Source organism: Caldanaerobacter sp., from assembly GCF_049701115.1.
Lineage (GTDB): Bacteria > Bacillota > Thermoanaerobacteria > Thermoanaerobacterales > Thermoanaerobacteraceae > Thermoanaerobacter.
Genome location: NZ_JBNATX010000017.1, coordinates 1 through 40,424, shown reverse-complemented (window position 1 = coordinate 40,424; position 40,424 = coordinate 1). Strand labels below are relative to the sequence as shown.

At 36.1% G+C, this 40,424-nt stretch carries 39 protein-coding genes, 1 tRNA gene, 1 pseudogene and 1 riboswitch; of the genes and pseudogenes, 35 read left to right on the top strand and 6 right to left on the bottom strand.

Annotated elements, in window-relative coordinates; translation table 11 throughout:
- Positions 1 to 104: 104 nt before the first annotated feature.
- Entirely contained in the window at positions 105 to 1,460 is a 1,356-nt protein-coding gene (locus ACPLVE_RS06580) for a hypothetical protein (RefSeq protein ID WP_424610770.1), read from the bottom strand.
- A 196-nt stretch (positions 1,461 to 1,656) separates the two neighbouring features.
- Between ACPLVE_RS06580 and ACPLVE_RS06575 the strand changes: the two genes are divergently transcribed.
- Entirely contained in the window at positions 1,657 to 2,838 is a 1,182-nt protein-coding gene (locus tag ACPLVE_RS06575; RefSeq protein ID WP_424610769.1) for an FprA family A-type flavoprotein, read from the top strand.
- 15 nt (positions 2,839 to 2,853) lie between these two features.
- On the opposite strand, the gene arsC is transcribed toward ACPLVE_RS06575, so the two are convergent.
- Complete coding sequence (gene arsC / locus ACPLVE_RS06570) at positions 2,854 to 3,288, bottom strand: arsenate reductase (thioredoxin) (protein WP_424610768.1); 435 nt, start codon at positions 3,286 to 3,288, stop codon at positions 2,854 to 2,856.
- A gap of 127 nt (positions 3,289 to 3,415) precedes the next feature.
- Here arsC and ACPLVE_RS06565 point away from each other — a divergent pair, with 127 nt between their 5' ends.
- From ACPLVE_RS06565 to ACPLVE_RS06475, 19 genes are all read left to right on the top strand, one after another.
- Positions 3,416 to 3,724, top strand: a complete 309-nt coding sequence (locus tag ACPLVE_RS06565) for a hypothetical protein (protein WP_424610767.1) — start codon at positions 3,416 to 3,418, stop codon at positions 3,722 to 3,724.
- Positions 3,725 to 3,818: 94 nt separating this feature from the next.
- Complete coding sequence (locus ACPLVE_RS06560) at positions 3,819 to 4,775, top strand: phosphodiester glycosidase family protein (protein ID WP_424610766.1); 957 nt, start codon at positions 3,819 to 3,821, stop codon at positions 4,773 to 4,775.
- A 14-nt stretch (positions 4,776 to 4,789) separates the two neighbouring features.
- Entirely contained in the window at positions 4,790 to 5,818 is a 1,029-nt protein-coding gene (locus ACPLVE_RS06555) for a hypothetical protein (protein WP_424610765.1), read from the top strand.
- Between the two features lie 120 nt (positions 5,819 to 5,938).
- Positions 5,939 to 7,396, top strand: coding sequence for a glucose-6-phosphate dehydrogenase (gene zwf / locus ACPLVE_RS06550; protein ID WP_424610764.1), 1,458 nt, complete (start codon positions 5,939 to 5,941; stop codon positions 7,394 to 7,396).
- 16 nt (positions 7,397 to 7,412) lie between these two features.
- Positions 7,413 to 8,030 carry a cyclase family protein gene (locus ACPLVE_RS06545; RefSeq protein ID WP_424610763.1) on the top strand — a complete coding sequence of 206 codons (618 nt, stop codon included), beginning with the start codon at positions 7,413 to 7,415 and terminating at the stop codon, positions 8,028 to 8,030.
- A 2-nt stretch (positions 8,031 to 8,032) separates the two neighbouring features.
- Complete coding sequence (locus ACPLVE_RS06540) at positions 8,033 to 8,266, top strand: hypothetical protein (protein WP_424610762.1); 234 nt, start codon at positions 8,033 to 8,035, stop codon at positions 8,264 to 8,266.
- An 11-nt stretch (positions 8,267 to 8,277) separates the two neighbouring features.
- Positions 8,278 to 8,946 (top strand): L-serine ammonia-lyase, iron-sulfur-dependent subunit beta, encoded by a 669-nt coding sequence (sdaAB, locus tag ACPLVE_RS06535; RefSeq protein WP_424610761.1) that lies wholly within the window; start codon positions 8,278 to 8,280, stop codon positions 8,944 to 8,946.
- Positions 8,947 to 8,962: 16 nt separating this feature from the next.
- Entirely contained in the window at positions 8,963 to 9,856 is an 894-nt protein-coding gene (sdaAA, locus tag ACPLVE_RS06530; protein ID WP_424610760.1) for an L-serine ammonia-lyase, iron-sulfur-dependent, subunit alpha, read from the top strand.
- A gap of 2 nt (positions 9,857 to 9,858) precedes the next feature.
- Positions 9,859 to 11,649: an oligoendopeptidase F gene (pepF, locus tag ACPLVE_RS06525; RefSeq protein WP_424610759.1), complete on the top strand. Its 1,791-nt coding sequence runs from the start codon at positions 9,859 to 9,861 to the stop codon at positions 11,647 to 11,649.
- 93 nt (positions 11,650 to 11,742) lie between these two features.
- The gene (gene aroB / locus ACPLVE_RS06520; RefSeq protein WP_424610758.1) at positions 11,743 to 12,813 is read left to right on the top strand and encodes a 3-dehydroquinate synthase; all 1,071 of its coding nucleotides are present in this window, start codon (positions 11,743 to 11,745) and stop codon (positions 12,811 to 12,813) included.
- Positions 12,814 to 12,940: 127 nt separating this feature from the next.
- Positions 12,941 to 13,774 carry a prephenate dehydratase gene (gene pheA / locus ACPLVE_RS06515; protein WP_424610757.1) on the top strand — a complete coding sequence of 278 codons (834 nt, stop codon included), beginning with the start codon at positions 12,941 to 12,943 and terminating at the stop codon, positions 13,772 to 13,774.
- Positions 13,775 to 13,790: 16 nt separating this feature from the next.
- Complete coding sequence (gene aroF, locus ACPLVE_RS06510; RefSeq protein ID WP_424610756.1) at positions 13,791 to 14,807, top strand: 3-deoxy-7-phosphoheptulonate synthase; 1,017 nt, start codon at positions 13,791 to 13,793, stop codon at positions 14,805 to 14,807.
- Positions 14,804 to 15,649 (top strand): prephenate dehydrogenase, encoded by an 846-nt coding sequence (locus ACPLVE_RS06505; RefSeq protein WP_424610755.1) that lies wholly within the window; start codon positions 14,804 to 14,806, stop codon positions 15,647 to 15,649. The genes aroF and ACPLVE_RS06505 overlap by 4 nt, the downstream gene beginning before the upstream one ends.
- A 10-nt stretch (positions 15,650 to 15,659) precedes the next feature.
- Positions 15,660 to 16,931, top strand: a complete 1,272-nt coding sequence (gene aroA, locus ACPLVE_RS06500; protein WP_424610754.1) for a 3-phosphoshikimate 1-carboxyvinyltransferase — start codon at positions 15,660 to 15,662, stop codon at positions 16,929 to 16,931.
- Between the two features lie 17 nt (positions 16,932 to 16,948).
- Positions 16,949 to 17,638 carry a response regulator transcription factor gene (locus ACPLVE_RS06495; RefSeq protein ID WP_424610772.1) on the top strand — a complete coding sequence of 230 codons (690 nt, stop codon included), beginning with the start codon at positions 16,949 to 16,951 and terminating at the stop codon, positions 17,636 to 17,638.
- 3 nt (positions 17,639 to 17,641) lie between these two features.
- A complete protein-coding gene (locus tag ACPLVE_RS06490) occupies positions 17,642 to 19,006 on the top strand; it encodes an ATP-binding protein (protein ID WP_424610753.1) in 1,365 nt (454 codons plus the stop codon).
- A 54-nt stretch (positions 19,007 to 19,060) separates the two neighbouring features.
- Positions 19,061 to 19,192: riboswitch (cyclic di-AMP (ydaO/yuaA leader) on the top strand.
- Positions 19,193 to 19,999, top strand: a complete 807-nt coding sequence (locus ACPLVE_RS06485) for a LysM peptidoglycan-binding domain-containing protein (RefSeq protein WP_424610752.1) — start codon at positions 19,193 to 19,195, stop codon at positions 19,997 to 19,999.
- Between the two features lie 143 nt (positions 20,000 to 20,142).
- Positions 20,143 to 20,862 (top strand): creatininase family protein, encoded by a 720-nt coding sequence (locus ACPLVE_RS06480; protein ID WP_424610751.1) that lies wholly within the window; start codon positions 20,143 to 20,145, stop codon positions 20,860 to 20,862.
- 95 nt (positions 20,863 to 20,957) lie between these two features.
- Positions 20,958 to 21,512: a gamma carbonic anhydrase family protein gene (locus ACPLVE_RS06475; RefSeq protein ID WP_424610750.1), complete on the top strand. Its 555-nt coding sequence runs from the start codon at positions 20,958 to 20,960 to the stop codon at positions 21,510 to 21,512.
- On the opposite strand, the gene ACPLVE_RS06470 is transcribed toward ACPLVE_RS06475, so the two are convergent.
- A complete protein-coding gene (locus tag ACPLVE_RS06470; RefSeq protein ID WP_424610749.1) occupies positions 21,506 to 22,858 on the bottom strand; it encodes a PIG-L deacetylase family protein in 1,353 nt (450 codons plus the stop codon). The two genes, ACPLVE_RS06475 and ACPLVE_RS06470, sit on opposite strands and share 7 nt — an antisense overlap.
- Positions 22,859 to 22,973: 115 nt before the next feature.
- Between ACPLVE_RS06470 and nagB the strand changes: the two genes are divergently transcribed.
- The 4 genes from nagB to ACPLVE_RS06450 all read left to right on the top strand — a co-directional run bounded on the left by nagB (position 22,974) and on the right by ACPLVE_RS06450 (position 26,492).
- The gene (gene nagB, locus ACPLVE_RS06465; protein ID WP_424610748.1) at positions 22,974 to 23,735 is read left to right on the top strand and encodes a glucosamine-6-phosphate deaminase; all 762 of its coding nucleotides are present in this window, start codon (positions 22,974 to 22,976) and stop codon (positions 23,733 to 23,735) included.
- A 93-nt stretch (positions 23,736 to 23,828) separates the two neighbouring features.
- Positions 23,829 to 25,166: a phenylacetate--CoA ligase family protein gene (locus ACPLVE_RS06460; RefSeq protein WP_424610771.1), complete on the top strand. Its 1,338-nt coding sequence runs from the start codon at positions 23,829 to 23,831 to the stop codon at positions 25,164 to 25,166.
- Positions 25,167 to 25,247: 81 nt separating this feature from the next.
- Complete coding sequence (locus ACPLVE_RS06455) at positions 25,248 to 25,904, top strand: cytochrome c biogenesis CcdA family protein (RefSeq protein ID WP_424610747.1); 657 nt, start codon at positions 25,248 to 25,250, stop codon at positions 25,902 to 25,904.
- A 12-nt stretch (positions 25,905 to 25,916) separates the two neighbouring features.
- On the top strand, positions 25,917 to 26,492 hold the full coding sequence (locus ACPLVE_RS06450) for a TlpA family protein disulfide reductase (RefSeq protein WP_424610746.1): 576 nt from the start codon (positions 25,917 to 25,919) through the stop codon (positions 26,490 to 26,492).
- Between the two features lie 33 nt (positions 26,493 to 26,525).
- On the opposite strand, the gene ACPLVE_RS06445 is transcribed toward ACPLVE_RS06450, so the two are convergent.
- The gene (locus tag ACPLVE_RS06445; protein WP_424610745.1) at positions 26,526 to 28,013 is read right to left on the bottom strand and encodes an aminotransferase class I/II-fold pyridoxal phosphate-dependent enzyme; all 1,488 of its coding nucleotides are present in this window, start codon (positions 28,011 to 28,013) and stop codon (positions 26,526 to 26,528) included.
- A 310-nt stretch (positions 28,014 to 28,323) separates the two neighbouring features.
- Between ACPLVE_RS06445 and ACPLVE_RS06440 the strand changes: the two genes are divergently transcribed.
- The 8 genes and pseudogenes from ACPLVE_RS06440 (at position 28,324) to ACPLVE_RS06405 (ending at position 35,192) form a co-directional block, all read left to right on the top strand.
- Positions 28,324 to 30,777 (top strand): ASKHA domain-containing protein, encoded by a 2,454-nt coding sequence (locus ACPLVE_RS06440; RefSeq protein ID WP_424610744.1) that lies wholly within the window; start codon positions 28,324 to 28,326, stop codon positions 30,775 to 30,777.
- A gap of 112 nt (positions 30,778 to 30,889) precedes the next feature.
- Complete coding sequence (locus ACPLVE_RS06435; RefSeq protein WP_424610743.1) at positions 30,890 to 31,459, top strand: GNAT family N-acetyltransferase; 570 nt, start codon at positions 30,890 to 30,892, stop codon at positions 31,457 to 31,459.
- A gap of 178 nt (positions 31,460 to 31,637) precedes the next feature.
- Positions 31,638 to 31,726 (top strand) — tRNA-Leu (locus ACPLVE_RS06430).
- Positions 31,727 to 31,798: 72 nt separating this feature from the next.
- A complete protein-coding gene (locus ACPLVE_RS06425; protein WP_424610742.1) occupies positions 31,799 to 32,206 on the top strand; it encodes a hypothetical protein in 408 nt (135 codons plus the stop codon).
- 63 nt (positions 32,207 to 32,269) lie between these two features.
- Positions 32,270 to 32,452, top strand: a complete 183-nt coding sequence (locus tag ACPLVE_RS06420; protein WP_424610741.1) for a hypothetical protein — start codon at positions 32,270 to 32,272, stop codon at positions 32,450 to 32,452.
- A 23-nt stretch (positions 32,453 to 32,475) separates the two neighbouring features.
- Positions 32,476 to 32,691: pseudogene (locus ACPLVE_RS06415) on the top strand (tyrosine-type recombinase/integrase); the annotation flags it as partial.
- 437 nt (positions 32,692 to 33,128) lie between these two features.
- Positions 33,129 to 33,704 (top strand): Uma2 family endonuclease, encoded by a 576-nt coding sequence (locus tag ACPLVE_RS06410; protein WP_424610740.1) that lies wholly within the window; start codon positions 33,129 to 33,131, stop codon positions 33,702 to 33,704.
- Between the two features lie 624 nt (positions 33,705 to 34,328).
- Positions 34,329 to 35,192, top strand: coding sequence for a VanW family protein (locus tag ACPLVE_RS06405; RefSeq protein WP_424610739.1), 864 nt, complete (start codon positions 34,329 to 34,331; stop codon positions 35,190 to 35,192).
- A 55-nt stretch (positions 35,193 to 35,247) separates the two neighbouring features.
- On the opposite strand, the gene ACPLVE_RS06400 is transcribed toward ACPLVE_RS06405, so the two are convergent.
- Together ACPLVE_RS06400 and fba are read right to left on the bottom strand one after the other, a co-directional pair.
- A complete protein-coding gene (locus ACPLVE_RS06400) occupies positions 35,248 to 36,483 on the bottom strand; it encodes a 6-phosphofructokinase (protein ID WP_424610738.1) in 1,236 nt (411 codons plus the stop codon).
- A gap of 27 nt (positions 36,484 to 36,510) precedes the next feature.
- Complete coding sequence (gene fba / locus ACPLVE_RS06395) at positions 36,511 to 37,482, bottom strand: class II fructose-1,6-bisphosphate aldolase (RefSeq protein ID WP_424610737.1); 972 nt, start codon at positions 37,480 to 37,482, stop codon at positions 36,511 to 36,513.
- Between the two features lie 598 nt (positions 37,483 to 38,080).
- Between fba and ACPLVE_RS06390 the strand changes: the two genes are divergently transcribed.
- The 3 genes from ACPLVE_RS06390 to ACPLVE_RS06380 all read left to right on the top strand — a co-directional run bounded on the left by ACPLVE_RS06390 (position 38,081) and on the right by ACPLVE_RS06380 (position 40,143).
- Positions 38,081 to 38,296 (top strand): hypothetical protein, encoded by a 216-nt coding sequence (locus ACPLVE_RS06390; RefSeq protein WP_424610736.1) that lies wholly within the window; start codon positions 38,081 to 38,083, stop codon positions 38,294 to 38,296.
- An 82-nt stretch (positions 38,297 to 38,378) separates the two neighbouring features.
- Positions 38,379 to 38,588, top strand: a complete 210-nt coding sequence (locus ACPLVE_RS06385) for a hypothetical protein (RefSeq protein ID WP_424610735.1) — start codon at positions 38,379 to 38,381, stop codon at positions 38,586 to 38,588.
- On the top strand, positions 38,542 to 40,143 hold the full coding sequence (locus ACPLVE_RS06380) for an amidohydrolase (protein ID WP_424610734.1): 1,602 nt from the start codon (positions 38,542 to 38,544) through the stop codon (positions 40,141 to 40,143). The genes ACPLVE_RS06385 and ACPLVE_RS06380 overlap by 47 nt, the downstream gene beginning before the upstream one ends.
- Positions 40,144 to 40,424 lie beyond the last annotated feature (281 nt).

Sequence of the window (40,424 nt, the reverse complement as noted above, 5' to 3'; positions counted from 1 at the left end):
TACCGCTTTGACAACAAGTCGCATTTACACACAAAATGCCACTTCTTTATTTTGTTAACAGTCTGAAAGCCGGAAGAATTTCCGGCTTTTTGTTTTTAAAAACTTTAAAGCAAGAAAAGAGCTGCTATATAAGCTGAAGTAAGAGCTAATGCTGCAGGTATAAGATTTTTTCTGGAAATTTTCCTTGGGTCCACATCGATTACGGTTGAAACTACTGCGGTGCTCCAGGGGACTAAGGTACCTCCTCCAGTCCATATGGAGGCCAATTGTCCTATTGAAGCTAAAATTGCTGGATCAAGAGAAGTAGCAGAGGAAAAAGTTTTTGCTAAAGCTCCTATCAGTGGAAGTCCAGAAAATCCGGAACCGGACATTCCAGTTAAGATTCCCATTGCCAGTTCCAAGAAAGAAGCTGTATATTTGTTAAGAGGAATGTTGGAAGATAAATATGTTCCGAGGTCAACAAGGTAACCTTTTGCACTTGGCCCTATTATTTCTTTCGCCATGCTAGTTTCTCCCAAAAGAAAAAAAGCGCTTATTATTATGATAGGTGCAAAGGTCCTCATACCGTTTAAAAAACCTTCCCTCAAGTAGTCCCTGGCTTTGTCCAAAAAATTGTTTTGGATGGCGGAGGCTACAATGAGAACAATTATAGAGGTTCCTCCAATTAAGGCCGTAGCGCTGCTGGAGTGAATTTTAAAAAATACCATTATCATTACATCAGTGACGAAAAATACTAATGCCATTATAGAAACTGCATAACTTTTAGGAAGTATTTTGTTTTGAAGTAAAGAAGTATTTTCTATGTAATCCGATGGTGGGAAGGATTTCGATGCCTGTTTCATTAATAGGATATATAAAGATATAGTTGCTACAACGGAGGATATCCCCCATAGAGGTAGTATGTTTGATATTAGATGATGTACGGTTATTCCTGCTGCTTTTGATGTTATGGAAGGTGCTCCCTGTATGAAAAAATCTCCCGAAAGAGCTATACCAAAGCCAAAGATCGATACAATTGAAGCTAAAGATATTTTGTCGATTCCAGACTTTAAAGCTGGCATTATGAGTACAGTGCCTATTAAGCCCACGGCAGGGGCAGGCCAAATCAGGAAAGAGAGTATCATCACCAAAAGTCCAATTATCCAAAAAGAATAGCTGGGTTTTTTTAGATATTTTACTATGGGTTTTGTGAGTATTACATCTGCTCCTATGTCATCTAGAGCTTTTGACATAGATATTATTAACGAAATGATCACTATTATATGCCACAATCGCATTCCGGAAACGAGTATAGCGGAATAAAGTATTTGTATCGCTTTTACTACATCTTTTGTAGCTAAAAATCCAACTGAAAAAATTGCTATTATAATGGGTACGATTATGTCTTTTCTCATCAAAAGTAAGACAATAATTATTACAATAGATGCAAAGTATGCAATATGCGCTGGAGTAAATTCCAATTTGCCCACCCTCTCATTTTATTTACAATTTATAGGTTAGCTAATTTTTTGTGTTTTATACCAATAAAGAAAGGTTTTAAGTTGAATATATGCCAGTATAAGGGATATAATAAAAATTTTCAAGAAAAAGTCTTTATTTATTTTCTGCTATTTGTTATAATATACTTGAAGTATAAAAAACAGGAGAGGATATAGTATGAAAGCAATGGTCATAAAACCGGGCGTAAGCAAAATAGGAGCAGTTCATTGGGAAAGGAGACTTTTCGATTCTTTAATTCCCCTGCCGGATGGTACTAGCTACAATGCTTATCTTGTAGAGGGTAAGGAAAAAGTTGCGCTTTTAGATACGGTGGACCCCGCAACAGAATATGTTTTAATGGAACAGCTCAAGGACGTTAAAAAGATTGATTATATAATAGCTCATCACGCAGAACAAGATCATTCAGGCGCGATTCCTGCAGTTTTAGAAAAGTACAAAGAGGCAAAGATAGTTTGCACTCCGAAGGCTAAGACATTTCTTATGGATCTTCTCCCCAGTTTAACAGAGGATGAGTTTATCACTGTAGAAGATGGAGATACTTTGGACCTTGGCGGTAAGACGCTCAAATTTATTCATGCCCCGTGGGTTCACTGGCCAGAAACCATGTTTTCTTATTTAATAGAAGATAAAATACTTTTTACTTGTGATTTTTTAGGTTCACATCTTGCAACCTCTGAACTTTATGCTACTGATGAATGTAAGGTATATGATGCTGCAAAGAGATATTACGCTGAGATCATGATGCCTTTTAGAAATTTTATAGAGAAACATTTAGAAAAAATAAAAGAATTAGACATAGAAATAATAGCACCAAGCCATGGACCTGTTTATAACAATCCCGAGTTTATATTGAATGCTTATAGAGAATGGGTTTTGGGTAATCCTAAAAACATTGTGTTAATACCTTATGTGACAATGCATGGAAGTGTAAAGAAAATGGTAGAATATTTGGAAACAGCTTTGGTGGAAAAGGGGGTTATTGTAAAGCCTTTTGACCTTTCTGTCACTGATATAGGAGAATTTGCAATGGCTTTAGTGGACGCTGCTACAGTTGTTATAGCTACTCCTACCGTGCTAGTAGGACCACATCCAATGGCTGTTTATGCTGCTTATCTCACAAATGCTTTGAAACCTAAAGTTAAATTCATTTCAGTGATTGGCTCCTACAACTGGGGTAGCAAGGCTGTAGACCAGATTACTCAGATGTTTGGTAACTTAAAAGTAGAATTTCTTCCTTCAGTATATATAAAAGGCTATCCAAAAGAAGAAGACTTTAAAGCCCTCGATGCGCTTGCTGAGGAAATTTTAAAAAAGCACAAGGAAGCAAAAATTATGTAAAAAATCCCTGGCTTTTTATGCCGGGGATTTTTCTCTTATCTCCTCTATTAAGGCTTTAACTTTTTCTTTTATTATATCTCTTACTTCTCTAAATTTTCTCATTATCTCTTCTTCTGTGCCTTCTGCTCTTGCAGGGTCTTCTAATTCCCAGTGGAGGCTTTTTACAGAAGGAGGCAGAGCAGGACATTTGTCTCTAGCATCTCCGCACAGTGTTATAACATAATCTGCTTTAAAAAGGATATTTTCGTCTATTAAGTCTGAAGTTTGGTTGCTTATGTCAATACCTATTTCTTTCATGACTTTCACAGCTTTTGGGTTTAAACCGTGGGCTTCTACACCGCCACTATATACTTCAAAGTCATCTCCACCGTAAAATTTGCCAAATCCTTCCGCCATCTGACTTCTACAGGAATTTCCAGTACATATAAAGTACAGAATCTTCTTTGCCATTATAACTCCTCCCTGTATTTGCACCTTAGTATTATTATAAAAAGTTGTGAATAGAAAAGCAATGTATTTTTTTGTTAAGAATATGTTAAATTGTTTTGAGTAAAATAGAATAAAGAGGTGATGCAAAATGATAAATTATCCTTACGGGCAAAATTCAATAGCTCCAGGCATAGTTTTGCCTTCAGAGGCAGATAGGAACAATCTTAAAGTTCCGACAGACTCTTTTAGTATATACGTAAACGGAAGATATGTAGGAGAAAAAATTCTCATAGCGCAGGGAGATTTGGGAGAAAAAGCGGTAAAGGATTACCTTTTGAATCAGGGATTTACTGACTTTAGCTATACTGTGGAAGGGAAAAATATTTACATTGAGACTTACGACGAAAGGGAAAAGGATATGGTAGACTATTTAAAAGTGTACCTGAGGATTCGATAAAAGGGACGATGCAGGTCCCTTTTAAATTTTTTACACATTTTTAACAAATTTTTAATCTAATAAAGTTATAATATTTGTGGCAAATCATATGTGAATGAGGTGGAACATGCTTAAAAGAGCGATTGCTTTTATAATTTTTGAGGTACTTTTTGTTTCTATTACCATGCCTGTTTTGATGTTTTACGGTCCTTTTACAAGGGTGAGAGATACTTTTGTCACTACTGCCATGACTACTTTTACCCACCAATATCTGGCTACTCTGTTTTTGCCCAAAAAGGCGATAGATAAAATAATGTCTGAAAGCAAAATAGAAAGTGGCAGAACTGATAAAAATTTAATACATGTGAACGGGGGAAAGGATAAAAGAATTGAACTTTATAATGTGTACGGCAAGCATTTTGAAGGAAAAGTGATTTTGATTCATGACCCTACTAGAGTAGCAGTAGGGATATCTAGTAAATTCCCATATGAAGGGGAGACCACAAGTGTAATTGCGAAACACTACAATGCTCTAGCGGCTATAAATGCTGGAGGCTTTGGAGACAGCAGTATGAAAGGTATAGGTGGAGCTCCTCAGGGGTTTGTGATACACAAAGGGAAAATACTATATACAGAGATTAAAAATCCGGATGAAAAAGTGGATTTAATTGGTTTTACAGATGATGGCAAGTTGATGGTTGGAAAGTACAGGTACAAAGAAGTCCTCAATATGGGCATAAAAGAGGCAGTGAGCTTTGGGCCAGCTCTTGTCATTAATGGACAACCCATGATAAAAAAAGGAGACGGAGGTTGGGGGATAGCTCCTCGGACTGCTATAGGGCAGAGAGAGGATGGAACAGTGATTTTTTTGGTGATAGATGGCAGAACTTTAAAGAGCATAGGTGCTACTTTAAAGGATGTACAAGATATAATGCTCAAATACGGAGCTTATAATGCAGCCAACCTTGATGGAGGATCTTCTACTACGATGTACTTTAAAGGGAAAGTGATAAACCACCCCTCTGATGCTTTGGGAGAAAGAGCCGTTCCTACCATATTCTTTGTAAGATGAGGAGGATTTTTGAGGTGAAGATTAAGAAAGTCTTAAAATGGGCATTTGCTACTCTAGCATTAGAACTGGCATTTCTCTACTATCTAAATAACGTATTTCTCGTGGATTCAACTCCTTTTATAAAAAGTGAAGAAGTATTTGGAAGTATTTCTCTGCCTTCTCTCATAGAGACAAAAATTCCATCTTATGCTAAAGATGTTCATGTCTCTTATGATGGGAAATACATCTCATATGACGAAGGAGGTAACTTAATTATAGCCGATACCAAATCAGGAAAAACTTTAAAGGTAATTGAGAAGGCTACAAAAGAAGGAGATTATTATACTTGGCTTCCAGACAGAAATAGGATTTTGTATTTTTCTAAGACGGATTTCCCAAATGGAATAAAAATTGAATTAAAATCTTACGATGTAGACAATGACTTATACAATACTGTATATACAAAAATATATTTGCCCCCTAAAAGCTTCATTAGCTGCGTAACCCTATCGCCCCTTACAAATGTGATCTATTTGAAAGCTAGTACTCCGTATGGAGACAGGCTCTATCAGGTAAATATAATGGGAGAAGTAAGGAGAATTTACCTTCCTGTAAAGAAAATAGAAAAAATGGTGGAGACTCAGAAAAAAGACAATTTAGTCTTTCAAACTAGCGATGGCAGGCTATATTTATTAAAAGATGGGAAAAAAGAACTTTTATTAAGTTCAAATAACAATTATATCCTTTTAGGGATAGATAGGGATGACAAAGTCTATACAGGGAAAATAAGCGGTAGAGAAATAAAAGAAATATATTATGGTGGCTTAGATAGGTCTATGAGGTTATGGAATAGAATCTTGCTCAAAAAGAGTGAGTCTCCAAAAGATTTAGTTGTACTCTTCAACGAGAAAATCGTAGGGGTTATAACTGGGGGCAATAAAGTTGAGGATTTGCGGGGAAATGTAATTTCTGAAGCTAACGGGGAAATTATAGAAATTACAAGGGATTATATAGTATATAAAAATAGGGATAAAATAATATTGAAGCGATTTAGCAGGGATTAACCCTGCTTTAAAATTTTAAAATATGTGGTATAATAATATAACTACTCAAGATAAAAAGTATTAATTGACAATAAATAGTTGCACGGAATCGTTTAACAACATTTTCGCGAGGTGATCAACATGAAAGATAAAGACCTTTCAAACGTGATGGTCATATTCGGTGGAACAGGAGATTTAACCCATAAAAAATTGATGCCGGCCCTTTACAACTTGAAATATCAAAATATCTTGCCTGAAAATTTTGCGGTGGTCGCTATAGGAAGAAGAGATAAAAGTGAAGAAGAATATAGAAATGAGGTGTTAGAGTCTGTTAAAACCTATTCTCGGTTTGACATTGACGAAAAAATCTGGCAAGATTTAAGTAGCAGGATATTCTACAAAAGATTTGATTTTAACTATGACAACGGATATATGGAGCTTAGTTACTTTTTAGATGAACTGGATAGGAAATACAATACACAGGGCAACAGGGTATATTATCTTGCAGTTGCACCGGAATATTTTGGCGTCATTGTAGAAAAGTTATACAGACACGGAATGGTAAATAATGAAACTTCATGGCAAAGAGTAGTTATAGAAAAGCCTTTTGGAGAAAATTTAGAATCTGCCCGAAAACTAAATAAAATGATAACAGATGTCTTTACAGAAAGAAATACTTATAGAATTGATCACTATTTAGGAAAAGAGATGCTTCAGAATATAATGGTCATCAGATTTGCCAATGTGTTTTTTGAGCCAGTTTGGAACAGAAGATATATAGACAATGTGCAAATTTCTTCTAATGAAACGGTGGGGATAGAAAATAGAGGAGGATATTACGAGAAAGCAGGGGCTTTGAGGGATATGGTTCAAAACCACATGTTGCAGCTTTTGACCTTAACAGCCATGGAACCACCTGTAAATTTGGATACAGAATCTATAAGGGATGAGAAGGTGAAGGTTTTAAAATCCTTAGAGATTATGACTCCCGAGCTTGTAGAAAAAAATGTGGTGAGAGGGCAGTATGTGGGATATAGGCAGGAGGAAAAAGTATCCCCAACTTCTAATACAGAGACTTTTGTGGCTTTAAAAGTGCACATAGAAAATTTCAGGTGGGCAGGGGTTCCTTTTTACATCAGGACTGGAAAGAGAATGCCGGAAAAATCCACACAGATTGTCATTCAATTTAAGCCTCTACCAGGTATTTTGTATTTCAAAGAATATAAAAATTTGCTCCCCAATTTGCTTGTGATAAAAATTCAGCCGGAGGAAGGAGTAAAACTTCAGTTTAATGCCAAAGTGCCGGGAGCAGGAGATATAACTATAGAGCCTGTAAATATGGACTTTTGTCAAAACTGCCAGATATCCAATAATTCTCCAGAGGCATATGAAAGACTTCTTTTTGATGTGATGAGAGGAGATTCTACTTTATTTACTCGCTGGGATGAGGTAGAATATTCTTGGAGGTTTGTAGATGCTATTGCTAAAGCATGGGCAGAAAAAACACCCGATTTTCCTAATTATTATCCGGGAACTTGGGGTCCTAAAGAAGCCGAAGAGCTTTTGAAAAGAGATGGAAGAATGTGGTGGAATGTATAGGATAGGGGGGATAGAAATGAAAATATATGACATCTCTATGGAAATTCATGAAAACATGACGGTTTATAAAAACAAACAAGAGAAAAGACCTCAACACACAATTACAGTACAACAGGGCGATGTGACTGAATCCCGTATATGCATGGATATGCATACAGGGGCTCACGTTGATGCCCCTCTCCACATGCTCAATGGGGGAGATACCATAGAAAATATTGACCTTAAGAAGGTTATAACAAAATGCAAAGTTTTCGATTTTACTCACTTATCTGATAAAATAACAGCGGAAGACTTAAAAGATAAGCAAATTGAAAAGGGAGATTTTGTGATTTTTAAAACTCGGAATTCTTTTAGAGAGGATTTTGATTTTCAATTTGTCTATCTCGAAAAAAGCGGTGCAGAATTTTTGAAGGAAAAAGGCGTAATTGGAGTGGGAATCGATGCTTTGGGCATTGAGAGAGACCAACCAGAGCATGAGACTCATAAGATTCTTCTTGGATCTGGTATATTGATTTTGGAAGGATTGAGATTAAAAGATGTAGAAGAAGGCGAGTATTTCTTATTTGCTGCTCCTCTCAAAATAAAAGGAGCAGAAGCAGCTCCTACCAGAGCGGTTTTGATAAAGGAAGAATGACTATGAGATTAAGATTATCTCGTTTTAAAAATTTCATTTTTGGAGAAGTACTGCATGATAAAGAAAGTGAAAATGAATACATAAGCCTATTATTTGAAAAGTACGGAGAAGATTTTTTTAAAAAGGTGTATTTAAAATATCAACAGGGCCTTTCTATTGACCAGGCTTTTAAAGAGATGCTTTTGGAAGAAGGTAAAGTAAAAAAGGTTAGGGTAAGGAAAATAGGGAAAGAGTAAAGGGGATTGATATGAGGGAATTTTCTGTTTTTGATATTATGGGACCTATAATGATTGGCCCGAGCAGTTCCCATACTGCGGGGGCGGCTAGACTTGCTAAAATTGCCAGAAAAATTGCGGACGATGAGATAAAAGAGGTGGAATTTATTTTATACGAATCTTTTGCCAGAACTTATAAGGGGCATGGTACAGACAGGGCATTACTTGCAGGGATATTGGGTTTTGATCCTGACGATGAGAGATTGCCTCGTTCGTTTGAAATTGCTAAAGAATTGGGACTTAAGTTTAAATTTACTGAAAGCGATGAAGAAGCTCCCCATCCAAATACTGTGAGGATGATAATAAAGACCTCCGATGGAAAGACTTATGATATTTTAGGCTGTTCTGTAGGCGGTGGTAATGTTCTTTTAAAAGAGATAAATGGCATAGAAGTAGAGTTTACTGGGGAGTATGAGACTTTAATTACCACCCATATAGATAAGCCTGGGATTGTGGCTGCTGTGACCAAAGTGCTGGCAGACTGCAATATAAATATTGCCTTCATGAGAGTTTACAGGCATGCAAAGGGCGATAAAGCCATAATGGTGATAGAATCCGATCAGATAATTCCAGAAAGAGCAAAAGAGGTCATCAAAAATATTGACGGAATTTTGAATGCCATAATTCTAAATCCTGTGTAATGGAGGGTATGCTTTTATGTATCAATTCAATTACGGATATGAACTTTTAGAGCTTACAAAAAGATTCAATAAGCCTATATCGGAAATTGTAATGCTGGCCGAACAGGAAAGAACAGGAGAGAGCTTAGAGGTTATTTTTGAAAAAATGAAGAAAAATCTTCAGGTGATGAGAGAAGCTATAAATAAAGGGTTAAATGAGGATATAAGGTCTGTGAGCGGTTTATCAGGAGGAGATGCCAAAAAGCTTTATGCGAGGATTGTGATTGGGAATACTTTGTCCTGTGAAACAATGGCAAAAGCTGCAGCTTCTGCTCTTGCCGTCACAGAGGTAAATGCAGCTATGGGAAGAATTGTAGCTGCTCCTACAGCAGGCTCAAGTGGTGTGATACCAGGTGCTTTAATTACTGTTGCAAGGAAATTTGGCAAGAGTGAAGATGACATGACAAAAGCGCTTTTTACGGCTTCAGGAATAGGAATTATAATAGCAAAAAATGCTACTTTAGCGGGAGCCGAAGGAGGGTGTCAAGCAGAAGTAGGGTCTGCCTCGGCTATGGCAGCAGGGGCTTTAGTGGAACTCATGGGGGGAACTCCTGAGCAATGCTTGACAGCTGCTTCTTTTGCCATAATGAACTTATTGGGACTGGTGTGCGATCCGGTTGCCGGATTAGTAGAAATTCCCTGTGAGAAGAGAAATGCCTTAGGAGCTCTCAATGCAATGATATGTGCTGATTTTGCTATAGCGGGAATGGACAGTGTAATACCTTTTGACGAGGTTGTAGAAACTATGTACAGGGTAGGAAAGGCTATCCCAAGTGCCTTAAGAGAAACAGCAGAAGGGGGGCTTGCCAAAACTCCAACAGGAATGAGACTTAAAAAAGAAATATTTGAAAAAGAAAAGCGGGGGGATTAAACATGGGAAATTTAAGAGAGAGAAGTGAAATAGATGAAAGATATAAATGGAGATTAGAAGACATATATGAAAATGAAGAGTTGTGGGAAGAAGATTACAGGAAGGTAAAAGAACTCCTAAAAGAGATTGTAAAGTTTAAAGGAAAAATTAAAACTTCTAAGGACTTATTGGAAGTTTTGAAGCTTAATGACCAAATTGGGATGACAGCCAGCAAGATTTTCGCCTATGCCAGAATGAGAAGAGATGAAGATAATACCAATTCTAAATATCAGGCATTGTCTGATAAAGCGATGAGACTTAATATTGAAGTCATGAGTGCTACTTCTTTTATAGTTCCAGAGATTTTGTCTATTGAGACTGAAAAATTGAGGAACATGATAGAAGAACTAGAGGAGTTAAAAATTTATAAGCAGTATATTGAGGATTTAATTAGATACAAGCCTCATGTGCTTTCACCGGAGGAAGAAAAAATACTAGCAGAAGCAGAGACACTGGCAGAATCTGTTTCAACTATATATTCTATGTTGAATCACGCGGACTTAAGATTCCCGACAATTAGGGACGAAAATGGTAATGAAGTGGAGCTTACTCATGGAAATTTTATAAGCTTTATGCAGAGCAAAAATAGAGATGTGCGAAAGGCTGCTTTTGAAGTACTGTATGACACTTACAAAAAATTTATAAATACTTTTGCTTCTACTCTGGCTGGCAGTGTAAAGAAAGATATTTTTTATGCTAAAGCCCGTAAATACAATTCTTCTTTGGAGGCTTCACTTTTTGAAGACAATGTCAGTGTAGAGGTTTATAATAGCCTCATAGAAACAGTACATAGTAGGCTTGATGTTTTACATAGATATGTAAGGCTTAAAAAGAAACTCTTAAAATTAGACGAACTTCACATGTATGACTTGTATGTTCCTTTGATACAAGAGTATGATAAAGAGTTTACATATGAAGAGGCAATTGAACTAGTTTTGGAAGGCCTTAAGCCTTTGGGGGAAGAGTACATAGATTTACTAAAAAAAGGTTTTGAATCTCGCTGGGTAGATGTGTATGAGAATAGAGGCAAAACCTCTGGAGCTTATTCGTGGGGTGCTTATGGAACACATCCTTATGTGCTTTTAAATTTTCAGGGTAAATTAAATGATGTATTTACAATTGCTCATGAAATGGGACATTCTTTGCATACATATTATTCAAATGTGACACAGCCATATGTGTATGCAGGTTATAAGATTTTTGTAGCAGAAGTAGCATCTACCTGCAATGAAGCTATACTTATGAATTATCTTTTAAAAAATTCCAAAGATGAAAAGGAAAGACTTTACATACTAAATCATTTTCTCGAAGAATTTAGAGGGACAGTTTTCAGACAGGTCATGTTCGCAGAATTTGAAAAATTAATTCATGAAATAGCAGAAAGAGGAGAGCCTCTTACGGCAGAGGTATTGAACAAAAAATATTATGAACTAAATAAACTCTACTATGGAGATGATATAGTAGTAGATGAAGAAATAAGCTACGAATGGGCAAGAATTCCACATTTTTATAGAAATTTCTACGTCTACAAATATGCTACAGGATTTTCTGCGGCAATAGCTATTTCACAGATGATACTAAATGAAGGAGAAAAGGCCGTAGAAAGATATAAAGAATTTTTAAAAAGCGGAAGTTCTGACTATCCACTGAATCTTTTAAAGAAGGCAGGGGTAGATTTGACTACTCCAAAACCAGTTAACGACGCATTAGACGTTTTTGAGAAATTACTTGATGAGTTTGAAAAAATGGCGTAAAGGCAGGAGGAGCAGTTTCTCTTGTTCAGTTTTGAGTATGAATTCAGGCAAGAGGAACCGTCCCCTTTGTCTGGTGTAAAAAGAGGTGATAGTGTGGATGAAGTGATTGTTGAATTGAAGGAAAGGTCTTATCCTATTTATTTTGACTATGAAGGTTTTGATAGAGTTGGAGATTTAATTAAAAAACATGTGAGAAGCAGCAAGACATTTGTTATCACTGATTCTAATGTTTACCCTTTGTATTTTGAAAAGATTAAAGAAAGCCTTAAAAAAAGTGGATTTGATGTCACACATGAAGTTATACCCGCTGGTGAGACGAGCAAAACTATGGAAATGGCACAAAGACTTCTTGAGGTAGCTTATGACAGTGGGCTTTTAAGAGATAGTTCTATCATTGCACTGGGGGGAGGAGTTGTTGGAGATATAGCCGGTTTTGTTGCTGCTACCTATATGAGAGGAATTGATTTTATTCAGATTCCTACGACGTTGTTGGCTCAGGTAGACAGCAGTGTTGGTGGTAAGGTAGCGGTAAATCTAAAAAAGGGCAAGAATATAGTCGGAGCTTTTTATCAACCCAAAATGGTGTATATTGATATTTCAGTTTTAAAAACATTGGATAAAAGAGAAGTCCTTAGTGGATTAGCTGAAGCAATCAAATATGGAGTTATATGGGACTTTGATTTGTTTACCTATATTGAGAAAAATTTGGAGGATATTTTGAGATTAAAAGAGGAGAGTTTAACTCACATAGTTAAAAGGTCATGTGAGATAAAGGCTAAAATTGTATCATTGGATGAAAAAGAAGAAAATTTAAGAGCAATATTAAATTTTGGGCATACAATAGGGCATGCCATTGAAGCTTTGACAGGTTATGAGAAATATATTCACGGAGAAGCTGTGGCAATAGGAATGGTGTATGAGGCAAGGCTTGCATTTAATTTGGGATATATTGATGAAGAATATTTAGAGCGCATATTGAATTTAATTAAAAGATCGGGACTGCCAGCTGACTATGAGGATATTGAAAAGACGGATATGCTAAATGCTATAAAGCTTGATAAAAAAATGAGAGAAGGGAAAATAAATTTTGTCCTACCTGTAGGTTTTGGTAAAGTGAATATTGTAAGTGTAAAAGAAGAAGATGTATTAAAGGTTTTGAAATAAGGCGGGTATACCCATGTGGGTATACCTCTTTTTATTATCCTTTTATAAGGTGTGTGAAAAATTTACTTGACTTTAATTGGGCAAAGTATTAAAATATCAGCAATATAATGTGACAAGGGGGTGTAGGATGAAAGTTGGGTATTTAGGGCCTAAAGGTACTTTTTCTGAAGAGGCTGTTTTTAAATATATAGAAGGAATAAAAGAGTGTGAAGCTATAGAGTTTGCTACTATCCAAGATGTAGTTAAAAGTGTAGCGGAAGGGACGTGCGATGAAGGCATTTTGCCTGTTGAAAATTCTATCGAAGGTTCTGTTAATGTATCATTGGATTTGTTGATAAACGATGGTGAGGGTATTTTGGTCAAAGGAGAAGTAATAATTCCCATTTCACAATGCTTGATTTGCGATGACTTTATTGACTTTAAAGATGTACATTGTATACTTTCTCATCCTCAGGCTCTCGCCCAATGTAGAGAATACATATTGAATAATTTCCCGAGGGTAGAGGTAAAAGCTACAGAAAGCACTGTAAAGGCTTTGTTAGGGGTAAATGCTAAAAAAGGGATAGTTGCTATTGGGCCGGAAAGAGCTGCTCGGCTTTATAAACTTAAGGTATTAGAGAAAGATGTGCAGGATATAAAGGAGAATTACACAAGGTTTCTGGTTATTGCGAAAAGAGACAGTGACTATACAGGAGGGGATAAGACATCAATAGTTTTTTCTGTACCGAATGTTCCCGGAAGCTTGTATAGAGCTTTAGGAGTTTTGGCAGAGAAAAATATCAATATGACGAAAATCGAATCAAGGCCTTCCCGAAAAAAGTTTGGGGAGTATGTATTTTGGATAGATATAGAGGGACATAGAAAAGAAGAAAGAATAGAAAAGGCTTTAGAGGAGTTGAGGATTAGAACAGATTTTTTAAAGGTTATGGGTTCATATCCAAAATTTGAAATAGAAAGATAAAGGGAGGAGAAGAGGTATGGTAATTGTAATGAATATAGAAGCCACTGAAAAACAGATTTCAGAGATTACAAGTCTTTTGAGTTCCTTAGGACTTGGATATCACATCTCTAAAGGAGAAGAAAAAATAGTAATAGGTGTGATAGGGGATAAAAGGAAACTTGATGGAAAAGCGATAGAGATGATGGAAGGAGTAGAGAAAGTAATTCCAATAGTCGACCCTTATAAGCTAGCTAGCAGGATATTCAAACCAGAGCCTACTATTGTAAAAGTTGGTGATATTGAAATAGGAGGCAAAAATATTGTCATAATGGCAGGACCGTGTGCTGTAGAGAGCAGAGAACAGCTTTTTGAGAGTGCTATGGCAGTGAAAAGAGCGGGAGCCCACTTTTTAAGGGGAGGGGCATACAAACCCAGGACTTCGCCTTACTCTTTCCAAGGGTTAGAGGAGGAAGGATTAAAAATGCTCAGTGAAGCGAGAGAGCTTACAGGTCTTAAAATTGTCACGGAAGTGATGGATGTGCATTCAGTGGAAAAAGTGGCGGAATATGCGGATGTCCTTCAGATTGGAGCGAGGAACATGCAGAATTTTTCTCTTCTTAAAGCTGTCGGAAGAATAAATAAGCCTGTGCTTTTAAAAAGGGGGCTTGCGGCTACCTTGGAGGAATGGTTGAGCGCTGCAGAGTACATTTTAAATGAGGGAAATAAGGATGTAATTCTCTGCGAAAGAGGTATAAGGACTTTTGAGACTTACACACGCAATACTTTAGATTTGAGTGCAGTTCCGTCTATAAAGAAATTGAGCCATCTTCCCATAATAGTTGACCCTAGCCATGGAACTGGTCGGTGGCACCTTGTTCCTTCCATGGCCAAGGCAGCTGTTGCTGCAGGAGCGGATGGACTTATCATAGAAGTACATCCTGACCCTAAAAATGCTCTTTCTGATGGGCCTCAGTCTTTGACCCCAGACAATTTTGAGAGCTTGGTGAAAGAATTAAAAATTATTGCTGAAGCTGTAGGGCGGGAACTGGCATGATAGAGAAGGTAGCTGTTGTGGGACTGGGCCTTATAGGCGGGTCTATTGCAAAAGCTTTAAGAAAGTATACAGATATAGATGTCATTGGAGTGGATGTTGATACAAAAACTTTAGATAAGGCTTTAAGAGAGGGTACAATTTCTGAAGCCTTCAGGGAAATAAATTTTGCACTTGAAGTAGATGTTCTTTTTATCTGCACTCCTGTGGGGAAAATAGCTGATAATGTTAAGAATATATATCCTCATCTTAAAAAGGGATGTATAATAACTGATGTTGGTAGCACTAAAAAAGTTGTCATGGAAGAGATAGAGAAGTTTTTACCTCTGGATTTTTACTTCATTGGAGGACATCCTATGGCTGGTACTGAAAAGGCAGGGTACGATTATTCTCACCCTGACCTTTTTGTAGATTCTTTTTATTTTTTGGTTCCTTCTGACAGTGTGGAAGAAGGAATTTTAGAGATTTTTGTAAAAGAAATAATAAAAAAGATAGGTGCAAAACCTGTCATTGTAGATTATAATGAGCATGACAGGATAGTAGGAGTTATAAGTCATGTTCCTCATATAATTTCTACCACACTTTCTAATTTTGCGCATAGAGAGTGTAAAGATGCCTTAAAATATGCTGCAGGAGGATTTAAAGATACTACGAGAATTGCTCTTTCTCAAACTGAAATGTGGAAAGACATAATTTTTAGTAACAAAGAAGTGCTTCTTGAGTTGCTTAAAAGTTATAAAGACCTCATTGAAGACTTTATACAGCATTTAGAGGAAGAAGATGAAGATTTTTTAGTAGATTTTCTTAATAGGGCAAGAGAATACAGGAAAAACATAGAAGTTTGAGGTGTAAAAGATGGAGGTAGAGGTAATAAAAAAGAAAAGTCTAAAAGGCGTTATTTCTGTTCCTGGAGACAAATCCATATCGCATAGAGCTATCATGATAGGTTCAATAGCTGAAGGGCTAACAGAAGTAGAAAATTTCCTTGTTGCTAAGGATACTCTTTCTACTGTAGAGTGTATGAGAAAATTAGGTGTGGATATTGAAGTAGAAGGAAATAGAGTGAAAGTGTATGGAAAAGGATTGTACCTTAGCAAAAGCAGTGAAATATTAGATGTAGGGAATTCTGGGACAACAATTAGGCTTTTGATGGGAATACTTGCAGGGCAAGAGTTTGAGACAATACTCACAGGGGATGATTCTATAAAGAGGCGGCCTATGGGAAGAGTGATAGTGCCTCTTACTCTCATGGGAGCTAAGATAGAGGCAAGGGAAGGGAATTTTGCTCCTGTCAAAATAAGAGGTGGAAAACTTCGAGGAATAGAGTATAAAATGCCTATTGCCAGTGCACAGGTTAAATCCAGCATAATGCTTGCAAGTCTTTATGCGGAAGGCATGACGGTTATTGAGGAACCTACATTATCGAGAAATCATACGGAGCTTATGCTTCAAAATTTTGGTGCTAAGATAAAGATAGACGGAAAGAAAATATTTTGTTATCCGGGAAGTAAATTAAAAGGGCAGAAAATTATAGTGCCGGGAGATATATCTTCTGCTGCTTATTTTATAGTAGCAGCGAGTTTACTTTCTAATTCAGAGGTAATTATAAAAGATGTAAATGTAAATCCTACAAGAACGGGAATTATAAATGTTTTAAGAGATATGGGAGGAAATATTCAGCTTATAAATGAAAGATATGTAAATAATGAAAAAGTAGCTGACATTGTAATTGAAAGTTCTAAATTAAAGGGTATAGAAATCGGCGGAGACCTTATTCCTAAACTTATTGATGAAATTCCCATTATTGCAGTTGCAGCGGTTTTTGCAGAAGGGATAACTGTGATAAAAAATGCGGAGGAGTTGAAGGTAAAAGAAAGCAACAGGATAAAATCAATGACATCAGAACTTGGGAAAATGGGAGCTAAAATTTTTGAGACAGAAGATGGAATGATTATAGAAGGGACAGGCTTTTTAAAAGGAGCCGAAGTTGAAAGCTACAACGACCACCGTGTGGCCATGTCCTTGTGGATTGCTGGCCTTTTGGCAGAAGGTCGGACCATAATTAAGAAGGCTGAATGCGTCGACATTTCATATCCCGATTTCTATAAGACATTTGATATGCTATAATTTTATTGGTGATAGCGATGAAGGAGAAGGTACTGATTGTAGAAGATGAGAGACAAATAGCTCGATTTTTACAGTTAGAATTTGAACACGAAGGATATGAAGTAAAAATAGCATATGATGGGGTTTCGGGGTTGAAAGAAGCTTTAGAAGGAGATTATGATATCGTACTTTTAGATGTAATGCTTCCAGTGATAGATGGATATGAGGTTTTAGAGAAGATAAGGGAGAAATCTGATATACCTGTAATAATGCTTACAGCAAAGGATCAGGTAAAAGACAAGGTAAAAGGTTTAGATATAGGTGCGGATGATTATGTCACAAAACCTTTTTCCATAGAAGAACTTTTTGCTCGAGTAAGAGCTGCGTTGAGGAAAAAAAATCTACCTTCGAAAAGAGGAGTATTGAAGTTTGCGGATGTTGTTATAGATTTTAATACATATGAAGTAAGAAGACAGGGTATAAAAATTGACCTTACTAAAAAAGAGTTTGACCTTTTGGAGTTTTTGATGAGAAATGCTGGAATTGCTCTTTCAAGAGAGAGGATTTTGCAGGCAGTATGGGGATATGAGTATTACGGTGATACAAATGTAGTGGATGTGTATATAAGGTTTTTGAGGAGTAAGATTGATGACCCTTTTGATAAGAAGTTGATTCACACTATAAGAGGTGTGGGTTACATTTTGAGGGTTGATGGGAATGAAGATTAGATGATGCCGAGAAGAATAACCTTTAGGATAGCACTTCTTTATTCTGCTGTCTTTTCTTGCGTGTTAATTTTTTTAAATGCTTCAGTGCTTTATACTTTAAAATATTACCTCATATATCAGTCAATGAAACAGGTAACAGTTCAGTCGGAAGTTATAGCGTCAAAGCTTGACATATCGGCTAAAGACATGAGCAGCATTCCAAAAGATATGGTGTTTTCTGGAATAGCAGATGAAAATATTTATGTAAAAATATTCGATTCAAAAGGGAATATTGTGTACCAATCAAAAAATTTAGAAGAAGTTTATATTCCGTATGCAATTAATTTAGGGGTTCCCGTTAAGATTGATGAGTTCGACAAAGATTTAGTTTATTTAAATACAAAATTCAAAAAAGACAATTCTATTTTTTATATTCAGGTTGTAAAAGATATGAAAAATGAGTATGCTTTTTTGAAGCTTCTTTTTATTTTGATGTTTTTTGCCGATGGAGCTGGCATATTAATATCCTTTGTAACAGGTTATTTAGTCACAAAAAGGGCATTAAAGCCGGTAGATTACATGATAAAAGAAGTAAAAGAGATAGATGCTAAGAGACTCAGTAAAAGGCTTAAAGTTTACGGCAAAGAAGACGAACTTGTGAGACTTGCAAAGACTTTTAACGATATGTTGGACAGGCTTGAAGAATCTTTTGCACGTCAAAACAGATTTGTTTCTGATGCTTCCCACGAATTAAGGACTCCTATTTCTATAATAAAAGGGTACATAGACATGCTGGATAGATGGGGAAAAGAGGATAAAGAGATATTGGAGGAAGGGATTAAAGCCATAAAAAAGCAAACCCTTGAGATGGAAAATCTTGTTGAGAAGCTTCTCTTTTTGGCTAGAGGTGACGACAGGTCGATAAAGTTAGAAAAAGATACTTTTGACTTAAAAGAGATGGCAGAAGAAGTAATCGCGGAGATTAAATTGATTTATGAAGACAAGGACATCTTGTTGAAAGGAGAAAGTGTAAATATAAAAGCAGATAAAAGGTTGATAAAAGAACTTTTGAGGATTCTTGTTGATAATGCAGCAAAATATACTTTAAAGGATGGCAGGATAGAGATTGAGATAGGAAATAGTGACAGGGCTTATATAAAGGTTAGAGATAATGGGATAGGAATTCCTGAAGAAGAATTGCCTCATATTTTTGAAAGGTTTTACAGGATAGATAAGGCCAGATCTAAGGAGACAGGGGGAACGGGTTTAGGGCTTTCAATTGCAAAATGGATTGTAGAGGAACATGGTGGAGAGATTCATGTAAGAAGTAAAGTAGGAGAGGGGTCGGAATTCACAGTGTTGTTTCCGATTGATAATGACAGCAAATGACTGTATTCCCATCAGTTTAATATAGACAGGGATTTTTCATTCTGTGTATAATTTAGATAAAACATGCCGAATCCCCAATAGTGGGGTACGGGGGATGTTAATTTGGGGGTGAATCCACATTTGTGTGGTAGGGTAGCCCTCACCCGAACCCGTCAACTAACCCCGGAGGCAAAGGAGGGTAAGGTAATGTCTAGAGTTCATATCAAGGCAAAGCCTCTCATCGCATTGATAATCGGAGGGCTATTTTTATTTCAGACTGTCTTTGCCGCTACTTATACTGTTAAACCGGGAGATACTTTATGGGGGATAAGTCAAAAATATGGCATTACTTACACTAAATTGATGGCTTTAAATGGGTTACAGACTACTACAATATATCCTGGCCAAGTGCTGCAAGTGCCTGGTAATGATAACATATATGTGGTTCAAAAAGGCGATAGTTTGTACTTAATAGCCAAAAAATATGGGATTACTGTAGATAATTTAAAAGCTGCAAACGATTATAAAAGTGATGTCATATATCCTGGTCAGGTGTTTATCATACCAAAACCTGTTGATTCTTCATCTCGCACCTATAACGATGTTAGCAGAGGTTATGTTCAAAGGAGCGTAATACCTTACACTTCAGAGGAATTTGACCTTCTTGCACGACTTGTTACAGCAGAAGCAGATGGAGAACCATATCAAGCCAAAGTAGCGGTAGCGGCTGTGGTGATAAACAGAGTTAAAAGTGGTATTTTCCCAAGCACCATAAAAGACGTTATATATCAAGTAGATGCGTGGGGCAATTATCAATTTACTCCTGTATTAAACGGATGGATAAATAGACCTGCATCTAAAGAAGCTATAGCTGCTTCAAGAGATGCTTTGAGTGGGATCGATCCAACAAACGGAGCCTTGTACTATTTTGATCAAAGTTCTACGAATGCTTGGCTTTGGTCTTTACCCATAGCGGCAAGGATAGGTAATATGGTTTTTTGTTATGGGAAGTAAGGCGATGAGAGGACAGAGGCGGGATAACCGCCTCTTTTAATTTTTATAAACTCATAGATATCTTTTATTTTCAGTTATGAATTGCTTGCTTTGATATCTAAAAAATGTTATTTTTAGATTAGAAAAATTTTGGAGGTGTTTCTATGTACATAGTGGATTATACATCTGATGACTTCCAGAAAAATTTAAAAAAATCAGATATAGTAATAGTGCCCGTTGGCTCTGTAGAAGCTCATGGTCAGCACCTTCCTCTTGGGACAGATATTTTTTCTCCCAGGCTTTTTTGTAAAATGATTGAAGAAAAAATTGGTGATTATGTGTGGATTGCTCCAGAGATACCTTATGGTCAAAGCTATGACCTTTCAGTCTATCCCGGGACAATTCACGTGCCTTCAGAAGTGCTGGCAGAGTATGTATATGCTGTTGGGAAAAGTTTATATGAAAATGGCCTAAAAAAGCTTATATTTTTAAATGGGCACGGGGGTAATATCACTGCTTTAAACCTTGCCAGTGAAAAGCTGGTTCAACTAGGGATGACCGTCCTTACAATAAACTGGTGGTTAGATTTTTCAAAAGAGATCCTCACAATTACAGAGGGGCAGGGACATGCTGGAGAAGACGAGACGTCAGCGATTTTGTATTACGATGAAAGACTTGTTAAGATGGAGAAGGCCACAAAAAATATAAAGAAGCCTATTTACAGGGTTTATTTTAAAGACAGGGGAAAAACGCTTTATGAAAATGCTATGTCAGGGGATGCTACACTTGCGACAAAAGAAAAAGGTGAAAAGATCTTCAAACTCGTGACGGAAAAAATTATTGAAGTAATAATGAATGTAAAAAATGAAATTTTTTATTTTTAGAATTGCACTTCTTGTTGTGAAGTGCTTTTTTTTATGGTATAATATAAACAACTGTTATAACCAGGTATAATGATTAACTTATATGGGGTGAAATTATGATTAGAGAAGATATATTTGGAAATTATCCCCAAATATCTCATACTTCTTATATAGATGATACAGCTATTTTGATAGGAAACATTGTGGTAGGAGAAAATGTATATATCGGACCCAATGTTGTTATAAGAGCAGACGAAATAGATGATAATTATCGAGTAGGTAAAATAATCATAAAAGACAGGGCTGTGATTTACGATGGATCAATCATCAACACTATAGGAGCTTCCCAAATCACGATAGGAGAGGGAGCTATAATATCCAATGGTGTGATAATAAAGGGAGAGTGCCATGTAGGAAATTTCACTATTTTGAATGTCAAAAGCATTATAGTCAATTCTCATATAGGTAATAACTGTTATATAGGAATTGGGACTGCTTTAGAAGGGATAAAAATGCCTGACAATACTATGGTGGAGTCGGGGGTGTTTTTGAAAGAAGATAACATAGAGATTTTTTTAAAACCTCTAGATATAGGCAAGAAAGGTTTTGCAGAAAAATTTAATTCTTTAGGGAAAATAGTGGGCAACCCTTACAGGTTATTAGGCTACTGAATTTTCTTTAAAAGTTTCCATGCTGTTTTATCGACAAGTTTTTTTCCTGAAAAAGTAGATGCCGAGAGGTAAATCGCGTCAAATTCTTTATCTACGGGAAAAGATATGTATAATATTCCGTTTTTTATGAAACCTTTTGCTTTTAAAGGAAATATTTTTTTATTTTTAAATTTAATGCTTTGCCTTTTTACTTCCTTGTAATCTTCAAAAAATATGATATTCACACTGTATTCATATTCTTCTCTTGCCTTTTCCCTGCATTTTATAGCTATGGTCATGACGTCGTCTTTCATGTATCCATATACAGCTATTATGTCAAGACTGCCGTTTTCATAATCCCTCAAATTGTCTTTCACAGGATCCAATATTATTTTATACTCTTCAAAATTCAAATTTTTATTGTACTTTTTCAATTTGCCATTACTGTAAAAGCCATAGAGCTCTGTTTTCCTGTCGAAAGCCAGCAGGAAATCTTTCATTACCTTCATTTGAGTTTTGTACATGGCTATGGCTTTACCTTTTTTTTCTACTTCCTCTTTAGAAAGAGGATATAAATGCCATTCTGTTCCCGTTTTTAAAAGAGAAGGCGGCGGATTTAAATTTAAGTGAGGTTGCTTTAGTAAAGGTAAGGGCCAGTCGTTCCTATGGACAATGTACAAAAACTGGGGAATTTGGTCTTTTTTTAATGTATAAAGCGTGTATTTTACAAAACTATTTGTTGCCCAGTGATCTGGATGGAGTTCATTAGGATGAGGATATACTACCAAAGTAGGGTTATATCCTTCTATAATGGATTTCAAATCCTTTAAGACATTTTTCCCTATATGTTTAGCGCATTTTGAATAAGAATTTACATAAGGTGAGCAAGTCTTTTTGGTTCCATAGCTTAACAAAGGTTTTTCAAAATTTTGCCACCATAATGCTGCTAGGCCTTTGTCGGGATATCCTAAAAATATTATGTTTTCTTTCTTTACACCCAGGTATTTTAGTGCAGAAAGGGTTTCTTTTTGCCTTTCGTATCCTAATCGCAGAAAATCTTGAGGTGTTGGGTCAAAAATACCATAGTTTTCTACGACTGCCCTTTTAAAAGAATCCCCGTTTGTCATGACTACTACTTTTACTTCCCCTCCAAACTTAACTACATCTTGTATCAATCCTCCGGCCGCTAAAGTTTCATCATCTGGATGCGGAGCAATGATTAATACTCTTTGATACATGGAAGGAATGGGATATATTTTTTTCACAACTCTTTTCTTCCCATAATAATAACCACTTATTTCAATTAATGTAAATAGCAAAAAAACAACTAATAAAAGTATTACAGCGTATTTTACCTTCCTTGTCATTTTTTACACTTCCTTTCTATCTCCTAAGCTTTATTATTTACACTTTCTTTTTCTTTTATGGTATAATAAAAGCCGTAAAGTGAGTTTAAAAAGAAAATTAGTGGGGGTCAAGATGATGAGAGTGATGATAGTAAGAGACTATGATGAAATGAGCAGAAGAGCTGCAGAAATTGTAAAAGAGCAGATCCTGAAAAAACCCGATGCTGTTTTAGGGCTTGCTACAGGTTCTACTCCTTTGGGTTTGTATAGATATTTGATACAAATGTACAAAAATGGTGAAATCGACTTTTCAAGAGTAATCACCTTTAATTTAGATGAATATATAGGTCTTCCTCCAGAGCACCCGCAAAGTTATCATTACTTTATGTTCGAAAATTTATTTAATCACATAAACATTAAAAGAGAAAATGTACATATTCCGAGTGGAATTGCTGAAAACTTGGAAGAAGAATGTAAAAGATACGAAAGAGAGTTAAAGGAGAAGGGGCCTATTGACCTTCAAGTGCTAGGTATTGGCGTAAATGGTCATATAGGTTTTAATGAGCCAGATGAAAGTATTGAAACAAAAACCCACATAGTGACATTAACGGAAGATACTATAAATGCTAATAAGAGGTTTTTCAAAAGCATAGAAGAAGTGCCAAGAAGAGCAATCACTATGGGATTAGCCAGCATTATGAGGGCGAAAAAAATTATACTTTTAGCATCAGGAAAAAGCAAAGCCAATGCCATAAGAGAAACTTTAAAAGGAAAATTGACCACAAAAGTGCCTTCTACTGTTTTGCTGCTGCATTCAAATGTAACTATTATAATAGATAAAGAAGCGGCTTCTCTTCTTACGGACAAAGAGCTGACCAATGTGGAACTGATAGATTAGGGCGCAAGCCCTTTTTTATTTTGTAGGAATTTTTACTTTGAGGTATAATAGGTTAGAGGATTACATAAATTTGGCTTAATAGTGGTGAGAAAGATGGTAAAGATGTTTTTAAAAGGATTTCAACTTTTAAGCCATAATAAGTGGGATAGGGAAAGGATTCTTGAATACAGTGAAAAGAAAATGAGGGAAATTATAAAATATGCTTATAATTCAAGTAGGTTTTATGAGAAATTTTATGCAGAGCATGGAATAAAAGAAAAAGACTTAGAGATGATACCAATTGGAGAATTGCCTATGATAGACAAGGAATTGGTGAGAGACAATTTTTTTGAAATAATGACTGGTAATATATCTATAAAAGATATAGAAAATGCTATTAAGACTAACGAACTTATGGTAAAAATAGGTGAATTTATCCTTGTCCATACTTCGGGAAGCACAGGGAAACCGTGTAATTTTCTTTATGACGAGGAAGGACTTGATACAATAGAGGCGAATATGGTTCGCATAAGCGTAGGAGGAAAAAATTCAATTGAGCTTAAAGATTTTCCCATAAAAGTGCTGTACATTGCCGCTGTAGGAAGTGGTTATGCTGCTACAACTCTTGCAATAAATGGAATTAAAAAGTATAAAGCTAAAAGCATTGTAGTAGACATAAAAGAACCTATTGATACTTGGAAAGTGAAAATTGAATCTTTTAAACCTGTATACGTAGCTGGCTATCCTTCTTGTGTAAAAATACTGGCGGATATGAAAGAGAAGGGAGAAATTGATATCAAACCTAAAAAGGTAATAACAGGAGGAGAGCCTTTAAATAAAGAAGTCAAAGAATATTTGGTTTCTGTCTTTGACGCCGATATAATAGACTATTATGGTTGTACCGAGTCCATATTTTTAGGAATGGGATCCAGCTGGTATGAAGGCATGTATTTGATGGATGACATGAATTATGTGGAAGTAGATGAATTGGGTAGACTCATCATAACGCCTCTTTACAATAAGGCTTTTCCTCTCATAAGGTATAGATTGAAAGATGTGGTAGAAGGCTTTGACAAATTCCATAAAGGCGTTTTGCCTTACACTTATATCAAGAGAGTTGTTGGAAGAGAAGAAGAGATGATGTGGTTTAAAAATGAAAGAGGGGGAAGTGATTTTCTCCATCCGCTTTTTATTGATGACCTTGACGTTCAGGGGCTAAAGGAATATCAATTTGTCAAAACTTCAGAGGAAAGTTTTGTATTGAATTGTGTAAAATTTGACGATTACAGCAGTGACATAGAAAAACAAATAAGAAGGCAAATCGATGAGTTTTTGATGAAAAAAAAGTTAAGAAATGTGAGGTATGAGATACGCTTTTTAAAAGAATTGCAAATCGATAAAAATACAGGGAAGGCGAAAATGGTCATAGATTACACAAAAGACAAAAGGTAATTTTTGTATTTTTCTTGTTATTTGAGGGAAGGTATGCTATAATACTATTAGTTAAACCCTATAGGGGAGGGAGGTATTTTTGTGCCAATCTATACTGCATTTGCGGCAGGAATCGTATCTTTTTTATCACCCTGTGTTCTTCCATTGATTCCCGCTTACGTTTCGTATATTTTCGGGAATAAAAAGAATAATGTGGTGAATTTGCTTCTCTTTGTACTGGGATTTAGCTTAATTTTTGTGTTGATGGGAGCGACAGCAAGCCAATTGGGGAAACTTTTTTTATCTTATAAAGATGCTTTTAGGAAGATTAGCGGGATAATAATAGTAATTTTTGGGCTTCAAATGACAGGATTTTTTAGGCCCCTTTTTTTGAATAAAGATGTTAAGCTAATCAATATAGAAAATATACAGACTGGTTATATAGGTTCTTTTATACTCGGGGTTACGTTTGCAGCAGGTTGGACGCCCTGTGTAGGTCCTATTTTGGCTTCTATTTTATTATATGCCGGTTCTGTAAGTACTTTAAGTGTAGGGGTAATACTTCTTTTTGCTTATTCCATGGGGTTAGGGATTCCTTTTATTGTTACGGCTCTTCTAATTGACAAGTTTAAAACCATGTACAAAAAGATTAATAGGATACTCCCCTACATAGAAGTTGTAAGTGGTGTTATTTTGATAATATTTGGAATTTTACTTTATTTTAATATGCTTACAAAAATAGCAGGGTATCTTTATTAAGAGGTGATAAAAGTGAAGAATAAAAGTTTAGTTTTTACAATTGTTGCAATTGCGCTTATAGGAGCTTTGATTTTTGTTTTAAATAGTTATACTAAAACTGCAGAACCGGTCCCTTCAAAAATGGAAAATCAAGCTAAGCTAAATTCTTCTAATGAAGAGCGCAAGGTAGGAAATGAAATAGGGGATATAGCTCCTGATTTCACTTTAAAGGACCTTAATGGCAATACCGTTACTCTATCAAGTTTAAGAGGGAAAAAAGTTATACTCAACTTTTGGGCTACTACTTGTCCTTACTGTAAAATTGAGATGCCTGCTTTGGATAAGTTTATAAGGGCGCATAAAGATGATACTGTTTTGTTGGCTATTGATTTAGGGGAGAGCGAAGTGAAAGTTAGACAGTATTTAGAAGGAAAGGGATACCAGTTTACTGTGCTTTTAGATTCAGATTTAGGCACAGCTTACGATTATAAAATACAATTTATACCAGTCTCTTATTTTATAGATAAAAATGGTATAATAAGGGCTATTAGTAATGGAGCTATGACTTACGATGAAATAGAGGAATATTATAAATCTCTTTCAGAATGAAAAAGAGTATCTCTCCAGCGAGAGATACTCTTTTTATGCAATTACATTTAAGGCCTGTCTATAATTTACGACCTTTATATAATTTGCTTCAGGGTCTTCTGTGCCTTGAATGCTTAAGTTTGCCTCTTTCATTTTTTCTACATAGTCTATAATATCCATTGTTATTCTTTCTCCAGGACAGAGAACAGGTATGCCAGGAGGATAAGCCATCAAAAACTCTGCACTTATCTGTCCTATGCTTTCCCTCAAGGGTAATGAGACTGTAGGTGCATTAAAGGCATACCTAGGAGAGACCACTAATTCAGGGATTTCTGGTATATCTAAGGGTTTTGCTACTTCTATGCTTTCATTGTACAGTTCGTCGCTTATCTCTCTTAAAGCCCGGAGCAAATAATCTACCTTTTCTTTTGTATCTCCTATCGAAAAGACGCAAAGTACATTGTACATGTCAGAAAGTTCCACTTGAATGTAATATTTTTCTGCAAGGATTCTTTCTAATTGATGGCCGGTTATTCCTAAGCCTTTTGCAGTTATAGTTACTTTAGTGGGGTCAAAGTCATAAGCACCATCCCGACCTACTATTTCCTCTCCAAAGCAGTAAAGTCCTTTGATTTTATTTATCTCTTTTCTTGCATATTCGGCTAATTCTATCGTTCTATCAAGAAGTTTTTTACCTTCTGTAGCCATTTGCATTCTGGCTACATCCAAAGAAGCTAATAATATATACGAAGGACTAGTAGTTTGCAATAAGCTCATAACCTGCTTTACTCTATTTATATCTATCCTATCTCCTTTGACATGAAGCATTGAACTTTGTGTCATGGAACCTATTATTTTATGAGTGCTTTGAGCACATATATCGGCTCCTGCTTCCATAGCGGAGATAGGAAGTTTTTCGTTGAATTTGAGGTGAGGGCCATGAGCTTCATCTACCATCAAAATTGCTCCATAATCGTGTACAATTTCAGCAATTTTTACTATGTCTGCAGAAACTCCGTAATAAGTCGGATTGATGATTAAAACTGCTTTTGCATCAGGATGCTGTCTTAAAGTTTTTTCGACCGTTTCAGGGGTGACATTCAAGGCAACCCCGATATTTTTGTCAATCTCTGGCTGCATATAAACTGGTATTGCTCCACTTAATATTATTCCAGATGTTACAGATTTGTGGATGTTTCTTGGTACGATTATTTTTTCATCTTCACCCATTACGCTAAGGATCATGGCCTGTATAGCTCCAGAAGTTCCATGGATTGAGAAAAATGTTGCGTCTGCTCCAAAAGCTTCTGCTGCCAACTCTTGAGCGTATTTAATAGGACCTGTTGGTTTATGCAAGCTGTCTACTTGCTGGAATACGGTGACGTCCATTGAGAGCACGTTTTTCCCGACGAAATCCAGAAATTTTTTGGCCATGCCCTCGCCCTTTTTGTGTCCAGGTACGTGGAAGGGTATTGTATTATTATTCACATATTCCATTAAAGCATCAAATAAAGGGGTTTGAGTTTGATCAAGTCTTTTCAACCCTTTCACACCTCTTTCATAATTTTTAGTCCTTTAAAACCCCTGTAAAAATAATCATTATTAACAACTCAGTTTATTATAAAGCATAAACAATAAAATTTCAATAATAAATTTGGCTTTTTGAAGCTTTCTTCGTAAAATTTTTGTTAAAACATTTGTACTGGCACTATACTATATACTATGTTATCTAAAGAGAATTGTCAAAGACATTTTATTGAAAATAAAAGTTTGCAAACGTTTTTTAATTTGATTTTTGAAAATTTGTCTGTATAATATAAAACAAGTCAAATATGTTAGGGAGCTGGTATAAATGATTGTAACAGAAAACGTGGTTAAAATTGTTTTAGAGAGATTAGAAAATATGGGATTCAAGGTAGAACAAATTCATAAAGAGGTGGAGGAGGCAGTAGAAGAGTGTAAGTCTTTTTGTAATCACAGGTCAAAATACGAAATATATGAAAAATTTGTAATAGAAGAAGACAGAGTAGTTATAGAGAATTTAAAAGTTTTGAAGGGAGAAACCGTTTCTAAAAGTTTAAAAGGAAGTGAATACATACTTGCTGGTGTTATCACATTAGGGAAAGATATAGAAGAAAAAGGTAAGGAATTTTTCGAAAGAGGTGAATATACAAAAGGGCTTATTTGGGATATTGTTTCTAATGTATTTTTAGAGAAATTTACTTTAGATTTTTGGGAAGATATGAAAAAGAAGGTAGAAACTTATGGTAAAAAAATTACACCTCCGCTTTTTCCGGGCAGTGGTTGGGATATAGAAAATCAAGCTGCTGTAGTTGAGCTTGCAGGTGCAAAAGAGATTGGAGTAGGATTAAACGAAAGTTTCAATATGGTGCCCGCGAAGAGTGTGTCTTTTATCTGTGGAATAGGGGATAGTGTGCAGAGTTGTGAGATTACATCTACTTGCGATACATGCCCGTTTGTGAATTGCATTTACAGAAAAAATATTATGTCAAATAAATTAGGAGAAAAAGAATACAAGATTACGGTATATCATGAGGGAAAAGAAAGAGTTATAATGGCTAGAGAAGGGGAAAATCTATTTTTTGTTTTATCAAAAAATGGAATATATTTGCCTAATTCTTGTGGCGGCAATAGAGTATGCGGTAAATGCAGAGTAAAATTAGATAAGGTAGGGCAGGTAAGCAAAGAGGAAGCCTATTTTTTATCTAAGCATGATATAGAAAACGGAGTAAGGCTCGCCTGCTTTGTTGAAATATACGACGATTTGAGGGTAGAAGTGCTTTATAAAGAAAGAGGAGCAAGAATTTTGACTGACAGGGGATTAGAAGATACTGATGTTTTTAATTTAGACAGCAGAATAAGCATAAAAGATGTAATTGCTACATTGCCAAATTTAGAAGATCAGAAAGATTTCCTGTGCAGGCTAAAAAAGTTGGGCGAAAAAGACTTTAAAGTTCCTTTAAAACTTTTAAAGAAACTGCCTTCTTATTTTGAGGAAGAAAAGAATTTAAAATTAGTTATAAGAGGGAATGAGCTCATTGACATAAAAGATGCGGGTATGAAAGGGGAATATGGGATAGCTATAGATATAGGAACAACTACCATTGTAGCTTATCTTTATGACTTAGATTCAGGGAAGGAAATTTCTCTTTATTCTTCTTTAAATCCTCAGAGGAGTTTTGGAGCAGATGTAATATCTAGAATTGAATACGCTATGAAAGATGAAAAAGGCTTTTTTACATTGCATTCAATGCTAGTGGAAGAGATAAACAAGGCTGTTTCTAAGTTTTCACAAAAAGATGGTATAAGGTCAGATGAAATATATGAAATAGTAGCAGTTGGTAATCCCACTATGATACACATGCTTCTTGGGGTAGAGGTTAAAAACTTAGCTATATCTCCATATGTACCAACTTTTACTTCTTCAATAGAGATAAAGGCGAGAGATTTAGGAATAAATATAAATGAAGAAGCTTATCTTATAACTCTTCCACTTTTATCTGCTTACGTTGGGGCAGACACCATTGCTGCTGTTTTGGCTACTAACATGGATAGGGAAGAAGAGATAACACTGCTCATTGATATTGGAACAAATGGGGAGATGGTTTTGGGTAATAAGGATAGGATGGTAGCAACTTCTGCTGCTGCAGGTCCTGCTTTCGAAGGAGGAGGTATTACCTTTGGAATGCCTGCCGTAGAAGGAGCCATAGACCGCGTGGATATGAAGAAAAACCCTCCATACAGCACGATTGGAGGAAAAAAGCCTAAAGGTATATGTGGTTCTGGTATTGTTGATGCTATTGCAGAATTTTTAAGGCATGGCATAATAGACAGGACAGGAAGGTTTCTAAAAGAGGAAGGAATTTTTAGAGAAAGGATGTCGGTATATAACGAAGAGGATGCTTTCTTGATAGGGGAAGGAATATATATAACTCAAAAGGATATAAGGCAAATACAAATGGCAAAAGGAGCTATAAGAGCGGGTGTGGAAATAATGATGGAAGAGATGGGTATAAAATTCGAAGACATTAAAAAGGTGCGGTTAGCAGGAGGTTTTGGAAATTATATTTCACCAGAAAGTGCAGTGGAAATAGGGCTTATACCGAAAGAACTTAAAGATAGAATTTCCCAAGTAGGTAACAGTGCAGGGAAAGGAGCCATAATGTGCCTTCTTTCAGAAAAAGAATTTGAAAGGGCTAGAGCTTTAAAAGAGAAAATTAAGTATATTGAGCTTTCTATTTATCCAGATTTTCAAAAGAAATTTATAGAGGGTATGTACTTTTGATTTTCTTTTTAGCTTAATGCTATGTTTGAAACCGGTAATAACAATATCATGGAATAGAAGTTTTATTTGATTTATGCTATAATAAGTTAAAATTTTTTAGGGGGTTTTGGTCATGTTAAAAAGTGATAGAATTGAACTTGTTCCATTTGAGAGCAAATATTTTGAAAAATTTGTAGAGTTTTGGAATAGTGATGATACTAGAAATTGGACAGTGGCTGGTATACCATATCCTGTTACAGTAGAAACTGTTGCAGAAAGGTGGAAAACAAAAAAAGATCCAAAAGAAAGTGGAGAATTTGCTATAATACTTAGGAGCACAGGTGAATATATAGGAAATATTTCATATAATAATGTTGACTGGAAAAATAGAAACTGTGAGATTGCGATATTGATTGGAGACGAAAAATACAGAAATAAAGGCTTTGGTACAGAAGCTTTAAATTTACTATTGGATTTTATTTTTAATGAATTAAATTTACATCGAGTAGAGTTAAGGGTTTTTGATTTTAATGAGAGAGCAATAAAAAGTTACGAAAAATGTGGTTTTAAGAAAGAAGGGCTGTTAAGAGAAGTAGTATATAAACATGGCAAGTACATAAATGAATATGTAATGGGAATTTTAAAAGAGGAGTTTATTAATAGAAACAATTATTACCAGGGAAATAATGATAATAATAAGTGAACAAGGAGGCTAACCGTGGAAGCTTTCGTTGGAGTTGAGGCCTTTTGGAAGTAGGATTATTTAAAGGTAATAAGGAGATGAAATTTCTGTAGATAGGAACAGAAGAAAGTGAATTTCTATTTTTAAAAGGGTATTGAAATTTTTATTTATATATGATATCATATCAACTGTAGCAGTTGCCGAAGTGGTGGAACTGGCAGACGCGCTGGACTCAAAATCCAGTGGGGCTCACACCCCGTGCGGGTTCGACTCCCGCCTTCGGCACCAGCTTAAAAATCAAGGTTTTAGCGGATTAACCCCCTCAAACCGAATCCGGTGGGTCTGAAGGGGGTTATTTTTATGCGGAGAATTTCCAGATTAAACCCCAAACTATTGAATTTAAGTAAAATTCTGGATAAGCTCCTTGTTGTAAAGCGAGCTGACGGCATATCTCAGCGCACTTTGGATGATTATCACTACCATGTGAAGGCTTTTCTTGACTCAAGTCCAAACATTTCCACTTATGACGACCTTCAAAGAGCTGTTATACGCTACTTCAGTTACCCCTATTCACCCAGTTACAGGAATATCAAGTTACGCTACCCCAAAGTTTTCTTCAACTGGTGTGTGAGAGAAGGCTATCTCCCTGCAAATCTCACAGAGGGAATTAAAAAAGCCAAAGAGGATTTAAACACAGTGAAACACGTGCCTTTAGAGGACATTAAAAACTTCTTCAACAGCCTGATAAAAAGACCTATGCAGGTTTAAGGGATTAATTGCCTTATACTTGTTCAGATTGACACAGGAGCAAGACCGGGAGAGCTTTTTCAGGTGAGAGTGAGCGACCTCAATTTAGAAGCCAGAAAGCTGTACATACGCCGTGAAGTGTCTAAAACCCGTGTCAGTCGTACGTTAATTCTCTCTCCTTTTACCGTTCAAGCTATTGCCAAGTTTGTGAGACATGGTGGAATGATGAAGTACCTCTCTTTGCAACAGAAAATGGGAAACCACTAGACCGCAGTCAATGGGCTGAAAGAGTAGGGGAGTACTGCCAGAAAGCAGGTGTAAAAGTAACCCCTTACGGCTTAAGGCATACTTTTGCAATTGAATTTCTCAAAGCAGGAGGAGACCCCTTTAGCCTTCAGAGACTTTTAGGACACAGCGATTTAACCATGACAAAACGTTACATAAGGCTTTTGCAGGATGATATAAAAGAAGCACATGAGAAAGCTTTTCCTGTTCAAAGGCTTTAGCAGATGGGCAAAAGAACTCCCCGCTCTTTCAATTAGACAAAATCAGCATTTAGCATAATTGTAGATGATATCTGAATTTAATAGGTCTGTTATTAAAATGGGTTTTATCTGAACTATGAAGGATGTAAATGTGATAGTAAATGGAAAAGAACAGCGCTTTTGTAGATTCTGTTGTTTGCAAATACGCTATAACGGTGAGGTCAGTTATAAAAATTTTTTACCTACAAAATCTTGGCACTATAAATTGCACGAATACTCTTGCCTTTTGCTTTGAGTTCGTGTATCATAGTAATAAACCCATTCCCTGGCATTTTTATTTCCCTCCGGCCCTCTAAGGTTTAATTCAGATCATAGAAACGTTTCGACAGGGGATGAATCCAATTTCTACTCGTTGCACAGAGTTAACTATATGAAGATGTGTTAAGGAGTGTCGAAATATGCCTTTACCAAAAAAAGAACAAATTTACACTTATGAGGATTACTTAAACTGGCCAGATGACCAAAGAATAGAAATAATCAATGGACAGATTTATTTACTGACTCCTCCTTCAACAATTCATAAAAGGATATCAAGAGAGATATTTACAAGCTTCGCTGTGTATCTTAGAGGTAAGCAATGTGAAGTATTTAGTGCACCATTTGGAGTAAGGTTTGCTTCTGGAAATGAGAAAAGTGATAAAGAAATAAAGAATGTCGTAGAACCCGATATCGTAGTAGTATGTGATAAATCAAAACTAGATGATGAAGGATGCAAAGGAGCTCCTGATTTGATTGTTGAGATTACTTCTCCATCGACTGGAAGAAAAGATAAAGTAGAAAAGTTTAATTTATATGAAAAGCATGGGGTAAAAGAATATTGGATAGTAGAGCCTGAACTAAAAATAGTTAGTGTATTTACATTGCAAGAAAACAATAGATATGGTAGACCAGAAGTCTATACCGAAGAAGGCAAAATTAAAGTTTCCATTTTTGAAGATTTAGTAATAGATTTAAAAGATGTGTTCAATTACTAGAAAACGGAATACAGTAGAATGAAGTGCTTATTTTTTGCCTTTTTGCGTTTAAAAATAAAAAGATTGTTAAGTTAGAGGTGTACAGAAAATGATAGGTAGTAACACAGGAAGTATACGAGATAAAAAATTGATAATGATTACTTTAAAGAGTAATTGGACTGCGAAATTTTTACGAAAGTAGCTTTACATATCGCTATTTATACTAATCCATTATACCGATAATTTTTTTTGGCAGATAAGGAAGGGGACAACTTTTTTAATGCTTAATAAAAACTGCTTGTCTTCCTATTAACAGCAATTTTACTCTTTTCTCTAGCAGGCTGCGCTTCATCTCAAGGTATTCACCAAAAAGAAACCTACCAGGCACAGTCAAACGAAAAAGAACCAACCAGCGTAACAGAAAAGCAAGAACAAGACCAGGTTTCACAGTCAATCAGCAGTAATCAAACTGTCCAGGGAGAAAAATCAGGGTATAAAGCTGAAATAAACCTGACAAGAGCCAGAGTTACATTTTTTGTTAACAAAACAATTCAAACGAAAGGAGGGGGTTCTATATACAAAAGAGTAATATTTTTAATTGCGGCTATCATTTTTGCCGCTGTAAACACATTTGCTTTTGGTGCAGTGAAAGAAGAGCAGATAATTAGTAAAGGAATAGTTGATTCACCCAATGATCCCAAATTTGTCAACAACATAAAAAATGCAGTTAAAGCACTTGAGTACTTAGATGGTACTACAATTAAGCCTAATAAAATATTTTCTTTTAACAAAACGGTGGGTAAAAGAACACTACAGAGAGGTTTTGTAAAAGGTTTATCTGGTTCAGGCGGTTACTATTATCCTGACGTAGGCGGAGGAGTTTGTCAAACGGCTACTGCAGTATACAGAGCAGCAGTTAATGCAGGATTTAAAATAGTAGAAAGACACAAACATCTGTACGGGGCAATTTATGCTCCAAAAGGTGACGACGCAGCAATAGACTGGGATGCAAACTGGGATTTAAAATTTAAGAACACTTCTCCTTACACAATTATCATTCGGACCTACACGACACCAGAAAATAAGGCAGTAGTTGTGGAATTTGTCAAACAAGATGAACTTTCTTCTATACTACCAAAAAACTATAAAGTTAAAATCTTTGTAAATGATTCGGATATTACTTACAATCAGGACACAGGATTGCCGTTTATATTAGGTGAAAGAACTTATGTACCTATAAGAGCTACTGCAGAGCAGTTGGGAGCAGAAGTTAAGTGGGATAGTGTGGAGAATAGCGTAGAAATAAAATACAATGACAAAATGGTTAAATTTTTTATAGGACAAGAATACTATCTTATTGATACTCAAGAAAGTACTCTGGATGCTACTCCATTCATATCACCTTCAGATGGAAGGATATATATGCCTTTAAGATATTTGGCAGAGGGATTGGGGCTTGAAATAAAAGTTGAATTAATAGATGATGTAGTACAAATTAGGATGGAATAAAAAATGTAAATTTAAAAGATAAAGGGACGCGAAGCGGAAGGCGTCCCTTTTCAATTTACCAGAGATTATACTGATGTTTTAAACTTATATAGTTAGGTAATCCATCTATGGGAATCTTTACTTCTCCTTGTATGAGAGGCCTTGCATACTTAAAAAACTCATCTTTTACATAAGTACCGTCCTCTGAAATCCATGAAGTAGGTATTAGTTTTTCTTCATTACAAACTTTTTCTGCGTCGACCGTTTCAAAATGGACCACATAAGGGTCGTCATTATCTCTTATTATAGCTACCATTTTTCCACTCTCACCGTTTAGTGCGAACTGTACAGCCTTTCTTCCTACTTTTTCTGCCTCTTCAAAGTCCACCTGAGAGGCAAAGTGCAGTGCACTTCTTTGCGTAAATCCTAATCTTGTCATTCTTACTCTCTTGTATATCTTCTGTTTGATAAGATATTCAAGATAATCTCCGACTCCTCCAAGTTGTCTATGCCCGAAACTATCCTGTTTGTAAGATCCAGCGCCGGTTTCTATGTAGTTACCGCTTTCATCTTTGATTCCTTCTGAAACTGTTATAAAAACATTGCCATATTCTTTATAAGCTTGATTTACTTCTTCTAAAAACTTTTCTTCGTTAAAAGGAACTTCGGGGAGGTATATTAAATGTCTTAAATCTGGAAGTTTGTCTTTTACTAGAGCAGAAGATGCGGCAAGCCATCCGGCATTTCTGCCCATGACTTCCATTACATTTATTGTTTTTGTTTCATATGCTTCGCCATCCAGTGCAAGTTCTAAAGTTACTGTAGCTATGAATTTAGCTGCGCTCCCAAATCCTGGAGAATGATCGGTTAACAAAAGGTCGTTGTCTATAGTTTTCGGTATTCCAATAACATTTATTTCGAGACCTACTTCTTGAGCGTAACTGTGAATTTTATATACAGTTTCCATAGAATCATTGCCACCGATGTAGAAAAAGTACTTTATGTTATATTCGCTAAATATATCAAATAATTTTTTATACTCTTCGTCATTTTCTTTATAGTCCTTAAGTCTATATCTGCAAGAGCCAAGAGCAGCTGAAGGAGTAAACTTCATGTGATTGATTTTATCATAGGGTATTTCAAATATGTCAATTATTTTTTTCTTCAAGATGCCTTCTATTCCATTTATTCCTCCATATACTTTATCTATTTTTGAGGAATTAGAAGCTTCCATTATTACTCCATACAGGCTAGAGTTAATGACTGCCGTTGGACCACCCGATTGAGCCACCAAGCAGTTGGCTTTTGACATACTCTATACCCCCCTCAATTATTTCCTTTACTCTTTGTTTTTGTTTATTTCATCTAGGATTGCAGGTGCCCATCCGCTGCATCCCAATACATTCTTCATTTTATGCTTAACCATGTTTTTTATGGCCTCTCTACCTTCCTTCAAATACTGCCGTGGATCGAAATTTTCAGGATGCTCAGCAAGATGTTTTCTTATAGCGGCTGTCATTGCCAACCTCAAATCCGTATCTATATTTATCTTTAAAACTCCCAAAGTGGCAGCTTTCCTGAGCATATCCTCTGGAACACCTTTAGCACCTGATAACTTTCCTCCGTATTTGTTGCACATTTCAACGAATTCTGGGATTACAGTAGAGGCACCATGCAGAACTATCGGAAATCCTTCAGGAAGTCTTTTTACTATTTCCTGTAATCTTTCAAAGTCCAGACGGGGGTCACCCTTGAATTTATAAGCTCCGTGGCTGGTTCCTATAGCGACTGCAAGAGAATCTACTCCTGTTCGTTCTACAAATTCTGCTGCTTGATCTGGATCGGTAAGAAAAGCCTCGTGTTCCTGTACCTTGACGTTATCTTCGATTCCTGCTAACGTTCCAAGTTCTCCTTCAACAACTACGCCTTTTTCATGAGCATATTCTACTACTTTTTTGGTTAGCTTAACGTTTTCTTCAAAGGGCAATTTTGAGCCGTCGATCATCACAGAAGTAAAACCACCGTCTATGACCTCTTTACATATTTCAAAATCTTCCCCATGGTCCAAATGAAGAGCTATTGGTATTTCTGGTGCTTCTTCCACGGCCGCTTCTACAAGCTTTACTAAATAGGTGTGTTTAGCGTATTTTCTCGCACCCGGAGAAACCTGAAGTATGACCGGAGCCTGTTCTTCCTTTGCTGCTTCTATTATTCCCTGGATGATTTCCATATTGTTGATATTAAAGGCTCCTATCGCAAATTTACCTTCATAGGCTTTCTTGAACATTTCTCTAGTAGTAACTAAAGGCATATAAACTCCCCCTTTTGGTAATTTATTGGCCATGATGAATAAAAATGCTGGTCATGTTATTAATTTTATTTTAAACTATTTCACTGTAAAAGTACAGAGTTTTCAAGAATAAAAATTTTAACTGCGCAATAAATTTAGGGTGTGCTTGTCATCACGATCCATTAATTAAGGGTAGAAAGTAAAATTATTCACTGATTGAGCGAAAAAATAGCATTTTAAAATGCTCTGAAAAAGGTAATGCAAAATTTCAAAATCTTGTGGTAATATTGTATTGAGTCATTTCTCCTCCTGAAGGAATTGTTTTTATTTTTGCTTCCACTTTTATTTTAACCAGGAAGAGGAAATGGTTCAATCTCACTTCCACAAGTAAATAAACTTGATTGCGACCTGGATTTGATAATTATGATCAAAAAAGTGACACTCCCTTTCGCAACCGCTCTGGAAAATGGTATGTAAGCAAATATCTTTTTCCTGTGAATTTAACCTATTTTGCCTCAGGAAGAAAGAATAGTAGAAAAGGGCTACCATGAGATTTCGCTTTTGCTGGTGGAAAAGCTGACGGTGCTTTAAATATTGCTTTGCCGGTTGCAGTAACAACATGGGGGAAGTATTCTTCTGGGGCTCTTCAGCAGAACCCATAGTTGGATATTCAAAAGAAGAAATAATAGGTAAAGATTTGCATATGTTTATGATACAATATATGAGGCTGTACAAAGCTTATAGAGAAGTATTTAAAAAATTCTGTTTAACTGGAAAAGAAAGTGTCGCAGGTATGACAGTTGAGAGGAAGGTAATTTTACCTGGATCACTTTAAAGGGAAATTTATAACTCTGCTAACTGAAGATTCCTTGAATGTAAAAGAAGGGGTTCTTTGGTAGAACCTTGCCTCAAAAGCTATGAAGAAAGGTAAAGAAATCAAAGAGATTTTGGTGGTGGAAGATTCTGTACTTGCGAGGCTTATAGTAAAAGACATACGGAGAGGAGAAGGGTATAATGTAGCGGCTGAGGTTACTTCTGAAGAAGCAGTACGAGTGGATTATCTTGTTGGAGGGATAAAGTATGGATGTTGTTGGGTTTGTAAATGGAAAGATTTATACACGTTTTAAACCAAAGAAGATAGTAAATGCGTTGGTAGTGGTAAATGAACGAGTGGTCTATGCAGGAAAAAATGAAAAAGCAAAAGAAATTGTAAAACTTCTAAATGGGGAAATAGTTGATTTGGAAGGCAAAACCGTTCTACCAGGCTTTATAGACTCCCATATGCATCTTGACGAACTAGGAATGTACCTGAATATGGTTGACTTAAGAGGAGTTAGAAGCATAAGGGAGCTGAAGAAGAGGATCGGAGATTATGCCGAAAAAATGAAAACTACCTGGGTTATCGGGCATGGTTGGGATCAAGAGCTATTTGAGGAAAAGAGATGGCCAACAAGATGGGATTTAGATGAGGTTGTAAAAGATAGGCCTGTTATGCTTTCAAGAGTTTGCTTACATGCAGGTGTTCTTAACACTAAGGCAATGAAATTCACTGGACTTTTAGAAATTGACTCTCCTGGAGTAATAAAGAACGGGGATGGAGAACCTACCGGGATAGTTAAAGAAGAGGCATTTGAACTTGCGAGAGAGAAATTTAAGGAAACCCTGACTTTAGAAGATTATGAAAAGTTCTTTAAAACTGCAATGAGCTTTGCTGCATCGCAAGGAGTAACTACAGTAGGTTTTGTAAGTTGTGATGAAAAATCGATACAAGGACTTAGCAGACTAAAAGAAAAAGTAAACTTTTTAATAAGAGTTAGGGTTTATCTAGACCCGGGGAAAAGGGAAGTGAGCAATAAGGGGATGTACGGGAACAAAGATATTTTAGAGTCACTCAAAAAGCTCGGGATTAAGAGAGGGTTTGGAGATGAGAAGCTCAAGATTAATGGGATTAAAATTCTTGCCGATGGGAGCTTAGGGGCTAGAACTGCCTGGCTTTCCCAGCCGTATAGTGATGAAACATCTACAAGCGGTTATCCAAATATTGATAAGGAAACGTTAAAAGGGCTTATTGAAGAAGCACATGAAGCTGGACTGCAACTGGCAATTCATGGAATCGGGGATAAAACGATAGATATGATCCTCGACGCTTACGAGAATCTTGGAGATATTAAAAATGAAAGGCACAGGATAGAACATGCGTCGATTTTGAGAAAGGACCAAATCGAAAGAATAGCAAGACTTGGAGTGGTGGCTTCAGTACAGCCACGTTTTGTAATAACTGACTGGTGGGCAAAGAGCAGAGTTGGAAATGAAAGGGTTAAGTGGATTTATCCATTTAAGAGTATGCTTGAGAATAATATAAACATTGGCTTTGGAACCGATTGCCCCGTTGAAGTCATCAATCCATGGGAGACAGTTTATGCAGCGGTAACTAGAGGGAAATACGAAAATGTGCCCTATTATGAAGGCAGTAAAGAAGAGTGCTTAACATTAGAAGAAGCGCTCTATGCCTACACATTTGGTTCTGCCTACATAATGTTGGAAGAGGTGAATCTAGGAACTCTCGAAGAAAGAAAGCTGGCGGATTTCATAGTCGTTGATAGAGATCCCTTTGAAGTCGCGGAAAATGAACTGAAAGGAATAAAAATCTTGGAAACCTATGTTGGAGGTAAGAGATGGTAATATTGTATTGAGCCATTTCTCATCCCGAAAGAATAGTTTTTGGTTTTGCTTCCACTTTTATTCTAACCACAGGGAGGGTAGTGGCTCAACACCTTTTTGCACAATTATATAGACTTAACTTGACGAATATTATTCCAGATAAAAACACTAAAAAACCAATAAAAGCGCCCAAGGAGAATTCAGTTTGTTGACAAAACCCATATTAATTTAAGTGGCATTTTGTGTCAATGCTCCGGAGTTGCAAAGCGACTAAACTAAGGCTCACTTTTCGGGCTCAGGCG

Bases quoted from the DNA above. Each gene is read 5' to 3' on its own strand.
- ACPLVE_RS06575 (WP_424610769.1), top strand. From the start codon at position 1,657: ATGAAAGCAATGGTCATAAAACCGGGCGTAAGCAAAATAGGAGCAGTT.
- arsC (WP_424610768.1), bottom strand. From the start codon at position 3,288: ATGGCAAAGAAGATTCTGTACTTTATATGTACTGGAAATTCCTGTAGA.
- ACPLVE_RS06565 (WP_424610767.1), top strand. From the start codon at position 3,416: ATGATAAATTATCCTTACGGGCAAAATTCAATAGCTCCAGGCATAGTT.
- ACPLVE_RS06560 (WP_424610766.1), top strand. From the start codon at position 3,819: ATGAGGTGGAACATGCTTAAAAGAGCGATTGCTTTTATAATTTTTGAG.
- zwf (WP_424610764.1), top strand. From the start codon at position 5,939: ATGAAAGATAAAGACCTTTCAAACGTGATGGTCATATTCGGTGGAACA.
- ACPLVE_RS06545 (WP_424610763.1), top strand. From the start codon at position 7,413: ATGAAAATATATGACATCTCTATGGAAATTCATGAAAACATGACGGTT.
- ACPLVE_RS06540 (WP_424610762.1), top strand. From the start codon at position 8,033: ATGAGATTAAGATTATCTCGTTTTAAAAATTTCATTTTTGGAGAAGTA.
- sdaAB (WP_424610761.1), top strand. From the start codon at position 8,278: ATGAGGGAATTTTCTGTTTTTGATATTATGGGACCTATAATGATTGGC.
- sdaAA (WP_424610760.1), top strand. From the start codon at position 8,963: ATGTATCAATTCAATTACGGATATGAACTTTTAGAGCTTACAAAAAGA.
- pepF (WP_424610759.1), top strand. From the start codon at position 9,859: ATGGGAAATTTAAGAGAGAGAAGTGAAATAGATGAAAGATATAAATGG.
- pheA (WP_424610757.1), top strand. From the start codon at position 12,941: ATGAAAGTTGGGTATTTAGGGCCTAAAGGTACTTTTTCTGAAGAGGCT.
- aroF (WP_424610756.1), top strand. From the start codon at position 13,791: ATGGTAATTGTAATGAATATAGAAGCCACTGAAAAACAGATTTCAGAG.
- ACPLVE_RS06505 (WP_424610755.1), top strand. From the start codon at position 14,804: ATGATAGAGAAGGTAGCTGTTGTGGGACTGGGCCTTATAGGCGGGTCT.
- aroA (WP_424610754.1), top strand. From the start codon at position 15,660: ATGGAGGTAGAGGTAATAAAAAAGAAAAGTCTAAAAGGCGTTATTTCT.
- ACPLVE_RS06495 (WP_424610772.1), top strand. From the start codon at position 16,949: ATGAAGGAGAAGGTACTGATTGTAGAAGATGAGAGACAAATAGCTCGA.
- ACPLVE_RS06490 (WP_424610753.1), top strand. From the start codon at position 17,642: ATGCCGAGAAGAATAACCTTTAGGATAGCACTTCTTTATTCTGCTGTC.
- ACPLVE_RS06485 (WP_424610752.1), top strand. From the start codon at position 19,193: ATGTCTAGAGTTCATATCAAGGCAAAGCCTCTCATCGCATTGATAATC.
- ACPLVE_RS06480 (WP_424610751.1), top strand. From the start codon at position 20,143: ATGTACATAGTGGATTATACATCTGATGACTTCCAGAAAAATTTAAAA.
- ACPLVE_RS06475 (WP_424610750.1), top strand. From the start codon at position 20,958: ATGATTAGAGAAGATATATTTGGAAATTATCCCCAAATATCTCATACT.
- ACPLVE_RS06470 (WP_424610749.1), bottom strand. From the start codon at position 22,858: ATGACAAGGAAGGTAAAATACGCTGTAATACTTTTATTAGTTGTTTTT.
- nagB (WP_424610748.1), top strand. From the start codon at position 22,974: ATGAGAGTGATGATAGTAAGAGACTATGATGAAATGAGCAGAAGAGCT.
- ACPLVE_RS06460 (WP_424610771.1), top strand. From the start codon at position 23,829: ATGGTAAAGATGTTTTTAAAAGGATTTCAACTTTTAAGCCATAATAAG.
- ACPLVE_RS06440 (WP_424610744.1), top strand. From the start codon at position 28,324: ATGATTGTAACAGAAAACGTGGTTAAAATTGTTTTAGAGAGATTAGAA.
- ACPLVE_RS06435 (WP_424610743.1), top strand. From the start codon at position 30,890: ATGTTAAAAAGTGATAGAATTGAACTTGTTCCATTTGAGAGCAAATAT.
- ACPLVE_RS06425 (WP_424610742.1), top strand. From the start codon at position 31,799: ATGCGGAGAATTTCCAGATTAAACCCCAAACTATTGAATTTAAGTAAA.
- ACPLVE_RS06410 (WP_424610740.1), top strand. From the start codon at position 33,129: ATGCCTTTACCAAAAAAAGAACAAATTTACACTTATGAGGATTACTTA.
- ACPLVE_RS06400 (WP_424610738.1), bottom strand. From the start codon at position 36,483: ATGTCAAAAGCCAACTGCTTGGTGGCTCAATCGGGTGGTCCAACGGCA.
- fba (WP_424610737.1), bottom strand. From the start codon at position 37,482: ATGCCTTTAGTTACTACTAGAGAAATGTTCAAGAAAGCCTATGAAGGT.
- ACPLVE_RS06390 (WP_424610736.1), top strand. From the start codon at position 38,081: ATGGGGGAAGTATTCTTCTGGGGCTCTTCAGCAGAACCCATAGTTGGA.
- ACPLVE_RS06385 (WP_424610735.1), top strand. From the start codon at position 38,379: ATGAAGAAAGGTAAAGAAATCAAAGAGATTTTGGTGGTGGAAGATTCT.
- ACPLVE_RS06380 (WP_424610734.1), top strand. From the start codon at position 38,542: ATGGATGTTGTTGGGTTTGTAAATGGAAAGATTTATACACGTTTTAAA.